Raw genomic sequence first — 57671 nt, forward strand, 5'->3', positions numbered from 1 at the left:
AAGAAACTAAATACAGAAGATCTTTTCATTATAAATTCTCCAAAAATAAAATTCTAAATGTCAATACTAACTCATATTCGCTTAATCTAACCTTACCAATCAAAGGCTTGTATTTTCACATTCTTTAAAGGGAATAAAAAACTCTGATTATAGTCTAGCAAAATAAGCCCCATGGCGTATTCTTGGGGTGTCTTTTTGATATACATGATATTCCTCCCATCCATAGAAAAACGAGGCATCTGGTTAGAGCCATTCACGGTAAGCCTACGGATATATTTGCTGTTTAGAGTGATCAAATTCAAATTAAACACCGTTTTGCCAAATTCATTAAGGTTTTCCCTGCTCACATACACAACGCTATCTTTATAAGCGTCAATGGATTCATTGCTTCTTCCTTCATAAAGGAGTTGCTCCGCGCTCTCTTTTAACCCCAATTTCTTCATGTAGATGTTAGGATAACCGGATCTATCCGAAACAAAAGCCATAGACTTGTCATCTTCTAAAAACACCCCTGAAACATCTATCCCAGGATAGCGCGTTATTTTGGTTTTCGTTTTTTTATGCGTGTCATACAAATACACATCCGGTTGGCCATCAGGGGCTAAAGACATTAAAATTTTAGAGCCATCAGAACTCACGCTAGAAACCACAGCCATTCCTTGAGAGCTAGCGATATTTTCATGAGTGGCTTTTTGGATGTTGTATTTTAAAATCATGGGCGTTCTTTCGCCATATTGCGTGTAATAAAACTCCGTTTGCTCAGCGTTCGCCCATTTAGGGAAAATATTGAGCCTGTTGTTTTTGATGATTTCTTTTTGATAACGCATCGTATAATCGGCTAAAGCGATGTTTGTGATTCCTGGTCCAATGTATTTAGAAAAAACAATGAGGCGCTTCATCCAAGCGATAGAAGGGGCTTTTAAGTAATCATTCACCACAATGGCCATGTTGTGCGCTGCAAAAGGGTATAAATCTGAACTTAAAATGGGGTAGTCAAAAGTCTTTTTGAGCGTTTCTGTATCCACATCATAAAGTTTTAATCGTGAAATTTTATTGCCGTTTTCTACCGCCACACTCACAAGCGCTACAAGATGGACTTTTTTATCCTTGAGTTCTGCGTAATTGATAGCGCCTTGCTCCTTGTTTTGAGAAACATCAAAATGCTGGCTGGTCTTTAAATCATTCGCCAAGACTTCATGCAATTTTAAAGCGTAATTGGCATCGTTATCTATAGAATAGCGCACTTCAATCTTAGGAAGTTTTTGAATGGTTTTAATAATATCTAGTGTTTTATCTGTTGCAAAAAGCCCTATAGTGTGTATTAAAAAAAGCCATAAATACCTCATTGTTCTTCCTTAGTGGTGAAATTAACTTTAATAGAAATCATGTTTCCTCCAGGATATGGGGGGAAATCCACTTTCTTTAAATCATTTAAAAGGGTCATCACACTCTTGTTATAATCCTTAAAATCGGAGTAGCTAAGAATGGTATAATCAAACTCTCCATCTTTAGTGATCATAATCAGCGCGCTCACTGAAGCCTTGTGGTAAAAAACCCCTTTCCAACCTTTATATAAAATCTGATAGATTTGAGCATACCACTCTTGATAGGCTTTTTCATCAACCCCATCTTGTTTAGGGATTTGCAAATCTAAAGTCTTGTTTTTAACGCTTTCTAGTTTTTGCGCGAATTGATCTAGATTCTGTTGCAAACCTTTCAACATCTCTTGATTTTTTTGGTTTTTTCTTAAGCGTTGCTGTTCTTTTAAACGCCTTTGCTCTTCTTGCTCATTTTTTTGCTCATCTTTTTGAGCGTTTGTGTCTGTCTTTTCTTGAAAATCATTGAGTGAAGAAAAAATATTTTCAAGGCTTTCTTCTTGTTCTTTAGGATCAATAAAATCGCCCTCCTTATCAGTTGCATTTTTTTCAACTACTTTTTCATCTTTTTTTTCTTCTACTTTTTCATCTACTTTTTCATCGCTTGGCAAATCTTCTAAATTCAAATCAATGATTTGTTCGTTTTTTTTGCCCAAATCCAAAAGAATTTTCTCCGCTTCTTCATTGTGCCTTTCTAATAACAAACCATACAACAACAAAGCATAGAGCAAGAACGCTAAAAAGCCAGAAACAACAAAGATCGCGCTCTTACTCATGCAAATTAGCCCTACTTTTTAAGGACTTGTGATTAAAGAAACTTTTAAAAAACCCGCTTCTTTAATCGTTTTTAATAAATAAATCACTTTGTCATAAGTCAGTCGTTTGTCCGCGCGGATACTAACCCTAGTATCTTTATCGTATTTCTTAGAAAGCAAGTTAAAAGTATCCGGGAAGGAGTTGTATTCATAGGTTTGACTATCTATATAGATTTTTGCGTCTTTATCCATGCGGATCTCTATCATTTTATCTTGAGTGGCTCTAGCAGTTTTTGAGCCAGAAGGCAAAGCAATCTCTTCTTTATAAGTAAGAGTGGGCGTCGTTACCATAAGAATAGCCAATAAAACAAGCATCACATCCACTAAGGGCGTGATATTGAGTTCTGGTTTGTCCTCATCCCAATAGTTATCATAATTCATAAAAACCTTCTAACTCCCTATTTAAGATATTTATACAATCCCCTTAAAAGCTTTATTTTTTAGAAGACAAAATATCCACTTGCATCTGCACATAAACCGATAAATCATACACCTTGCGCTTTAAAATCAAGTAAAAAGAATAGGCTGGAATGGCCGCTAAAATCCCTGCAGCGGTAGCGATAAGAGCCTTAGAGATAATGGGTGCAATCACCCCAAAAGAAGCTTGACCTAACGCACCCAAATTATTAAACGCTTCTAAAATTTCAACCACCGTTCCAAACAAACCAATAAAGGGGGCTGTAGAAGAGATAATGCTCAATACCACTAAACCTGTCGTGCTTTGCTTAAGAACTTGATGTTTCCAAGCCTGCAACAATTCATTAGAATACCTTTTGGTCTCATCATTCCTTTTTTTATTAAACATGAAATGCTCTGGAGCGTCTTGCACCCCATTAAGAATGTTAGACAAAGATTGCATCTCGCGCTTGAGTTCAATCTTTAGCACAATGCTCTTATACAAAAAGACCCATAAAGTCATCACCAAATAAAGCGAAATCCAAACTAAAACAAGCGTGGTAACAAACCCACTCTTATTGAAAAAATAAACGATTGAATCTAACATGATTATCCCCTTAAAGAGACTCAATCTTAGCAAGCACGCTAGAGACCGCTAACCTGTCAGAGCTTGCATCCTCTAAAAGCTTTTTAGCCCTAGAGATAGCATCATCTCTGTCATCTGATCCTTTTTTAATAAAGACCGCCCCATCGGCTAAAATATCCACCCGTTCTTTGGTAACTTCTGCATAACCCCAATTGATCGCAATGTGCTCTTTTTGGTTTTCAGTTTCAATCTCAATCACTCCCGCTTGAAGCAAGGTGATCATGTTGCTATGCCCATAAAGCACCCCAAATTCCCCTTCAACTCCTGGCAGCACAACGCTTTTAACCTCTCCTGTATAAACTTCCCCCTCAGGAACTACCACACTAATTTTCAACAAAGCCATGGCAAAACCTTTAGGAATTTTTCATGTTTTTAGCTTTTTCTAAAACCTCTTGAATGCTGCCCACCATGTAAAACGCGTTTTCAGGAATGTGATCGTATTTGCCCTCTAAAATCCCTCCAAAGCCCTCTAAAGTCTCTTGAAGGGTTACATATTTACCGGGACTTCCTGTAAAAACTTCAGCCACAAAAAACGGCTGGGATAAAAACTTCTCAATTTTTCTGGCCCTCTCAACAATCTTTTTATCCTCTTCGCTCAATTCGTCTAAGCCCAAAATCGCAATAATATCTTGCAAATCCTTGTATTTTTGCAAAACCTGCTGGATACCGGTAGCGATTTCATAGTGTTTCTCGCCGATCATTTGAGGGCTTAAAATCCTTGAAGTGGAATCCAAGGGATCCACTGCTGGATAAATCCCTTTTTCAGCGATCTTTCTGTTCAATACCGTAGTCGCATCCAAATGCGCAAACACCGAAGCAGGGGCTGGGTCAGTCAAGTCATCTGCTGGCACATACACCGCTTGAACGGAAGTGATAGAACCATTTTTAGTGGAAGCGATACGCTCTTGAAGTTTCCCCATTTCCCCGGCTAGCGTGGGCTGATACCCCACGGCTGAAGGGATACGGCCTAATAGCGCGCTCATTTCCGCACCGCTTTGAGCGTATCTAAAGATGTTGTCAATAAACATCAACACATCTAAGCCCTTTTCATCACGAAAATACTCCGCCATCGTCAAGCCGGTGAATGCGATGCGGTTTCTCGCGCCTGGCGGCTCATTCATTTGCCCATAGCACAGCGCGACTTTGTCTAAAACGCCCCCTTCTTTCATCTCAAAATACAAATCATTCCCTTCTCTGGTGCGCTCCCCCACACCTGCAAACACCGAATACCCATTATGCTTATAAGCCACATTATGGATAAGCTCCATAATAATCACCGTTTTGCCTACGCCAGCCCCACCAAACAAGCCTACTTTACCACCCTTAGAATAAGGTGCGAGCAAGTCAATGACTTTGATACCGGTTTCAAACATTTCTGTTTCAGTGCTTTGCTGCTCAAAACTAGGGGCTTTTCTGTGGATGGGCCAGGTTAAGGACGGCTTAAGAGGCTCTAAATTGTCAATACTCTCGCCCACAACATTAAAAATGCGCCCTAACACTTCTTCGCCCACAGGCACTTCAATCATTTTGCCACGAGCTTTGACGGCTTGGTTACGCACTAAGCCTTCTGTCATATCCATAGCAATCGCTCGCACCCGATTACCGCCCAAATGGGCTGCCACCTCTAAAACTAAAGATTTTTGAGTGCCATTGACTTCAAAATTAATGTCTAACGCTTCAAAAATCGCCGGTAGATAGGACTCAAACTCCACATCTACCACCGGGCCTAAAACCTGAATGATTCTACCTTCCATCGCTTTCATCGCTCCTTAAATGTAATTTTTATTTTAGGGCTTCTACGCCTGCATTGATTTCTACTAGCTCGGTCGTAATCGCCTCTTGTCTGGCTTTATTATAAGAAATAGTTAAAGTTTTAACCAAATCTTTAGCGTTATTTGTCGCTGTATCCATAGCCTGCATTCTAGCGCTGTGCTCTGCGGCTAAAGAATCAATCAAAGCATAGTATAAACTATACTCCACATATTTTTCTGCCAAAGAGTCTAAAATTTCATCTTCACTCCCGCTTGGCTCACTGGTAATGGTCTCTTGCGTCTCATTAGGCTGAGGGTTTTGGTGGATGATTTTATACCCAATAGGCAAAATTGTTTTGACTCTTATTTCTTGGCTGATCATGTTTTTAAAGCCATTATGAATGATAATCACCTTATCGGTTTTCCCACTCAAATAATCCTCTACCACTTTTTTCATGAATTCTTGAGCGCGTTCATAATTAGGCATAGAACTCAAATTGTTGATCTTGTCTAAAACCTCTATCCCATTAAAACTAAAATACTCATTGCCCTTTTTACCAATACCGCGCAAACGCACTTTAATGTCTTTTTCTTTGTATTCATTCGTGCATGCTAAAACTTTTTTAATAGTATTGGTGTTAAAACCCCCACAAAGCCCCTTATCGGCTGTGATAAAAATAATATCCACTTTTTTGATTTCAAGTCTTTCTAGTTCCCTAAAATACTTGCTTTGAATGTCTTCAATCCCTTGATTTTTCATCTTGGATAGCACATCATCAAACACAGCGTCCAGTTTCAAGGCATACGCTCTGGAATTTCTTGCAACCTCTTCGGCTTTTCTTAGCTTGGAAGTGGAAACGAGTTTCATCGCATGCGTGATTTTTTGCGTGTTTTTAACGCTTCCAATTTTCTTTCTAATGTCTCTTAAATTCGCCATATTCTAGCCGTCTCCTACTCGCTATAAGTGAGCTTAAATTCCTCTAAGACTTTTCTTAGCATGGCTTCTAAATCCTTATCTAGCACTTTTTTAGTGTGGATTTCTTCTAAAACTTGGGGGTATTTTGCTTCCAAGAAAGGGTGCAGTTGCTCTTCAAAATCCACGACTTTTTTCACGCTCACGCTATCTAAAAAGCCCTTAGCCCCAGCGTAAATAATGACCACTTGCTTTTCAATAGGCAAGGGCGAATAAGGGGCTTGTTTCAGCACTTCTACCATGCGTTGCCCCCTTTCTAATTGCTTTTTACTCGCTTCATCTAAATCAGAAGCGAATTGCGTGAAGGCTTGCAACTCTCTGTATTGCGCTAAATCCAAGCGCAAAGTCCCTGAAACCTGCTTGGTCGCTTTGATTTGAGCGGCCCCTCCAACCCTTGAAACCGATAAGCCCACATTGATAGCCGGGCGGATCCCTGAATAAAACAAATCCGTTTCTAAGAAAATTTGCCCGTCTGTAATAGAAATGATATTCGTAGGGATATAAGCTGAAACATCGCCCGCTTGAGTTTCCACAATAGGGAGTGCGGTCAAAGAGCCTGCACCTTTTTCATCGCAAAGTTTAGCTGCTCTTTCTAAAAGCCGTGAGTGGATATAAAACACATCTCCAGGAAAAGCCTCCCTACCTGGGGGTCTTCTCAAAATCAAAGAAATTTCTCTGTAAGCGACAGCATGCTTACTCAAATCATCATAAATGATTAGGGCATGGCGGGCATGATCTCTAAAGTATTCCCCCATAGCCACACCTGAATAAGGGGCTAAATATTGCATTGCAGCTGAATCTGAAGCCGAAGCGTTGATCACGACGCTGTATTCCATCGCTCCGTATTCTTCTAATTTGCGGACCACTTGCACGACAGTGGATTCTTTTTGCCCAATAGCCACATAGATACAGATCACATTTTGCCCCTTTTGGTTAATGATCGCATCGATCGCTACGGTGGTTTTACCGGTTTGCTTGTCCCCAATGATCAATTCCCTTTGCCCACGCCCAATAGGCACCAACGCATCAATAGCTTTAATGCCCGTTTGTAAAGGCTCATGCACCGATTTTCTGTCCATAATGCCCGGGGCTTTTTGCTCGATGAGGCTAAACTCATTCGTTTCTATCTCACCCTTGCCATCAATAGGCTCACCCAAAGCGTTCAACACGCGCCCCACAACCGCATCACCCACAGGAACTTTCATCAAACTCTTCGTGCGCTTAACGCTAGTCCCCTCTTTAATATTGTTGCCAAAACCAAACACAATCACGCCAACGCTATCTTCTTCTAAGTTAGCCGCAACGCCTTTATCCCCTGTTTCAAACTCCAGCACTTCATACGACATCACACCATTTAAGCCATAAACCTTAGCCACACCATCAGCGTATGAAACGACTTTTCCTACTTCAGCCATATCGCAATCAAGTTCAAAATTCTTGATTTTTTCTTCAATAACCGAGCTGATTTCTTCCAATTTTAGTTGGGACATTATCTTTATCTCCTTAGATTGATTAAATAGATTGAATAACCTGTTTTTCTATTTTCTTTAAAATATCTTCTTTAGAAAAGCCTATTTCTAAATCCAGGCTTGAAACGCTCAAAGAAACCCCTTTTTTAGACCAAGTGTCTTGAGCGATTTCTATAGGAGCGTTAAAACGCGCTTGCAATTTTTGCTGCACGGCTTCTAGCTCATTATTTTCAAGCTTTTGTGGGACTAAAAGCGTGGCTTCTAAAGTCTTTTTAGAATCAAAAGACAGCTCTTGAGTGATCAATTCCAGCATCTCAAGCCTGTTATTTTTTAACACCACTTCCATCACAGGCTTTAACACTGAACATGCTTTTGTGGAAGTTATTTTTTCTAAGATTTCAAACACAACCTCTTTTTTCACTTTTAAAGAAACATGGGCTAACACCCGGTTGAGTTTGTGCAATTTTATGGCTTCTGCCACATTTTTAAACCCCATAATGATTTCTTCCAATAACGCTAAATCGCCTTTAGTGTGGTTTTTCAACGCTTTAGTATAATGGTTAGCGATCACTTTTAAATCTTGCATTTAAAGCCTTTGTTTCAAAATATTCACGCAATCTTGTGCATTGAAAGAGACTTTTTTGCTCTCTCTTAGATCTTTAAAAACGCTTTCAACCAACTCTCTTTTGATCTTTTTAACTTCTAAATCCATCAACGCCCTAGAATTTTTGATCAAATTTTCCACATCCATTTTGGTTTGCAATTCATATTTTTGCGTGATCGTGTAAGCTTCTTTATTCGCATCAGAAATGATCAATTCCGCTTTTTCTTTGGCTTGCTCTAATTCTTTTAAGAGTTTTTTCTTATTTTCTTTACTCACTTTAAGTTGGGCTTGAATCTCTTCTAAGCGTTTGGAGATTTCAAGGCTTTTGGAGTGCAAAAATGAACGCAGTTTTTTAGCCAGAAAATACCACAAAATCCCCGCAAATAAGAGGAAATTTAAAGAACGCTCTATAATATCTGTTTGTGAAATATCCAATCCAGTAGCGCACAAAGGGCTTAAAAAGATCAAAAACCCTAACACCATTTTAACTAAAAACATCCATCAACTCCCTAAACCCATAGCCACACGCTTGTTTAATTCGTCTTCAAATACCGGCATTTGCGCTTGCAACTGCTCTTTTAGCGCTTGCTTTTCATTTTGCAACTGCTTTGCGAACGCTTCAAACTCTTGATTGAGTTCGTTCTCTTTTTGCTTGATCACAGCGTCATAGGACTCTGTAGCTTTTTGAATCGCTTCTGCTATCATTTCCCTACGCTTTTCAGCCGCTTCTTTAAGAAGAGTCTCAATTTGATGGCGGATCTCCACGCTTTGGGTGTTATCCGTTTTGATTTTAGCCAAGCTATCCTTTATCTCTGCCTGCCTGTTATCCATAAAAGCCAACAAAGGCCTATACACCCAAACATTCATCGCCCACAACAATAACACAAACACCACAAAAACGACCGCCATTAAATAGGGGTTAACCGATATATTCATAACCTATTTCTTTCCTAAAATCCTATAAAATATTTGAAACTCGCATTTGTTATAAAAACATTAACTCTATCTTAACAAAAAATCGCTTAAAATTTGAGAATATCTAAGCGTTAAGACATCATTTTTTTCATAAAAGCCTCTAAAAGAGAATTTTCATAACATCGTAAAACGATTTTATTCCCTTTCAAAGTGGCTTTAAGCTTGTAATGATCCCACAAACTTTGATTAAAGCGTTCTAGTTCATCTTCAGCGATGAGCGTTTGGGTTTCCTTGAAACCATGTTTTTTATTTTCAAAATTTGCGTTTATTTTAAAATCACGCGCTAAATCTTCTGTCTGGCGCACGCTGAGTTTCTGCCCCATAATGGAATTTAAGATCAATTCTTGTTTTTCTTCATCCAAACCCACCAAAACTTTTGCATGCCCTGAAGTGATTTTTTCTTCTAAAAGAGCGTTTTGAACATTAGAAGAAAGCGTCAATAAACGCATGATATTAGCCACATGGGCTCGGGATTTTTTAACGATTTTAGAGAGCTCTTCTTGAGTCATTTGATAGCTTTCAAGCAATTCTTTATAAGATCTAGCCAACTCTAAAGGGTTTAAATCTTCGCGCTGGATATTTTCAATCAAGGCGACTTCACGCATTTTTTCTTGCTCAATATCCACAACAATCGCCTTAATCGTGGGCATTTTAGCCAATTTGCTCGCTCTTAAGCGCCTTTCACCGGCGATCAAATGGTAACGCCCGTTCTCACTCACCACTAAAACCGGTTGCAACAAACCATGTTCTTTAATGGATTGCGCCAATTCTTCTAAAGAATCTTCGCTAAAGACCTTCCTAGGCTGGTAAGGATTAGGCATCACCTCATCAATACCAAGCTCCACAACCCGATTCGCTCTTTCATATAGCCCCTGCTCATACACTTCATTGATTTCAGGGAAAATATCCGCTAAACCCCTACCCAACACTTTATTTTTTGCCATCACTACCCCTGAAGAATGCTTTGAGCTAATTTTTGATAAGCGACACTGCCATTAGATTTAATATCATAGAGTAAGATGGGCTTACCAAAACTAGGCGATTCCGCTAGTTTCACGCTTTTAGGGATCATAATATACTCTCCTGTAGTTGAATCTCTAAAAAACTCTGAGTCAAAATACTTGAACAATTCCGCTAAAACCCCTTTTGTCAAATTGAGTTGAGGGACATGCATCGTGGGTAAAAAACCTCTGATTTTGAGTTTAGGGTTCGTGCTTTTTTGCAGCATTCTAATGGTGTTAAGCAATAATTTAGTGCCTTCAAGGGCAAAAAATTCGCATTGGATAGGAATGATCACCGAATGGGCTGCTGAAAGCGAATTGATCGTGAGAGGCCCTAGAGCTGGCGGGGAATCAATAATGATATAATCATAAAGCCCCACCACGCTCTCTAAGGCGTTTTTGAGCATGAGCTCGCCTCGTTTATTCTCATCTTGAACGCTATCATAAAAGGTTTTTTCAAACCCGGCTAAACCCAAATTAGAAGGCACTAGATCCAAAAAAGGCATTTGGGTTTTTAAGATCACTTGAGAAATTTGCTTACGGCCAATCAACACATGATAAATATCATAATCAATTTTATCTCGCCTAAAACCCAAGCTTGAAGTGGCGTTGGCTTGAGGGTCAAAATCAATCAACAAGATTTTTTTTTCATGCACCGCCAAAGAAGCCGCTAAATTAACCGCCGTTGTCGTTTTGCCCACACCCCCTTTTTGATTGGCCACTGCAATGATTTCACTCATCATACTCACATCCTATCATAAATCTTACCTTTAATACAAATGCGGCCGTCTTCTAACAATTCCGCATCTTTCAAACTCATCGCTTCACCCCAATCATTATGGAAGCTAAAAGAGTTGCTTCTATGAAATTCTAACGCATACTTACTTAAAACTTCCCCCCAAAAAAGATTTTCTTCTATTTTTTTTAAAAAGCCCTCTATAATCAAGTCATCGCTCACGCCAATATCTAAACATGCCCACTTCTGTGAAACCCTATTCACGCCAATGCCGCACACCCGCATGTCTTTATAAACATTAACCAGCACGCCCCCTATTTTTTGATCCCCTAAATACAAATCGTTAGGCCATTTAAGCCAGGTTTGAGAGCCTAAATCTTTTAAAACTTCTTTGAATAAAAACCCTAAATACAAAGCGCTCGCTTGCAAGGGTAAATCTTTAGGCAAATCGCTTGCGTTTAAAGCGAGCGAAAAAGTCAAAGCGCTTTTTGCACCCTCCCAAATATTCCCCCTACTGCCTATCCCAGCGCTTTGGTTTTTAGCCACGATCAAAATAGGGGCTTTGAGTTCGTTATTTTTAAGTTTTTCTAAAAGATAGGTTTGCGTGGAAGGCAGGCTATCAAAAACTCTTTTTTCACATTTTTTCATGTTAAAATACCGCCCGCTTTCAAACGCTTGCCGTTCAAATAATCCTTCGCTTTCAAAGGCTTTTTACCCACCGCTTGCAACCTTGCTATACGCACGCTCCCCTTCAAACAGCCCACAAGAACGCCTTTTTCATCAATTTCTAAAATCTCGCCTTCCTTGTGGCTCTTTTCATTCTCCACCAATTCCACTCCTAAAAGTTTAAGGCTATTTTCTAAAAAGATTTCTGGCCAGCTCTTAAATGCAAGCGATTTTAAAAACAAGCTTTTAGCGTCTTTAAAACCCACTAAACCATCGGCTTTGGTGATTTTTTTACAAAAACTAGCCTGCGCGTGATCTTGAGGCTTTCTTGTGATGGAAGAGAAATTTTTGAGCGTTGAAAGGAGTAAGGCTGCCCCCATATGCGCTAATTTTAAACTCAAAGCGTCTAAATCCAAGTATTCTTCTCTCAAAAACGAAGCGCTTTCTAAAATATCCCCGCTATCTAGCCCCACATCCATAAGCATGGTGCTTATGCCATAAATCTTATCGTCATTGAGTATCATCTCATGAATGGGCGAAGCCCCCCTGTATTTAGGCAATAACGACGCATGCGCATTGATGCAAGGAGCGATTGATAAAACCTCTTTGGGCAAAATCTTACCATAAGCCACCACCACGATAAAATCCGGTTTTAGATCTTTTAAGATTTGAACTTCAGGCTCTTTCAAACTTTGTGGTTGGAAAATGGGGATATTTAAATGATTTTCTAGAATGTATGTTTTAATCTCTGGGGCTTTCAATTCCTTTTGACGCCCAAAAGGTTTATCCATCTGCGTGAATAGCCCCACCACCTCGATCTCTTTATCTTTAACTAACGCCCTTAAGATCACTTCAGCAAACCCCGGCGTTCCCATAAATACGATGCGCATGTTATTCCTTGTTTTTAGTTTTATCTTTTGTAATGCCATACTTTCTTTCACGATCCTTAAAAGCTTTTTCGCCTCCCTCTAATTTCAATAAATCCTCTTTATAATCATCGCTCTCAATCATAAAAGACTGCACAACTGTCTTATTATTCTCATTTTTTAACTGGATAATTAGCTCTGCATCAGCGTTCAAAACAAAATTAGCGTTATGGGTGGCAAAAATAATTTGTCTTTTTTGTTTCTGCTTTTTAATTAAAGTAACTAAATAATTAGCGATTAAAGCGCTGTCCAAGTGGGCTTCTGGTTCATCAATGATGATGGGGTTATTCCCTAAAGATAAAAGGACAACCAATACAGCAGTGCATTTTTGCCCAAAGGAAGTTTCGTTTAAAGCTCTTTTGTCATAACGGACTTCAAAAATTTTATATTTTTCAACATTCCTTAAATGTTTGAGAATGAGAAGCCGATAGATTTGAAAATGAATTTCTCTATCAAATATATCCTTCATGGTTCCATGAAATGCCGCTTTTTTATTTTCAATTGATCCATAAAGCTCTTCTATAAATCCTGCGTGTTGCATATCTATAGTGTTTTTTCAATTTCTTTTAAATATTCCTTGATTTTTGATTGGTGTTTTTTGGTATTAAAACCCTTATCCACCAACTTATCAAAATCCTCAAAAACCTCTTCAAAAATATCTTCATTCAAACGATATTCTATGGTAATTGGTTTCACTTCTTTGTGATTTTTTGAAATTTCTTCAAAAGCCGAATTGATTTTGCTTAATTCCTCATTGATTTGATTTTTAAACTTTTCAATATCTTTATCAATATCTTCATAAGAAAAACCCTTTATTTTGTTAGCAATCTCTTCTATTTCACGCTTTAAATCATTAATATTCATTTTTATGTTTGCCAAACGGTAATTAGCGTTTCCAACATCTCCTATATTTTCATCGCTCACGCCTTTTTCTTTAAGAAATTCCTCAATCTCTTGGAATAATGTCTGGCATTCTGATTCTAGCTTTTTTATATTCTTGTCATCGCTATCAAAACGCCCATTTTTTATATCTGTATCTATTTCTTCAAGTTCCTTGCAAATATTTTGTTTGAGTTGGTTATAGACCTTATCATAGCTGTTCTTTTCTTCCATGTTTTCTTTTGATTCAAAATTCACAACCTGTTTTAATTCTTTAATAAAAGTCAAAAACCCCTCTTTGGATTGTTTTAAGTCAATGAGCACTTTGCGGTTTTCTTGCAGCTTCTCTTTTTTGTCCAAATAGTCTTTATCTGCATAAGTATCTATAATACTTTGGTATTTCTTTCTTATTTTTTCGCTCTCTTTTAGTTGTTCTTCTAGTTTGGTCTTTTTTTGCCAATATGCGATTTGCTCATCAAACTTTTCAATGCCTTTTGTAATTTGCTTTTCTAACTCCTTAAGTTTTCCACTTGACTTGCTATCTATTCTGTTAAAAATAGCCTCTGTGAATTTTGAAACATTAGTTGCAAATTCTTCTACCTCATTTTGAGCTAAATACTCTACACTATCCACTGTGTCTGGCTGTATCTCTATACATTTTTGAATAGTTTCATGTTTTAAGTCTTTCACTAAGTCTTTCACAAAACTATTATTTTTAATTGCTGAGGCGATCAATTGCAACAAAGTGCTTTTACCGCTCCCTCTACCCCCTATCACACAAGTAAAGTTCGGGCTAAAAAATAGTGTTTCATTAAATCCTGCATAACAAAAAGGAGTATCGCCTTTTTCATTGGTATTTTTTACATCTTCATCAAAGTGCAACCCCACACAATCTATCTTATGCAAAGGATCTTGAGGTTTCTCTTTATCAACGCTCACTCTTGTTTCCGGCTCATAAATAATTTGCTTTAATCCCTCAAAAATTTTTTCAGCCTTTATCCAAGTGTATTTTTTCCCTATTGAATCCTCTTTGTGGGCATCGCTACTCTGTAAGAGAGGTTTGTTCTCTTTAAGCCAAAATTCTCTATCCTCTTTAAGATTTCCCTGATCATCTGATGAGTGGATTAAAAAATGCGACTTCTTGGCTATTTTTTCATAATTACTGCTACTGCGAGAATTACCATGCCCCCTTGATAAAAACCCTAGCAAATACTTGCCCATCAAGTTTAAAGACTCTTCTTCTAAACATTCCAACAATTGATCAAAATTGACTACCGCTTTATCAAAATCATCTTTTTCTAAATCTGCAAGTTTTTTCTCAATCCCACAAACATTGGCTTTCACATTTAATAAAAACTTTTTGATGCCATTACTTGAAACCTCATCTGAAAAAATAATGTGAAAGTCCAAACAATCATCTTCCTTATTTTGATAATCCAACCTGACTTCTAAATTATAAAAAACCTTAATACCCCTCTTTTCTATTTTTTCTTTTAATGCAAATTCTTTCTCATTAAACTTAAAATAGTTCGTTAATCCAATACAATCAATCTCGCTAGTGCATAGTTTTTGTATAAAATCCTCTTCAGAACATTGATACGCCTTATTTAAATGCGTGTATGGCGTATGCACATGCAAATCCCATTTATGCCAACTTGAACCTTTATTCTTATCTTTATTGCCCATATTCTCTCCTAAATATTATTATCTCAAAGCACCCACAAAAACTAATCTTCTAAATCTTCCCCATCATACCCAAGCTCCAACGCTTTCACTTGCCCTATCGCATTACCCATAATGCCCTTAATGGAGCCATACATGTTAATCGTGCCCTCAAACACTTTTTCTATTTGCTTTTCCCTGCTTTTCCAAATCCTAGCCATCGCGCGTTTTTCGTTTTCTAAATCCACCCTCAATTGCTCAAACCCCTCTATAATCGCGCTCACTTGCATAAAAAATTCAGAGCTTGTCAAATAATGATAGAGCAGATTCACTTTATCGCCTTTATTTTCCTGACTTTTTTTAGCCAAACTCACTTGAATAACCCCCTCTCTTAACACCGTGCTCAACCCCTTAAATTCTTCAAACGAACACACCCACACCCCTTCAAATAACCCCATCCTTTCCATCTCTTTAGGCAGCGCTTCACTCACAATGACCCCCACATCAGCCCCAATCTCTCGCATGTCGCTTTTAAGCTTTTCCACCCAAGCTTTTTGAAATTCTTTAGTGCGTTTGCTCTCATAATAAATTTTCCCACAATTTTGAAATTCCCTAGTATGCACCACTTGAATGCAATCGCCCCCTCTTTGCCCTTTTTTGATTTCTTCAATGCAATCTAAGGGGAATTTTTGCCTCAAAAACTCTTCAATCGCTAATTCTTGCACCTCGCCTTGGAATTGCTGCGAGCTTAATTCAGCCTTTCTTTGAGCGTTTTTCAACTCGTTTCTTAACATTTCTAATTGCTCTTCTTGCTGCTTGAATTTCAATTCATTTTTTTCATGCAAGGCTTTTTCTATTCTTTCTCTCTCCAAATCCAATTTCTCATTCAATTTTTTTTCATTTTCCGCTTTCAATCGGCTCTCTGCTTCGTTATTTTCTCTTTTTAGCCTTTCAATTTCCGCATCTTTTTGGTGCAATTCCTGGAGCTGTTTGGACTTCTCATCCAATTCTTTTTGCAACAATTCCAAGCCCTTTTGCTGCTCTAAAAAAGCGTTTTTTCTGGCTTCTTCAATGATTTTAGCCCTTTCATCTTGTAAGGCTAAGGCGCTCGCTTGTTTGACTGCGTCATCAAATTTAGTCTTTTGTTCCTTCTCTTTCTCTTTTAAGGCCTCTTCTTTTTGCTCTAAAGCTTTGAAATGGCTCTGGTACTGTGCTCTTTTTTCCTTCACCTCTTTTTCAAACTCTTTTTGTTGGGCTAAAAACCGGCTTTGATTTTCTAACTCAATCTGTTTGTATAGCGCTTCATTCACATCAATGGGTGCTTGACAATTAGGGCATTTAAAAGAATGGGTTTGATTTTCTTGCATGATTTTCCTTTAAGATTTGATTTTTGATATTTTATAATAGAATGAGATCAATTTAATTTAAATCAACGCATAGAGCCCTACTCATCAATCATTTTTTAGAACAAGTTATTTTACAAAGCCCATCTGATAAAAACAAAATATAGAACCAATTGCTTTTGGAAGTATTATCAAACTCAACCCACACAATAGAAATCCCTTATTAAAACCCTACAGCGCATTTATTGCGCTCAATTCCATTATTCAGGCATGCTCCTAGTGGCCCCCTATGAAAACGATTCTATGATTTTTGAGTTATTGCATTGCATTGATTTTCAAGCGTGCAATTTTGAACGCCAACCACTTGTTCAACTAGATCCCAAAGAAATTAAAACCCAAATCTTTGAGCGTTTAAAACTCTAAAAATAAGGCTTTAAACACCAATACCTGAACGGAGTTTTCAAATCCAAACGCATTCAATCATAATCAACCAAAACTTAAACAAAAGAAATAAGAAACAAAACAAGCAAGCAATACAAGCATAAGATAAAAACAAGATTTAAGAAAAATAAAACTTAAAACAAACTAAAACATTAAACATTAAACATTAACAAACAATAAGCAATCAAAACACAAGAATAAAAAAACAAGATTTAAACAACCAACACAACTAGTAAAAAATTTAAAACAGCAAGTAAGAAGTAAAAGCTCAAGCACAAGAATGAAAAAACCAAAAACAAGCGATTGAAACCAAACCAACCCAATTCAATGGAAGTCAAAATTAAGTAAAAACAAAAAGTAAAAGCTCAAGCACAAGAATAAAAAAACAAGATTTAAACAACCAACACAACTAGTAAAAAATTTAAAACAGCAAGTAAGAAGTAAAAGCTCAAGCACAAGAATGAAAAAACCAAAAACAAGCGATTAAATTCAATAAAAGTCAAAATTAAATGAAACCAATAAAACAAAGAAGATAACAAATAAGAAAAAAGAAAGAATAAGCCCAATCCTTCAAAACTAAGCAACAAGAAGTTCTTTTGTCAGGTAATACTCTTGGCTTTCAATAAGCGAATATTAAAAGCTTTTCTCTAGAAAGGAGGTGATCCAACCGCAGGTTCACCTACGGTTACCTTGTTACGACTTCACCCCAGTCGCTGTGTGTGCCGTGGGCAGTAGCTAATTTAGCATCCTGACTTAAGGCAAACACAACTCCCATGGTGTGACGGGCGGTGAGTACAAGACCCGGGAACGTATTCACCGCAACATGGCTGATTTGCGATTACTAGCGATTCCAGCTTCATGCAGGCGAGTTGCAGCCTACAATCCGAACTGAGAGGTGTTTTGAAGATTGGCTCCACTTCGCAGTATTGCTTCTCTTTGTGCACCCCATTGTAGCACGTGTGTAGCCCTAGGCGTAAGGGCCATGATGACTTGACGTCGTCCCCACCTTCCTCCTCCTTACGGAGGCAGTATCCTTAGAGTTCTCAGCATGACCTGTTAGCAACTAATAAAGGGGGTTGCGCTCGTTGCGGGACTTAACCCAACATCTCACGACACGAGCTGACGACAGCCGTGCAGCACCTGTTTTCAAGGTCTGGCAAGCCAGACACTCCACTATTTCTAGCGGATTCTCTCAATGTCAAGCCTAGGTAAGGTTCTTCGTGTATCTTCGAATTAAACCACATGCTCCACCGCTTGTGCGGGTCCCCGTCTATTCCTTTGAGTTTTAATCTTGCGACCGTACTCCCCAGGCGGGATGCTTAATGCGTTAGCTGCATTACTGGAGAGACTAAGCCCTCCAACAACTAGCATCCATCGTTTAGGGCGTGGACTACCAGGGTATCTAATCCTGTTTGCTCCCCACGCTTTCGCGCAATCAGCGTCAGTAATGTTCCAGCAGGTCGCCTTCGCAATGAGTATTCCTCTTGATCTCTACGGATTTTACCCCTACACCAAGAATTCCACCTACCTCTCCCACACTCTAGAATAGTAGTTTCAAATGCAGTTCTATGGTTAAGCCATAGGATTTCACACCTGACTGACTATCCCGCCTACGCGCTCTTTACGCCCAGTGATTCCGAGTAACGCTTGCACCCTCCGTATTACCGCGGCTGCTGGCACGGAGTTAGCCGGTGCTTATTCGTTAGATACCGTCATTATCTTCTCTAACAAAAGGAGTTTACAATCCTAAAACCTTCATCCTCCACGCGGCGTTGCTGCTTCAGGGTTTCCCCCATTGAGCAATATTCCCTACTGCTGCCTCCCGTAGGAGTCTGGACCGTGTCTCAGTTCCAGTGTGTCCGTTCACCCTCTCAGGCCGGATACCCGTCATAGCCTTGGTAAGCCATTACCTTACCAACAAGCTGATAGGACATAGGCTGATCTCTTAGCGATAAATCTTTCCCCCGTAGGGAGTATCTGGTATTAATCATCGTTTCCAATGGCTATCCCAAACTAAGAGGCACATAACCTATGCGTTACTCACCCGTGCGCCACTAATCAGCCTTCTAGCAAGCTAGAAAGCTTCATCGTTCGACTTGCATGTATTAGGCACGCCGCCAGCGTTCACTCTGAGCCAGGATCAAACTCTCCATAAAAGTGTTTGTCCTAAAGCTCTTTTGTTTTTTGATAGGCTGTTATCATTTCTAACAACAGCTTTAGCGTATCACAAGAACTCGTTTTATACTTTATTGAATAAAACGGGTTGTGTTCTTAAGTATTACAACAACAAAACAGAAAGAAACTTTTTAAAAAGGTTTAGCCAAACGCTAACCTATAAAATACTCTCATGCTATTCAACCAACAATTATATACGCAATTATATACGATAATACAATCAATGGTATTGACCAGCATTCGTTGGATAAGAATTTCTTATAAAAGAATGAAAGTTATTCAAACCCTCACTCTTTCAAATAAGTTATCCTTAAATAATGTTAGAATATCCCTTTAAAAAGAACTTCTATCAATTTGCTTAGTTTTCAAAGATCGTTTGCTCTAATCAGCTATCCTTGCAAGTTATCAAGCAGCTTTTTAAAAGCCCTTGCTGAAACAAGGAAATGAAAGTATAGTCATACAAAGCTTAAGGTTTGCTTAAATTATAAAAATTTTTGACAAAGTAAGTTAAAATTTTAAAACGATCGGGTTTTGAGAAATCCAAATACCACCAAAAACATGTGCACATTCCCCATAAATACACCATTAAGCGCTAATTCCGTTTTCAAAAACCACTCCATAATAGAGAGCAAAAAGTGAAACCATGGGTTAGAAAAACCCGCTTGATCTATCTTAACCCTTTTAAATTGGGTGCTTTTTTGTCCCCTTGGTGGGGGGAAGCACATTAGTTCTTCTTATGAAAATCTTTAAATGGATTGTTAAAAGGCTCGTTGGAGTTCTCTTTCTTGGAGGTGTTACTTGTGGTGGCGACTTTGGGCAACTTGGCTAAAATCTCAGCGACACTACGCTCCCGCACACTGCAAGACTTCCTCAAATCTGGAGGGACAAGATTAGGGCCCTCTTGAATGTTGGCGATGAAGACTTCAAAGCCTTTCTCCCAAGCGGCTTCTAACACAGGCACAAAATCGGTATCCTTGCTGAACAGCAAAATACACCCTCCTTGTTTGGTGCAATATAGCTTGGTAATATCGTGCGCCAACAGCGCATCAATTTGTTTTTGACGCAACTTTAAGTGCGGTATGGGAATTTTGGCTTCTAGACCATAGACTTCTGTATCTTCGAACTCATATGCGAACTCAAACATTACCCGACCGACTCGTAATGTCACTTGATTTTGTTGGGCGATCTCGTGGTTGAAAGCTTGGATAATCCCTGATTTATTCACCCTCTTCTCCTTTGGGATTCTTGTCTTTATATTCCTCAAGTTCTTTGTTTTTATTGCCCTTGATTCTAGGCTCAACTTCTGTAAAAGGCTCAGACGCATAAAAATAGATCCGCTTCAATTCCTCTTCAGGCTCCAAAAACGAACGGATTAGCACTAAGAGCTGCTCGGGGTTGTTGAAACTAAAATCAGGCTCCTTAAAACGCTTGTCTGTTTTGGGGTTTTTTTGGATTGCCCTCAAATCGGTGAGTAGATTTTCCCAATCCACAAAAATCGTGGTTTCAGTTTTTTCCATGTTTTCTCCCAACAACAAAGAAATTAATGGCGGACTTCTTTAATCCTTGCTGCCTTACCTCTCCTATCGCGCAAATAGTAGAGCTTCGCACGACGCACCCTACCCACACGCAACACCTCAACGCTCGCCAAACTTTCGCTATAGAAAGGGAAAATTTTCTCCACACCGATATTATTAGCCCCTATTTTACGCACGCAAAAAGTCTTATCCACGCCATTGCCTCTAATCGCAATGCACACGCCTTCAAAATACTGAGTTCGTGTTTTTTCGCCTTCTTTAATGGTGATACCAAGCCTCAAAGTATCGCCGGCTTTAAATGCTGGCATGGTCTTGTCTTTTAATTGAGCGTCTTCAAACTGCTGAATGTAGCGGTTTTTCATGTGTTTTCCTTAATGTCAATTTCATGATTTGTGCTGTTTGAATAAATCAAGGCGGTAAAATTTTGTCCTTAATTTTGACAAATCAAGTTTTAGTTGCTTGATTCTAGCATGATTTCCTTTAGAATATTCTAAAGGTGCAGGGATTTTATTGATTTCTTTGGATTTGAAAACAGCGTTGGCGAAATTAGGGGCTTCCAAATAATGGTTTTCAAAGCTCTCATTTTCTAAAGATTGAGCGTTACCCAAAACCCCTTGAATGTGGCGAGCGATACTATCTATCAAGCACAACGCCCCAAGCTCGCCCCCTGTTAAAATAAAATCGCCTATACAAAAAACCTCATCAGCACCAAGTTCAATAGAGCGTTCATCAAAGCCCTCATAACGCCCGCACACCAAAACGACATGCTTTTTTTGAGCCAAACGCATTGCGTCTGTTTGCTTGAAAGACTTGCCCACCGCGCTTAAAAAAATCGTGTGTTTAGGGTTTTTAACAGAATGGAGCGCGTTTTCTACCATCTCAGGGTCTAAAATTTGCCCTGCACCCCCACCAATGAGCGTGTGATCCGCTTTTTGATGTTTATTAGCGCTAAAATCCCTAAGGTTCAATACTTCTAATTCAAAAAGATTTTTTTCTAACGCTCTTTTTAAAATGGAGTCCTCAAAATAGGGTAAAACGAGTTGCGGGAAAAGGGTTAAAACGCTGAATTTCACTCAACTATTCTCTAAAAGCGTTTTAGCGTTATTGGTGGTTATTTTTTTGTCTTGCAAAAGGATTTCTTTGATATAAAAATCCCTATAAGGGATTAAAAAAATCTTAGCCAAACCTTTTTCAACCAAACTTCTTGCGGTTTCAACCATGAAATAATCTATTTGAGAAATCCTTTGGATTTCTACGACTTTCCCTAAAGTCTCGTTTTCTTCCACCACGCTAAGCCCTACTAAATCGCAATAAAAAAACTCCCCATCTTTTAAAACGCAGAGTTTTTTACTCTCTGCTTCGCTCATAAAAAGCCCTAAATTAGTCAGCTCTTTAGCTTTTTCAGGTGTGTGGATAGTTTCTAAAAACAACAGGTTTTTAGCATGTTCATAAGAATGGATTGTATATCCTTTAAAAGAAGAAGTGCAAAAGAAAGCATTCAAGGGAGCGACACTCACCTTAACGCCTTTTTTTAAACACTCCGGAAAATCGCTCTCTAAATGAAGCTTTAACCCCCCATTAAGCCCCACGCTTTTACCAATTCTGCCCACTAAAAGCATAGAAACCATTCAAGGCGTTTGATCGCCTAAAACATGGGGATTTTTATCGCCATTTTTACTAGCAAAAACAACGATTTTATAAGAAAACCCATCTTTGGCTTTCACGCCAGAAACAAACGCCTTAATCGCGCTCACCATTTTGCCCTCTTTACCGATCACATGCCCCATGTCTGATGGGTGGGTATAAATAGTGATTTGTTTGACTTTATCTTCTAAAAGCGTGTGCTCCACGCTCAAAGCTTGAGGAAAAGAAACAACCTTTTTTAAATATTTTTCCAAAAAAGTTGCCACGCAATACGAATAGTCCTTACACTCAGCTTGAGAAAAAGGCGTGTTCAAAGGATCTAATTCGCGCATTTAGCCTCACAAAACCTTAGGCTTTTTGAGAAAGTTTTTCCACCCTCTCGCTCATTTTAGCCCCCACGCCTTTCCAGTAATTCAAGCGCTCCTTATCAATTTTAATATCTTTAGGCTCGCTTAAAGGGTTGTAATACCCAATGGATTCAATCCAACCTCCATCCCTTCTTTTCCTAGAATCGGTTACTACCACTCTGTAAAAAGGCTTTTTCTTTCTCCCAATGCGCGTGAGTCTGATGACTGTCATTACAAAAATCTCCTAAAATATTCATATTAAATTTAAGATTATACAACAAAAGCGCCTAAAACATGCTTAAAAATCAACGCATTTTAGGGGGCGTTTGATTTTTAGCCTGACTCATTAGATTCATCAAATCGCTAATGCCCTTTTTATTCGTTAAGCGTTTCGCCATTTTGCTCGCTTGATCAAAGCGTTTGATGATGCGATTGATTTCAGACACTTCTAAGCCGCTCCCTAAAGCGATCCTTTTTCTTCGGCTGCCGTTTAAAATCTCGGGGTTTTCTTGCTCTTTTTTGGTCATGGAATTGACCATAGCTTTGATTTTTTTCACTTCTAAAGAGCTTTCTAAATCCGTGTCTTTTAGCGCGTTTGCCATATTCCCTAAACCTGGAATCATAGAGATTAGAGAACTCATAGAGCCTAATTTTTTCACTTTTTCAATCTGGTTTAAAAAGTCATTGAATGTGAATTGCCCTTTTTTGAGTTTTTTGCTTAAATCTTTGGCTTCATTAGGGTTTAAAACGCTGGCGGTTTTTTCAGCGAGCGAGATAATATCTCCAGCCCCCATCAAACGCCCCACAATCCTTTCAGGCACAAACACATCTAAATCAGGGATCTTTTCCCCGCTCCCAATAAAACGCAAGGGTAAGCCTAATTGGTAAGTGATGCCTAAGGCGATACCCCCTTTAGAATCGCTGTCAAATTTGCTTAACACCACCCCACTCACGCCTATTTCTTCATTAAATGCGCTCGCGCTTTTGACCCCATCTTGCCCGCTCAAGGCGTCTGCAACATACAGCACCTCATGGGGGTTTAAGACTTCTTTAACTTCTTTTAATTCTTGCATAAGCTCTTTATCAATGGCTAAACGCCCCGCGCTATCCACGAGCAAAACATCAAATTGCGCTTCTTTAGCCCTTTTTAAAGCGTTGTTAGCGATTTCTTTCACGCTTTTATTTTCTTCATAAAAAACTTCCACGCCCACCTGTTCGCCCAAAACCTTTAATTGCTCTACTGCCGCTAGGCGTTGCAAATCGCATGCGCATAAAAGCACTTTTTTATTTTTGGTTTTTAGATAATGAGCGAGTTTAGCGGTGGTGGTTGTCTTACCGCTCCCTTGCAAACCTGCCATTAAAACCACGGTAGGGGGCGTTTGAGCGAAAGTAAAACCACTGCTCCCTTTAGCGCTTAAAATTTCTAACAAACTCTTTTCTAAAGCGTCTAAAAATTGCTGCTTACCAATGCCATTAAGTTTCGTTTGACTTTCCACTTTTTTGAGCAATTCCCTAGCCACTTTATGATGCACATCATTTTTTAAGAGCGTTTTTTTCAATTCATCTAACGCCCGATCTAGCGCTTTTCCATCATCTTGAAAGCGGATTTTATTGAGCGCGTTTTTAAACCCATCGCTTAATGCTTGAAACATTTTCTATCCTTTCATTATGGTTGTTCTAACAAATCCAATTCTTGCTTAATTTTACTTTCTTTTTCTAAAAGCGTTTTTAAACTCTCTTTGGCTTTTTCTAGCACGCTTTTAGGCGCGTTTTTGACAAAATTTTCATTGTGCAAATTGAGTTTTAATTTTTCTTTTTCCAGTTTTTCTAACTGCTTTTTTAAACGCGCAACAAGCGGGCTTAAATCAAGATTTTCTAAATTCGCATGAGTTTGGCAAAATTCCCCCACATCGCTCACGCTCTTTAAAGGCTTAGAACTAATCACGCTGACTTTTTCTAACCTCGCTAATTTTTGGGCGTAAGTTTGCAAACGCTCTGTGTTTTCTATGGCTTCCCTTAATCCCACGCTCGCTTCTTTTAAAACAATCGGTGGGGTTTCTAGAATGATTTTTAAACGCCTTAAAGACACAATGCAATCTTTGATCACTTCAAATTCATGCTCTAATTTTTCATCTTGCGCTAAATCTTTAGGGTAAGGCATGACCATGATAGATTCAGTGTTTTCTAGTTCTGTATTGCTGAGCTTGTGGTATAAAGACTCGCTGATAAAAGGCATGAAAGGGTGCAAGAGTTTTAAAGCCTCTTTTAACACGCTCCCTAGTTCGTCTATCGCTTCATTTTCCACTTTAGAAAATTCAATGAACCAATCGCAAAATTCCCCCCACAAAAAGCGGTATAACAAAGTCGTCGCATCATTAAAGCGGTAGTTATCTAAAGCGTTACGAGTCTCTTTAGTCACAAAATTTAAGCGCGATTTCGCGTAACGCCCCAAAGGCGTTTGGTATTCACTCAAACGCTCCCTGTCTTTAAAAGCTTCTTGTTTGAGTTTCAAATAACTCACCGCATTGAAAATCTTGTTGGCAAAATTCTTGTTATTTTCTAAATGCGCAATAGAAAGCTTAATGTCTCTACCCGTAGCGCACAAATTGGCTAAAGTGAAACGCAAACTATCCGCGCCGTATTTTTCTATCATCTCTAAAGGATCGATCACATTACCTTTAGATTTGCTCATTTTTTCACCTTTTTCATCCCTGACTAAGGCATGCAAATAAATATCTTTAAAGGGCAATTCGCCTAAAAGCGATTCGCTGCAAAAAAGCATTCTGGCTACCCAAAAAAAGAGGATGTCAAACCCGGTAATGAGCGTTGTGTTAGGGTAGAAATCCTTCAAATCGTTTTCATTAAACAAATCGCTTTTTTCTTGCCCCCACCCCAAAGTAGAAAACGCCCATAGCCCTGAACTGAACCAAGTGTCTAGCACATCTTTATCTTGCTCTAGTTTTTCGCTCTTGCAAGTAGGGCAACTTAAGGGGGTGTCTAGGCTTACAAACTGGTGGTTATTTTCACAAGTAAATACCGGTATTTGATGCCCCCAAAACAATTGCCTGCTGATACACCAAGGGCGTAATTCCCTCATCCAAGCGTTATAATTATTGATCCAATTAGAAGGGTAGAATCGCGCCAAACCCTGTTGGATTTTTTCAATAGAACTTTGAGCGATTTCAGGCTTGACAAACCATTGCTTAGACACATAAGGCTCTACCACATTATGACAACGATAGCAATGCCCCACTTGATGCGTGTGCTCTTCTATCTTTTCTAATAAGGCGTTTTCTTTTAATTTTTCTACGACCTTATCTCGGGCTTTTAATCGTTCTAAATTTTCAAACTCCCCGCAATGCGCGTTTAAAATCCCCTTTTCATCAAAGATTTTAATCGCCTCCAAATGGTGGCGTTTGCCCACTTCATAATCGTTAAAATCATGCCCAGGGGTAACCTTCACACACCCTGTGCCAAACTCCATTTCCACATGCAAATCAGCGATAATAGGGATTGTGCGATGGATTAAAGGCAAGATCACTTTTTGCCCCACTAAATGCTTGTATCTCTCATCATTAGGATTGACCATGAGTGCACTATCGCCAAACAAGGTTTCAGGGCGTGTGGTAGCCACCACTAAATAATCTTTTTGATTTTCTAAATAATATCTAATATAATACAACGCCCCCTTACGCTCTTCATACTCCACTTCAATATCGCTTAACGCCCCATCTTTAGTGCACCAATTCACCATGTAATTATCTTGAATGATGAGGCCTTTTTCATACCATTTCAAAAACGCCAATTTAACCGCTCTTTGCAAACCCTTATCCATCGTGAAACGAGTCCTAGAAAAGGCCGCGCTCACGCCTAAATGCTTCATTTGCTCTAAAATCGCTCCCCCGCTCTTTTCTTTCCATTCCCACACTTTTTGAACGAACGCTTCACGCCCTAAATCTTCTTTTTTAATCCCTTGATTTAAAAGTTGCTTTTCTACGACATTTTGCGTCGCAATGCCGGCGTGATCCAACCCTGGCTGATACAAAGTCTTATACCCGTCCATGCGTTTATAGCGCGCTAAAATGTCTTGCAAACTTAAAGTCAGGGCATGCCCTATGTGTAAAATGCCGGTCACATTAGGAGGGGGCATCATCAAGCAAAATCGTTTGTTTTTTTCTTGGATTGCTTCATTGCCATCAATTTCAAAATACCCCCTATGAGAGCAAATTTCATAAATCTTTTTTTCTATCTCTTGGGGTTGGTAGGTGGTGGGTTCTTGTTTCATTATTATTATTATCCTAAAATAGAGCGTTCCTTAAAAAATGGTTGGATTTGGAACGCCTTTTGCTTTTACGCTTTTAATTGTTGCGTATTTTCTTAAAATTATACAACAAAGCATTTAAATTAAAAAGGATAGTCCAGTGAATTACTTTTTAAAAGCCCCTATTTTAGGATTTGAGCATATCCATGAAGCGCGTTTGGAAAAAATTGATTCCTTATTCAGCCGATTAATTGGCCAAACCAATTCCCCCATGGCGTTGGATATGGTCTTAGTGAATCCTTATTGTTTGAGGGAATACAGCTTTGTGATACCCAAATACATAGAATTACTGCTAGAATTAGATTCTCACTCCAAAGTTGAGGTGTATTGCGTGGTCGTGTTGCAAAAAAATTTAGAAGATTCTATGGTTAATTTCTTAGCCCCTTTGGTGTTTAATTCCAAAAATGGCTTTGGCGCTCAAGTGGCGCTTTCTATGATGGATTATCCGGATTTTGGCTTTAGAGATCCTTTAAAAAGCTTTGTGATTCAAGAAAGAGAACGAGCTTAAGGGTTTTTAGCATGAAATTCGCTCTCACAGGGGGAGGCACAGGCGGGCATCTCTCTATCGCTAAAGCCTTAGCCATAGAATTAGAAAAGCAAGGCATAGAGGCTATTTATTTAGGCTCAACTTATGGGCAAGATAAGGAATGGTTTGAAAATAGCCCCTTATTTAGCGAACGCTATTTTTTCAACACGCAAGGCGTGGTCAATAAAAGCTTTTTTAAAAAAATAGGCTCTTTATTCTTGCAAGCTAAAGCCGCATTTAAGGCTAAAGAAATCTTAAAAAAACACCAGATCACGCACACCATTAGCGTGGGGGGTTTTAGCGCAGGGCCTGCGAGTTTTGCAAGCTTACTCAATAAAATACCCCTTTATATCCATGAGCAAAATGCGATTAAAGGCTCTCTTAATCGCTACCTTTCCCCTAAAGCTAAGGCGGTGTTTTCAAGCTATGCCTTTAAAGATAAAGGAAGTCATGTTTTAACCTCCTATCCCGTGCAAAACGCTTTTTTTGATTTTGCTAGGACTCGCACGGAAATCAAGCATATTTTATTTTTAGGCGGTTCGCAAGGGGCAAAAGCGATCAATGAATTCGCTTTATTAAACGCTCCTAAACTCACCAAACAAGGGATTAAAATCACGCACATTTGCGGCTCAGACGCTCATGAAAGAATGCGTTTTTTTTACCAGGAATTAGGGCTGTTGGATAAGGTAGAATTGTTTGCTTTCCACAATAACATCACAGAAGTCATGCACAGGGCGGATTTGTGTGTGAGCCGAGCCGGAGCGAGCAGCGTGTGGGAATTGTGCGCCAATGGCTTGCCCACGATTTTTATCCCCTACCCTTTTGCGAGCAATAACCACCAGTATTACAATGTCTTAGAATTTGAAAAAGAAAACTTATGCTATGTCGTGCCTCAAAATGAATTATTGCCTAAAAAACTCTTTGAAGTCATTAGAAAGCTCAACCAAAAAGACGATCAAGGCAATAAAAACCTCACCACTATCAGCAACCAATTGCAACAAAAAATCGCTAAAGACGGCGCAAAAACCATCATTGAAACGATTTTGAACACCTAAAATAGCCCATTTTAATCAACAATTAAGCGACTAACCATTAAACTTAAGCGATAAATAAGATAAAATTTAGGATAGCTCAAATCTTTTAAAAAGAAAAGGATAACCCCTTGCAAGACTTTATTTTTAATAAAAAATGGCTCATCTGTTCTAGCCTACTCCCCTTATTTTTTCTTAATCCCTTAGTGGCTGAAGATGACGGGTTTTTTATGGGGGTGAGTTATCAAACTTCTCTAGCCATTCAAAGGGTGGATAACTCAGGGCTTAACGCCAGTCAAGACGCATCCACCTATATCCGCCAAAACGCTATCGCTCTAGAATCTGCGGCAGTGCCTTTAGCCTATTATTTAGAAGCGATGGGGCAACAAACTAGAGTTTTAATGCAAATGCTCTGCCCTGATCCTTCTAAAAGGTGTTTGCTCTATGCGGGGGGCTATCCTAAAGGAAATAGTGGCGATACAGGCAACAACCCCCCAAGAGGCAATGTCAATGCCACCTTTGATATGCAATCTCTAGTCAGTAATTTAGACAAGCTCACCCAACTCATCGGCGAAACTTTAATCCGTAACCCTGAAAATCTTTCTAACGCTAAACTCTTTGAAGTCAAATTCGGCAATCAAAGCACTGTTATTGCCTTGCCTAGTGGTCTAGCCAGTGTCATGAACGCTTTAAACGATGATATTACCAACGCTCTAACCACGCTTTGGTATAACCAAACCTTAACGAATAAATCTTTTAGCACCCCTGATGGCAGTCCTGTGAGTTTTAGCCCTGAAGTCTTGCAACACCTTTTACAAGACGGCTTAGCCACAGCAAATAATAATCAAACCATTTGCAGCACTCAAAACCAATGCACCGCTACTAATGAAGCTAAATCTATCGCTCAAAACGCCCAAAACATCTTCCAAGCTTTAATGCAAGCAGGGATTTTAGGGGGTTTAGCCAATGAAAAGCAATTTGGCTTCACTTATAATAAAGCCCCTAATGGCAGCAATTCCCAACAAGGCTACCAAAGCTTTAGCGGCCCTGGCTATTACACTAAAAACGACACTAGCACCACGCAAGCACCCTTAAAAGAATTGCCCGCTGGAGCGACGGTTGGAACAGGCAATGGCCAATACACCTACCACCCTAGCTCGGCAGTCTATTATTTAGCTGATAGCATCATCGCTAATGGCATCACCGCTTCTATGATTTTTTCAGGCATGCAAAATTTCGCCAATAAAGCCGCTAAACTAACAGGCACTTCAAGCTATAGCCAGATGCAAGAAGCGATCAACTATGGGGAAAGCTTGCTCAATAACACCGTAGCGTATGGGGATTTCATCACCAATTGGGTCGCCCCCTATTTGGATTTAAACAATAAAGGTTTGAATTTCTTGCCTAGCTATGGAGGAAAAGCTAATACCAATAATGTAACCCCACAAAATAATTTAACCCCGCAACAAGCCCAACAAGAGCAAAAAGTCATCATGAACCAACTAGAGCAAGCCACAAACGCCCCCACCCCTGCGCAAATAGACAAGATCTTAGCCAACCCCTATTCCCCCACGGCAAAAACTTTAATGGCTTATGGGCTTTATCGCTCTAAAGAAGTGATTGGCGGGGTGATTGACGAAATGCAAACTAAAGTGAATCAAGTCTATCAAATGGGCTTTGCTAGGAATTTTTTGGAGCATAACTCTAATTCTAATAACATGAACGGCTTTGGCGTGAAAATGGGCTATAAGCAATTCTTTGGCAAAAAGCGCATGTTTGGGCTTAGGTATTATGGCTTTTATGATTTTGGTTACGCTCAATTTGGCGCAGGATCTTCTTTAGTGAAAGCCACTCTCTCTAGCTATGGGGCAGGCACAGACTTTCTTTATAATGTTTTTACCCGAAAAAGAGGGACTGAAGCGATAGATATAGGTTTTTTTGCCGGCATCCAACTTGCAGGGCAAACCTGGAAAACGAATTTTTTAGATCAGGTGGATGGCAACCATCTTAAGCCCAAAGACACTTCTTTCCAATTCCTTTTTGATTTAGGCATAAGGACTAATTTTTCCAAAATCGCCAAGCAAAGAAGATCTCGTTTTTCTCAAGGGATAGAATTTGGCGTTAAAATACCGGTGCTTTATCACACCTATTACCAATCAGAAGGCGTTACAGCGAAATATAGAAGAGCCTTTAGTTTTTATGTGGGCTACAACATAGGCTTTTGATTAAATAAAATAAGGGAAAAATATGATAAAAAAAGCTAAAAAATTTATACCATTCTTTTTAATTGGCTCTCTCTTAGCTGAAGACAATGGCTGGTATATGTCTGTAGGCTATCAAATCGGCGGCACGCAACAATTTATCAATAACAAACAACTCTTAGAAAATGAAAGCAGTATCAATAGCATCACTCAAAGCGCGATCAATATTGCAGGGCCTACTACCGGCCTTATCACTTTAAGCTCTCAAAGCGTCATTGACGCTTTAGGCTATGGCGTGAGTAACACCGTGGGCAACCAATTAGAGGGCATTTCTAATATCTTAAATCAAATTGGCAAAAGGAAAGACTTTTTTTCTAGCCGTCAAATCTCTAGCATTTCCCAGCAAATCATAGGGCTTAAAGGAAGCTCTGATCCTTTGAAAGCCCATTCTTCACAAATCACAGCCAAACTCCTCTTTAACACCCAAAGCGCATTTAATCAAGGCATCGCGCTAAGCTCTAACATTATTAGCTCTATCAATGGTCTTAATGCTAGCAACAACACCAAAGAAGTCAAAGCCCAGCTCCAAAACACCACGCAATCCATGGCAGAATTATTGCAACAAATTGAACACAGCATCACTAAAACCACTAGCACCACTTACGCGCAATCCTTGCTCTCCAATCTGACCGATGCGGTGAATGCCTCTAGCGATAATACCGCTTATGTGAGCGCTTTAAAAAATGCTTTAACCACTCTTGGGGTGGGGTATTTCCCTACGACAACCACAACGCATGTGGTGTTAAACCCACCGGGACAAATCGTATTTTATCCAACTAATTCCATTTTAGGCTCTACTTCTTCAAACAGCAATAACCAACAACAATATAACAACACCCTTTTAATGAACACCTTACAAGGGGAATTAAGCGCTAATACTCAAAATAACCCCAATGGTTGCGCCAATCAAATCCAATGCTTAGAGCAATTCATCCAAAATTTAGCCCCTCTAGCCGCAACCCCCACTTCAAATAACCAAGCCAACCAGCAAGTCCAAGCCATCGCTCAAAAGCTTCAAAGCGTTGCTATCAACACTTTAGACAACAATGCGATCAACAACACCACCTATAATTTAAACAACTTGCACAACGCTTTGAATTTCCAAGCCTATGAAAGCACGATAGAACAATACAATAACGCTTTAAAACAAATTTCGTGGATTAGTTTTACTGAGCCTAAAAACTTGCTCAAAAACACTTCTAATAACTACCAAATCGGCACCGTTACCAACGCTCAAGGGCAAAATATCAGCGCCTATGATTGCGCAAGTGCTACCGGGAGCCTTTCTAACGATACTTCTAGTGGGATTTCATGCTCAGCCACAAGTTCCACAAACAACACAAGCAGTTTTGACAATTCTTTAGTCGCTACCTCCAAAGTCCAAACCATAGGGGGCAAAGAGCAGATCGGCGTGAATTCTTTTAACCTTGTTTCTCAAGTGTGGAGCGTTTATAACTCCTTAAAAACTTCAGAAGAAAATTTGCAAAAAAACGCTCAGATACTATGCCCAAATGGCAGTAACCAAGATGCATGCAATAACAATAATTCAGGGGGTTTGAGCATCAGCGGGAACTCCCAATTGCAAAATATTTTAAGCTCTACTAGTGGAACTAGCGCTAATACTCAAGCTAAAAGCAACGCTCCCAAACTAAAAGCGATGGTAATGGTGAATAATGAAGAAGAAGCTAAAACGACTAACTTCAATCAAAGCAGTGGGGCAACCACTCAATCCCCTAACAGCACGGTAATGGGCGCTTTAAACACCGTATTGCAAAATGTCAGCAATTTCCAACAAAGCATTCAAAGCGCTTTTCAAAGCCAAAGCAATAACATTGACGCATGGGCGAATGCGATTTATAACACTAATGGGAGTCAGTCGCAAGAGATGACACCTAACAATAACCAAAATTTACGCATCCAATTAAGAGCGAATTTCTACCAGCTCATCAATACCATTAACCAGCAAGTGCCTACAGACATGAGCGCTCTAATCGCTCAAAGCCAACAAACCCAGCAAACAAGCGGATCAGCAAGCAATAATAACCCATGCACGAGCGGAATGAGTGGGAGTGGTAATAACTGGTGCAATCAGCAATGGTCAGATTCTAAGGCTTATTACAGCGGGTTACAAAGCGCTTTAGGGTATCAAACACAAGCAACAACTCAAAGTGGGAGCAGTGGTGGGAACAGCATCACCTACAATGTCCAACAAATCACGCTCACTAGTAATGGGTTGCTCAATAACATCATTTCATCTCTTAAGGGTTTTAGCAGTAGCGGAAATAATGGGGGTAATGGAGGAAGCAGTGGAAATGGAACTAGTCAAATCAACACAGCCTACCAAATGCTCACAGACGCCAGCGATGGGAAGTTAGGGACTTATAGTAGTAGCAATAGTGGCAGTAATAACGGCTATACGCCATGCAATAGCACCAACGGAAGCAATGGAACGAGTGGGAGCAATTGTTATGAACCCAACAAACAACAAAGCGCCACCACCGCAACCACTAGCGAAACCAACTTGCAAAAAGTCTATAATGACGCCCAAAAAATAGCCAACATTATCGCCAGCTCTGGGAATAATAAAGGCGTTGAAAACGGCTTAAAACAATTCTTTGAAGCGTTAAAAAATAATAGTAGCAGTCTCAGTAATTTGTGTAATGGTAGTAGCGGTAGTAGTAGCGCTACTTGCACCGGTGGGCTTATCAACCTTTTAGGGGCAATCCCCACAAATGGGGTGAGCGATACGAATAATTTAATTAATTTGCTCACCGAATTTATTAAAACCGCCGGGTTTATCCAAAATAATAACAATAATAGCAGTGATACTAGCTTAAAAAACGCTTTTCAAGCCATTACGAGCGCTATTTCTCAAGGGTTTCAAGCCTTGCAAAACGACATTAGCCCTAATGCGATTTTAACCTTGCTCCAAGAAATCACTTCTAACACCACCACCATTCAGTCATTCTCGCAAACCTTACGGCAGCTTTTAGGGGATAAAACATTCTTTATGGTGCAACAAAAACTCATTGATGCGATGATTAACGCTAGAAATCAGGTTCAAAACGCACAAAATCAAGCCAATAACTACGGCTCTCAACCCATTTTAAGCCAGTATGTGGCCGCTAAAAGCACCCAACACGGCATGAGCAATGGCTTAGGGGTTGGTTTGGGCTATAAATACTTCTTTGGTAAAGCGAGAAAATTGGGCCTTAGGCATTATTTTTTCTTTGATTACGGCTTTAGTGAAATAGGCTTAGCCAATCAAAGCGTGAAAGCGAATATCTTTGCTTATGGGGTAGGCACGGATTTTTTATGGAATCTATTCAGGAGGACTTACAACACTAAAGCGTTGAATTTTGGGCTATTTGCTGGGGTCCAACTAGGCGGCGCAACCTGGCTTAGCTCTCTAAGGCAACAAATCATTGATAACTGGGGGAACGCTAATGACATTCATTCAACGAATTTTCAAGTGGCGCTGAATTTTGGGGTGCGCACCAACTTTGCGGAGTTTAAGCGTTTTGCCAAGAAATTCCACAATCAAGGGGTTATAAGCCAAAAGAGCGTGGAATTTGGGATCAAAGTGCCTCTCATCAATCAAGCGTATTTAAAAAGTGCCGGGGCTGATGTGAGCTATAGGAGGCTTTATACTTTCTATATCAATTACATCATGGGGTTTTAAAAAAGGGTGTGTCATGGAAATCTTACAATTCATCGGCTATGGGAATATGGCTCAAGCGATTTTAGAAGGCTCTCATGAAATTTTATCCAAGCACTTTATTTTAGAGATTACCGGGCGAAACCCTGAAAAAATCGCCCCTTTTTTACAAGAAAAAAACATTCAAGCTCAAATCGTGCCTTACAAAAACGCTATTGATATACACCAAAAATTCGTGTTTTTACTTTTTAAGCCTTATAACCTTAAGGATTTTAATTATCAAGGGCAAGCCAAAAGCGTTTTGAGCGCACTAGCTGGCGTGGGTTTTGAAGCTTTAAATAATGCGATAAATTCTTTGCATTACCTCAAATGCATGCCCAATATTGCGAGCAAGTTCGCTCTTTCTTCTACGGCGGTATGCGAAAAATCGCCCATGCCCTTAATAAGCCAAAAGGCTTTGAGCGTTATTGAGAGTTTTGGGAATTGCGTGCGAGTGGGCCATGAAGAGTTGGTGGATGCCAGCGTGGCGACAAACGGGAGCGCGCTCGCGTTTTTAAGCTTGGTAGCGAGCAGTTTGAAAGATGCCGGTATCAGGGAGGGCTTGAACGCTAGAGATTCTTTAGAATTGGTGAAAATGAGTTTTAAAGGCTTTGCCAAGCTGTTAGAAAAAGAACGCCCCGAGATGATTATAGAGCAAATTTGCACCCCTAAAGGCGCAACGATTGAGGGCTTGAGCGTTTTAGAAAAAAAGGGAGTTAGGGGAGCGTTTATCAAAGCATGCCAAAAGAGCGTGAAAAAAATGCACCCTAAAAATTACACTCTTAAAAAATAAGCGCAATGCATTTAGACAGGCAGAGTTTAGAAAAAGCCAAGCATTTGATCCAAAGCGGTCTGATTGACACCATAGAAGTAGGCACGATCAAGGGCTTGCAAGAAATCCATCGGTTTTTGTTTGAAGGGTTGTATGAATTTGCTGGGAAAATCAGGGATAAAAATATTTCTAAAGGGAATTTCAGGTTCGCTAACTGCTTGTATTTGGATTTGATTTTACCCAGAATTGAGAGCATGCCACAAAGCCATTTCAATCAAATCATAGAAAAATATGTGGAAATGAATATCGCTCACCCTTTTTTGGAGGGTAATGGCAGAGCGACTAGGATATGGCTTGATTTATTGCTTAAAAAGGAATTGAAAAAAATCGTGCTTTGGGATAGGATTGATAAAGCCGCTTATTTGAGCGCAATGGAAAGGAGTCCTGTGAATGATTTGGAAATCAAAACGCTTTTAAAAAAACATTTGAGTTCTAATACCAACGATCCTTTAACTTTCATTAAAGGCATCACGCAGTCGTATTATTATGAAGGGCTTTAAAAATTCCATTCTTAAATGCTTTATTTGTCAGCATTAGAGAAGATCTAAAACTAATCCTGTGCGCGTTCAATCAAACTCAAAGGCAAGTTAAAAGCCTTAATGAGTTCGCTCTCTTTTTGGCGTTGTTCGCCCTTATCTTTTTCATGGTCATAGCCTAACAAGTGCAACACCCCATGAATGAATAAAAGAGCGATCTCCTCTTCTAAGCTATGCTCTAATTTCAGGGCGTTTTCTTGAGCTAATGGCATGTTAATCACCACGCTCCCTAAAGGGGTGTGAGGAATGGCTTCTAAAGGGAAGCTCAAAACATCGGTAGCGTAATCGCAACCCCTTAAATCCCTATTAATTTCTCGCATGGTTTCATCGCTCACTAAAACAAGCTCAATGGTTTGAGTGGGGGCTAAAACATTTGCGATTTTTTCCAATAATAAAAAGTCTGATTCTAGCGGGGTTTGGTTGTCTATTTCTAGCATTAAAGATATAAAAAGGAATTTAAAAAAGCCCTAAAATTTAGGGCTTATAAGATTAAGCGAAAGAACCTTTAATTTGTTCTACCCATTTTGAAATCCTCTCATCAGTGAGATCGTCTTGATTGTCTTCGTCAATCACAAGACCCACGAATTTACCGCCTTCTACCGCTTTAGAAGCTTCAAAATGATAACCATCAGTGGGAGTTTGCCCTACCACTTTACCGGCTTTAGCTTTTTCATAAATGTGGAAAATGCCTTCTGCAAAAGTTTCGCTGTAAGTGTCTTGATCGCCCAAGCCTACAAGAGCAATGGTTTTATTCGCAAAATCGCTCGCTTCTAGCGTGCCTAAAAAGTCTTCCCAATCTGTTTGCAAATCGCCCGCACCGGCTGTGGGAGCGACTAAAATAACCTTTGTAAAGCTATCAAATTGCTCTTTAGAAGCTTTAGCCACATCAATCACTTCAGCGTTACCAATAGCCTTGCTGATTTTTTCAGCGATAGCTTCAGCGTTCCCGCTGTCTGTCCCAAAAAAGATACCAATTTTTCCCATATTCCAATCCTTGTGTTTAAAGATATTAACGCATCCGCTTATATACGAATGCTTGTGGGCGTAGTTTAGCGCATTTAATTAAACATCTTGCTTAAAAACCCATTTTGCGCGAATATCGTTTCAATAAAAACCATATTAAAAGCAACACAAGAACCAAACCAATAAGAAAAAACGAAGTGTAATGAGAAAGCCTTTCATACAGCGTTTTCACCCAATCGCTCGCTTGAAAAGAAACGCTCCCCACGAGAGCCGCCCACAAAAAACTGGATAAAACATTAAGCCATAAAAATTTTTTTAAAGGGTATTTGCTAAAACCAACCGCCAAAGGCACAACGCTTTTAATCCCATACAAATATTTATTGACAAAAATCATGAGCAAGGCGTAGCGTTTCACCCACAAACTCGCTAAAGCAAGCTTTCTTCTGTGCTTATGAAAATACTTTAAAAACTCTCTTTTTTGATAGCGGGCAAAGACCACAAGAGCCCCACTCCCTACCATATTCCCTAAAAAAGCGACAAGAATGGTTATTTTTATATCCAAAGCGTGCGTGGTCGCGCTCAAAACAGAAGCGATGACAATCCCCACAAACCCGCCCCCCAAAGAATACACAAATAAAATAAGATAACCCCACTCCTTAAAACCCTCTTGAAAACGCAACAACGCTTCTTGCATAAAAACCCTCTTTTGATTCGTTTTTATTTTCATGTTATCCAAACTTATTCAACCTATTGGTGATTTAAACGCTATCTTTTAGTATAATGACAGCGTTATCCTAATAACTTAAAAGAATAGAGATGAATACAGAAATTTTAACCATCATGTTAGTTGTCTCAGTGCTTATGGGATTGATAGGCTTAATAGCGTTTTTATGGGGGGTTAAAAGCGGTCAGTTTGACGATGAAAAACGCATGCTTGAAAGCGTGTTGTATGACAGCGCGAGCGATTTGAACGAAGCAATTTTACAAGAAAAACGCCAAGAGAATTAAAAAAGAATTGAAATAAAAGGATAGGAATGAGCCAAGAAATTTTAGATGTGTTGATAGTGGGCGCAGGGCCTGGGGGCATTGCCACAGCCGTAGAATGCGAAATAGCCGGCGTTAAAAAGGTGCTTTTATGCGAAAAAACCGAAAGCCATTCAGGCATGATAGAGAAGTTTTATAAAGCCGGTAAAAGGATTGATAAAGATTATAAAAAGCAGGTCGTAGAGCTTAAAGGGCATATCCCTTTTAAAGACAGCTTTAAAGAAGAAACTTTAGAGGATTTCACTAACCTTTTAAAAGAGCATCGCATCACGCCAAGCTATAAAACCGATATTGAGAGCGTGAAAAAAGAAGGCGAATACTTTAAAATCACCACCACTTCTAATACAACCTATCATGCTAAATTTGTGGTGGTTGCGATCGGGAAAATGGGCCAACCAAACCGCCCTACTTATAAAATCCCTGTTGCGCTCTCCAAACAGGTGGTTTTTAGCATCAACGATTGTAAGGAAAATGAAAAAACCCTTGTGATCGGCGGAGGCAACTCAGCGGTAGAATACGCCATTGCTTTGTGCAAAACCACCCCTACCACCCTCAATTACCGCAAAAAAGAATTCAGCCGCATCAATGAAGACAACGCTAAAAACTTGCAAGAAGTCCTAGGCAATAACACGCTTAAAAGCAAGCTTGGAGTGGATATTGAAAGCCTAGAAGAAAATAACACTCAGATTAAGGTTAATTTCACCGATAACACGAGCGAGAGTTTTGATCGCTTGCTGTATGCGATCGGTGGCTCTACCCCTTTGGAATTTTTTAAACGCTGTTCTTTAGAGTTAGATCCTAGCACCAATATCCCTGTAGTGAAAGAAAATTTAGAGAGCAACAATATCCCTAATTTATTCATCGTGGGCGATATTTTATTCAAATCAGGAGCGAGCATCGCTACCGCTTTAAACCATGGCTATGATGCCGCTACAGAAATCGCTAAAAGGTTGCAATCTTAAAGCAAACTCACTCAGCAAACGGCTTAGCCTTATACAAAAAGAAAAAGAGCGCTATAAGCGTAAGGGCAAAATACATGGTTATGATAGTTAGGGGCGAAAAGTAACGCAGTTCCAGGCTACTGAGCGATAAGATTAGCACAGAGACCACGCGCACACAGCTTGATAAAAGCGATGAGAGCGATGAAATGTTGTTTTTAGAAACGAATTTGGAGAATTGATACCCCAAGCAATAACTCATGTAAGCAAAAAACGCCACCATGAGCGCATACACCCCTATGAAACAATAAGAGATATTCGTAAGCAATAAGGGGCTAACGCCCAGCAATACCAAAAGCGAACTTATGGCGATTTTTTGGCTGTAATTTGAAGCTTTTAAAAAATGAATGAGGATGGAAATCACTTGAAAAGCGATATAAAATATAAAAAGGTATTGCTCTTTAATGCCTTGTTTTAAAAAATACGCTTGCCACATTTGAAAATGGCTCATAAAAAAGATGGGCGTAATCAAATGCCCCACTAACAAAATTTTAAGCTTGGGGTTATCTTTAAGCTCTTTAAGACTGCCTTTAACCTGTTCTTTAAGGAGTTTCAAACTTTTTTGGCTTTTAAAATCCCTTTCTTTTTCTTTAAAATAAATGATGATCGTTAGCGCACAGAGCATGATTAAAAAAATCCCCACGATATACAGCATCGCATGGACTTTGAGATACAAAAACGACCCCAAAGAACTCCCTATAATCATGCCCAAATAAGCGATTTGATTGTTTTTGGCTAAAAACCGGGACAAATCCTTTTTGTTTTCTTTAATATCTGTGATGAGTGAAGCTTCAATCGTGCCGCTAGAGCATGCGCTATACAAACCATACAGCCCCCATGCTAAAAGCATGAAAATAAAGCTATCAAAAAATAGCACAAACGAAAAACTAGCGATTAAAAAGGCATTAGAAACAAGGAATAAATTTTTCCGGCTCATCAAATCCGCTAAAACGCCGCTTGGGTATTCAGCCACTAGCACGCAAAAGCTAAAAAAGGTTTGCACGAGCAAGATTTCACTCAAACTAAGCCCTTTAGAAAGCAACAAAGGGGTTAAAATCGCATGGGGCAAGCTTTGAGCGATGATTAAGAGAAAATTCGCCCCATAGTAAGCTAAAATGTTTTTTCTTAACATTTGAAAATTGTAATTAAAACTAGCTTATAATACAGCGTTATATCTTTTAAAAGGGGTATTGATGCTAACCCAATTAAAAACTTATCCAAAATTACTCAAACATTATGAAGAAATCAAAGAAGCGCATATGCGCGATTGGTTTTCTAAAGACAAAGAGCGAGCGAGCCGCTATTTTTTGCAATTTGAAAGCTTGAGCTTGGATTATTCCAAAAACCGCTTGAACGATACCACTTTAAAGCTTCTTTTTGAATTAGCGAATGACTGCTCTTTAAAAGAAAAAATTGAAGCGATGTTTAAGGGCGAAAAGATCAACACCACCGAAAAAAGGGCCGTTTTACACACCGCTTTAAGAAGCTTGAACGACACTGAAATTTTACTAGACAACATGGAAGTGTTAAAAAGTATTAGGAGCGTTTTAAAACGCATGCGAGCCTTTAGCGATAGCGTGAGGAGCGGTAAAAGATTAGGCTATACCAATCAAGTGATCACCGATATTGTCAATATCGGCATTGGGGGGTCAGATTTGGGCGCTTTAATGGTTTGCACCGCCTTAAAACGCTACGCCCACCCGAGATTAAAAATGCATTTTGTGTCTAATGTGGATGGCACGCAGATTTTAGACGTTTTAGAAAAACTCAATCCAGCCAGCACGCTTTTTATCGTGGCTTCTAAGACTTTTTCCACTCAAGAAACCTTAACCAACGCCCTAACCGCTAGAAAATGGTTTGTAGAAAGAAGCGGCGATGAAAAGCATATCGCTAAGCACTTTGTAGCGGTATCCACTAATAAAGAAGCCGTGCAACAATTTGGCATTGACGAGCATAACATGTTTGAATTTTGGGATTTTGTAGGGGGGCGCTATAGTTTGTGGTCAGCTATTGGCTTATCCATCATGATCTATTTAGGGAAGAAAAATTTTAACGCTCTTTTGAAAGGAGCGTATTTGATGGATGAACATTTTAGAAACGCCCCTTTTGAAAGCAATTTACCCGTTTTAATGGGGCTAATTGGCGTGTGGTATATCAATTTTTTCCAATCCAAAAGCCATTTAATCGCTCCTTACGATCAGTATTTAAGGCATTTCCCTAAATTCATTCAGCAATTAGATATGGAAAGCAATGGCAAACGCATCAGCAAAAAAGGCGAAATCATCCCCTATGACACATGCCCTGTTGTTTGGGGCGATATGGGCATTAACGCTCAGCACGCCTTTTTCCAGCTCTTGCATCAAGGCACGCATTTAATACCCATTGATTTTATCGCTTCCTTAGATAAAAAGCCTAACGCTAAAGGCCACCATGAGATTCTATTCAGCAATGTTTTAGCGCAAGCGCAAGCCTTCATGAAAGGCAAGAGTTATGAAGAAGCGCTTGGGGAATTGCTCTTTAAAGGTTTAGACAAAGATGAGGCTAAAGATTTAGCCCACCACAGGGTGTTTTTTGGCAACCGCCCCTCTAATATCCTTTTATTAGAAAAGATTTCACCAAGTAATATTGGGGCGCTAGTGGCTCTTTATGAGCATAAAGTCTTTGTGCAAGGGGTTATTTGGGATATTAACAGCTTTGATCAATGGGGCGTGGAGCTTGGGAAAGAATTGGCCGTGCCGATTTTACAAGAATTAGAAGGGCATAAAAGCAACGCTTATTTTGACAGCTCCACTAAGCGCTTGATAGAATTGTATAAAAATTACAACCAGTAGGCTTTGTTTGACAACAAGATAAAACCTAAAAAAACAATAAAGCAAAGCTTAATCCCCGTTCTCAAGCGATCCATTCAAAATAATCCGTTAATCATAACGGATTTTAGCACCATATGTTAGCCATTTGAATTTAAAGAGAGTAAATTTTCCACAAATTAATCGTTTTTAGCTTTTAAAAGTTGGATTTTCTCATCATATGCATTATTTTACATATTATAATTATTTCAAAGCTAAGAATAATAAAAATCAAAGAATAGATTTATCTTTAAAAGTATTTGCATTTATCAATCTCATTTTAGGAGGCATGCATGAAAAAGGCAAGTCAGGTTTTATTCTTTGGGGCATTTTTAAGCTCTTCGTTACAAGGTTTTGAAGCCAAGCTCAACGGCTTTGTGGATCAATCCAGCACTATCGGCTTTAACCAGCATAAAATCAATAAAGAAAGAGGCATCTACCCTATGCAGCAATTCGCAACGATTGCGGGCTATTTAGGGCTTGGTTTTAGCTTGTTACCCAAAAAGGTTTCAGACCATGTTCTAAAAGGCAAAATAGGGGGCATGGTGGGATCTATTTTCTATGACGGCACGAAGAAGTTTGAAGACGGATCTGTATCTTACAACCTCTTTGGTTATTATGATGGGTTCATGGGGGGTTATACAAACATCTTACAAACCGATAGCCTTGAAGCACAGAACATGAAGTACAATAAAAATGTCCGCAATTATGTCTTTAGCGATGCGTATTTGGAATACCGCTATAAAGATTATTTTGAATTCAAGGGCGGGCGCTACCTTTCTGGCATGCCTTTTAGAAGCGGGCAAACTCAAGGCTTTCAAGTTTCTGGGCAATACAAGCATGCACGCTTGACTTGGTTTAGCTCTTTTGGGAGGGCGTTCGCTTATGGTTCGTTTTTGATGGATTGGTTTGCCGCTAGGACCACTTATAGCGGGGGCTTTACCAAAAACGATAAGGGAGGTTATGATAGCCATGGGCAAAAGGTGCTTTATGGCACGCATGCGGTGCAACTCACCTATAAACCTCATCGTTTCCTCGTGGAGGCCTTCTATTACCTCTCGCCTCAAATCTTTAACGCTCCGGGCATTAAGATTGGTTGGGACTCTAACCCTAATTTTAGCGGCACAGGCTTTCGCTCAGATACGAGCATCACAGGGTTTTTCCCCATTTACTACCCTTGGATGATCGTTAAATCTAATGGGAGTCCGGTCTATAGATACGACACGCCAGCCACTCAAAACGGGCAGAATCTCATGATCCGCCAACGCTTTGATATAAACAATTACAATGTTTCCATCGCTTTTTATAAAGTCTTTCAAAACGCTAATGGTTGGATAGGCAATATGGGTAATCCAAGCGGTGTGATAATGTCAGGTAACAGCGTGTATGCTGGTTTTTCAGGCACAGCCCTTAAAAGAGACGCCGCTACCATTCTCCTTTCTTGTGGCGGCACTCATTTTGCCAAAAAATTCACATGGAAATTCGCCACGCAATACTCCAATTCAGTGGTCTCTTGGGAAGCAAGAGCGATGATCTCTTTAGCCTATAAATTCTCTGAATATTTGAGCGGCAGCGTCGATCTTTCATATTATGGCGTGCACACTAACAAAGGCTTCAAACCGGGTGAAAACGGGCCTGTGCCTAAAAACTTCCCTGCCCTTTATTCTGACAGGAGCGCGTTATACACGGCCCTAATAGCGTCATTTTGACGCTATGATCACAAAAGATAGCAGGCGTTTTTTAACGCTGTTTCTCTAATCTCTATATATTTATTATAATTTCTTTTCAAACCAAAGCCCTTTTTAAATCATACCCATTAAGCAAAATACCCATCGTCTTTAAAATTGAGCTTTTAAAAAAGCAAGCGATAGCTTTTTAAGAGCCAAAAACAGAAATCCCAAACACCTTTAGTGTCTGCACACTTCACGAACAAAATCAAACTTTTTTCCATGGATTTAAAAGGGGTTAAAACCCCTTTTTTATTCAAGCGGCTTTGATATAGGGCGTTTCAGCCAGCGGCGGGTAAATTTGATTTTTAAAATAAGCGTTTGAGCAAATCCTAACGCTCACGATTAAAACCAGTAGCGCTACAAGCATGAAAAACGCGCACAAAATCGCATCAATAGCGTGGTTAAAAAAGGATTTTTGGAGCGTTTTTAGCGCTTTTTCATCGGTAGTGGTAGCCATTTTTTCTTTGATGATTTGCATTTGCGCCACATGCGAAACGTTATTCAGCACGCTATCATTACTTTTTGGCACCACTTTTAAAATACCGCTATAAAAAGTGATGGATAAAATCAAAACTGCCGGCAAAGCACTTACCATCGCCCCCTTAAAACGCCCCATTTTAAACAACACCACCGTAACCAACAACAACGCCATGCCCGCTAACATCTGATTGCTCACGCCAAATAAAGGCCATAGCGTATAAATCCCCCCTTTAGGATCAATCGTGCCTTGATACAAGAAATACCCCCACCCCGCCACGCACAAAAGAGTGGCAAAAATCCCAGCCTTATAAGAGCTAAGATTGCCCAAAGGCTTATAAACATTACCGAGCAAATCTTGGATCATGAAACGAGCGGTTCGTGTGCCAGCATCCACAGCGGTTAAAATGAACAAAGCTTCAAACAAAATCGCAAAATGATACCAAAACGCCATCACGCTTGGATCCCCTAAAATGTGATACACAATCATCGCCAAACCAATCGCAAAAGTGGGCGCCCCACCGGTGCGGCTCAAAATGGAGCTTTCGCCGATGTTTTTGGTCATCTCATTGATTTCTTCAGCGCTGATACTAAACCCCCATGAGCTAATCACCGAAGCCGCATCAGCTATATCTTTACCGATGCTCACTTCTGGTGAATTGATAGCGAAATAAAGCCCTGGGTGTAAAATCCCTGCGCACACCAACGCCATAAGAGCCACAACGCTCTCCATCACCATAGAGCCATAGCCCACTAGCCTTGCGTCGCTTTCTTTAGCGAGCATTTTAGGGGTCGTGCCTGAAGAAATTAAAGCATGAAAGCCGCTAATCGTCCCGCAAGCCACCGTGATAAACAAGAAAGGGAACACGCTTCCTGCAAACACAGGCCCACTGCCATCTACAAAGGGCGTGATTTTAGGGATTTGTAAAGGCGGAGCGACAAAAATAATAGCCACAACCAACACCCCTATAACGCCAATTTTTAAAAAAGTGCTTAAATAATCTCGTGGAGCGAGTAAAAACCATACCGGTAAAATAGAAGCCACAAAACCATAGCCCATGATCATCCACGCTAAAGAGTTGGCATCAAAGGTGAATATTGACGCTAATTTAGGATCTAAAGAAACATATTTACCCGCATAAATCGCTATAATCAATAGGATAAAGCCAATAACAGAAACTTCTAAAATCTTATGCGGCCTGAAAAACCGCATGTAAAGCCCCATAAGAATCGCAATGGGAATGGTCATAGCGATCGTAAAAAAGCCCCAAGGCGAATGCGCTAAAGCCTTCACCACCACCATCGCTAAAATCGCAATGATAATGAGCATGATCCCTAAAATACCCAAACTTGCGATCATGCCTACAAATTGGCCCATTTCAAGCTTGATCATTTCGCCTAAAGACTTGCCATCGCGCCTAATGGAAGCAAAAAGCACCACAAAATCATGCACGCAACCCCCTAAAACCGAGCCTATCAAAATCCATAAGATAGAGGGCAAGTAACCCATTTGAGCGGCCAGTATCGGGCCTACTAAAGGGCCAGCCCCAGCAATAGCGGCGAAATGATGCCCAAAGGTGATCGCTTTATCGGTTGGCACAAAATCTTTGCCATCATTCCTTACGCATGCGGGCGTGGCTCTGTTATCATCCAACTTTAACACCCTATAAGCGATAAAATGGCTATAAAAACGATAGCCTATGCTATAAATGCAAGCGCTCGCTACTACAAGCCATAGCGTGTTAATGCTCTCGCCCTTGTGTAAGGCTAACACCCCTAAACAGATCGCCCCTAAAATAGCGGCAAAAACCCAAGCCAAAGAAACTAAACTTTTTTGCATGTCCTCTCCATTTAATGGTTGTTTAACCATTGTTGTTAATTTCAGCCAGTTTTTTATTATAATTCAAATTTTCTTTGAATAGGGACTGAATGGCTCATAAACTTTCCATAATAAAGGCTTGGGTTTTCCAAACTTCTAACAATTAGGGTAAATGAGGGCCGTTTTTAAACATGATGCTTTAAAGCGTCATTAATTTTAAGGTATAGCGTTATGGCATTAGATTGGGATTTTATGTTTCACTCCATCCCTGCGTTTCTTAAGGGGTTAGAACTCACGCTTTATATTTCTTTTTTTGGGATTTTGCTCTCTCTTTTGGTGGGGTTTTTGTGCGCAATCGTTTTGTATTTTAAAACGCGCTTTATCTCTCCTATTGTCCATATCTATGGCGAAATTTCTAGGAACACGCCCCTACTCATCCAGCTTTTCTTTTTGTATTACGGGTTGAATGAAATCGGTTTGAGCGCTTTAGAGTGCGCGATTTTAGCGTTAGGGTTTTTGGGTGGGGGGTATATGAGTCAAAGTTTTTTGCTTGGGTTTAAAAGCTTAGCTTCCATTCAAAAAGAAAGCGCTTTGAGTTTAGGGTTTGGCCCTTTGAAAATGATGTATTACATCATTTTGCCTCAAAGTTTAAGCGTTTCTATGCCTTCTATAGGGGCGAATGTGATTTTTTTACTCAAAGAAACTTCTGTGGTGGGTGCGATAGCCCTAACCGATATTATGTTTGTGGCGAAAGATTTTATTGGCATTTATTATAAAACGACTGAAAGCCTTTTGATGTTAAGCGTTGCTTATTTGATCGCTTTGCTCCCTTTAAGCGTTTTGTTTGTGATCTTAGAGCGTTTCTTTAAAAAGAAAGTGGCTTAAAAATGGGAGTTTTACTAGAATTAGACAACCTTAAGCGCTTGTTAGAAGGGTTTGAAACCACCCTTTTAATCGCTCTTAGCTCTGCGGTTATTTCAATCGTTGTTGGGATACTTTTGGGGAGCTTGATGGCGTTTGGTTCTAAAATAGTGGTTTTGGCGTGTCGTGTGTATTTAGAAAGCATTCGCATCATCCCGCTTTTAGCATGGCTTTTTATCGTGTATTTCGGGTTAGCGAGCTGGTTTGATTTGCATATTAGCGCTGTTTTGGCGAGCGTGATTGTTTTTAGCTTGTGGGGTGGCGCTGAAATGATGGATTTAACCAGAGGGGTTTTAACTTCCGTGAGCAAACACCAAATAGAAAGCGCTCTGGCTTTAGGCATGGATTCAAAAAGGGTGATTTTTAACATTATTTTCCCCCAAAGCTTTTTGTCTTTATTGCCCTCAAGCCTTAATTTATTCACGCGCATGATTAAAACCACGGCTTTAGTCTCTCTCATTGGAGCGATTGATTTGTTAAAAGTGGGCCAGCAAATCATAGAACTTAACCTCTTACGCATGCCCAATGCGAGCTTTGTGGTTTATGGCGTTATCTTAATGTTTTATTTTAGTTTATGCTATAGTTTGAGCCTGTATAGTTCCTATTTAGAAAAAAAATTCCAACACATTAGAGGGTAAAATGAGCGTGATTTTAGAAACCAAAGGGTTAAAAAAAACCTATCAAAACCATTTGGTTTTAGACGGCATCAATTTCACTTTAAATAAGGGTGAAGTGGCAGTGATTTTAGGGCCTAGCGGGTGCGGGAAAAGCACTTTTTTAAAATGCCTAAACGGGCTTGAAAAGATTGATGAAGGTGAAATTCTTTTTGAAAACACTAACCTTAACACCAAGGCCACTAACTGGAATAAAATGCGCCAAAAAATAGGCATGGTGTTTCAAAATTATGAATTGTTCCCGCATTTAAACGTGCTAGATAATATCTTACTCGCTCCCATGAAAGTGCAAAAACGATCCAAAGATGAGGCCATTTCTCAAGCCATAGAGCTTTTAAAGCGAGTGGGTTTGGAGCATAAACAACAAGCTTACCCTAAAGAATTGAGCGGCGGGCAAAAGCAGCGAGTAGCGATCGTGCGCTCTTTGTGCATGCGGCCAAGAATCATGCTTTTTGATGAAGTAACCGCCTCTTTAGACCCTGAAATGGTTAAAGAAGTTTTAGAAGTGATTTTAGAATTAGCCACAACGGGCATGAGCATGGTGATTGTAACGCATGAAATGAAATTCGCGCAAAAAATCGCTCATAAAATCGTGTTTTTTGATAGCGGTAAAATCGCTGAAGAAAACAACGCTAAAGAATTTTTTAACCACCCGAAATCTCAAAGAGCGCAAAAATTTTTAGAAACTTTTCATTTTTTAGGGAGCTGTTAAATAAAGTTTGCTAAAAAGATGATTTCAATTTCAAAAAAAGGTGTTTTTATGAAAACAAACGGGCTTTTTAAGGTATGGGGACTATTTTTAGTTTTAATCGCTTTAGTCTTTAGTGCATGTTCTGATAGCCATAAAGAAAAAAAGGACGCTTTAGAAGTCATTAAACAAAGAGGGGTTTTAAAAGTGGGGGTTTTTAGCGATAAGCCTCCTTTTGGCTCTGTGGATTCTAAAGGGAAATATCAAGGCTATGATGTGATCATTGCTAAACGCATGGCCCTTGATTTATTGGGCGATGAAAATAAGATTGAGTTTATTCCTGTAGAAGCTTCAGCTAGGGTGGAATTTTTAAAAGCCAATAAAGTGGATATTATCATGGCTAATTTCACGCGCACCAAAGAAAGAGAAAAAGTCGTGGATTTCGCTAAGCCGTATATGAAAGTCGCTTTAGGGGTGATTTCTAAAGATGGGGCCATTAAAAACATAGAAGAGTTGGAAAATAAAGAGTTGATTGTGAATAAAGGCACGACAGCGGATTTTTATTTCACTAAAAATTACCCCAATATCAAACTTTTGAAATTTGAACAAAACACAGAGACTTTTTTAGCCCTTTTAAACAATAAGGCTATCGCTCTAGCCCATGACAACACTTTATTGCTCGCTTGGACGAAACAGCACCCTGAGTTTAAATTAGGCATTACAAGCCTTGGCGATAAGGATGTGATCGCTCCAGCGATTAAAAAAGGCAACCCTAAGCTTTTAGAATGGTTGGATAACGAAATGGATTCCCTCATTTCTAGCGATTTTTTAAAAGAAGCTTATAAGGAAACTTTAGAGCCTGTTTATGGCGATGGAATCAAACCGGAAGAAATCATTTTTGAATGATTTTTTAGGCTTTGTTTTCTTGACAAAGCGTGTTTTTATCGCTAAATTAGCGGTTTTGTGATCTTTTTGTTTTTAATTTTGAGATATATTTGTTTGACTTTACATTGAAAGGATTTGTTGATGAGTGATTTTTATAAGCGTTGTTTGAAATTTTCATTGGTTGGGTTGCTAGGGCTTTTGAGCGTTCAGCTTGATGCTAGGAGTTTTATTGATGGGGATTTAGACATTCAAAAATTCAGCTATGAAGATTCTCTGCTTAAAAAGGGAGACCCTAATGGCACACATAAAGTGCAGGTGCGAAACTATAAGGGCAAAATGGAAGAAGCTGAAATCCACTCAGAAATACGCATCGCGCTCAAACCGGGGGTTAAAAAAGAAGTTAAAAAAGGCAAGATTTATAGCGCTCAAATCAATGATGGCATGTGCTATGCTTTTAGAATGCTCCAAACCGGCGATAATACCACAGGCCTTGATCCTAAAGAGTTCCCCAAGCAAAGCCGTGAAAAAAAGGGCCGAGTGGTTACTTTAATCGGTAAAGATGAAGTGCCTTATCTTATTTTAGAAACAGATTGCCAAGTGGGCGATATTGCAAAGATCTCTTTGGTGGGTAATTTTGATGGCACCGGTTTTCTTACAGAATATAAATTCAAAGACGCCAAACCCATTTACTAGTCTTCTTTTTAGCTTCATTCTTAAAATCTCTTAATCTTTTGTGGTTAGGAGGTTTTTCTTATTCGTTGGGGGTATTTGTGATCGCATCTTAAAATTTTAAAATGCATGCCTTTTGATTTCAAACGCTAATCAATTAAACCTTATTTAATTTGGCATTTTTACATTTTTAAAAACAAGCCAAGAGAAAGAAAACAAAAGAGAACCCCCCCCTTTTTTTTAGGAGTTTTCTTCTTGCTTATACCCTTTAAGGGCAAAGAAGAGGATATAAAAATAGCACAACAACGGCACACCATAAGCGTAGAGCAAATTTGACTCGGTTGCTGTTAGCATGTCTGTAACCACGCCTTGAATGGGGGGGATTAACGCCCCTCCCACAATCGCCATGCTAATCACCCCAGAAGCCTTAGAAGTGAGATGCCCTAAATTGAGCGTAGCCAAAGAAAAGATTGTAGGGAACATGATAGAGTTGAAAAAGCCCACAAAAGTCAGAGCGAATAAAGCGATCTTGCCTCCAACGATAATGGCTAAAGCAATGAGAACAATAGAGCTTAAGGCGTTGAAAGCTAGGTATTTATTAGGGGCAACTTTATTCATCAAAGCGCTACCCAAGAAACGGCCCACCATCGCGCCTCCCCAATAATACACCAAGTAATGCGCGCTTGATTGAGGGTCTAAATTCAAAAGCTTTTCAAAGCTTAGCACCAAGAAAGAGCCAATCGCAACTTCTCCGCCCACATAAAAAAAGATCCCTAAAGCCCCAAAAACAAAGTGTTTGTGCGAAAACAAGCTTTTTTGCGTCGTTTCTTTAGGCATTTCTTTTTCCACATCAGGCAATTTCAAAAGATACATGATGAGCGCTAAAAGAAGCGAAAACACCGCCAAGCCCAAATAAGGCATTTGAACGCTTTTAGCGTCCGCTAATTTATCTATCAAACTTGCATTATCGCCCATTTTAGTTGCGCTAAAAATCAACAAGCTCCCAAAAATAGGCCCTAAAGTCGTGCCAAGCGAATTGAACGCCTGGACTAAAACCAGGTTTCTGGCTTCTTTACCTTTTGAAAGCAAGGTTACAAAGGGATTACCGGCGGTTTGCAAGCACACAATCCCGCTCGCTAAAATAAATAACGCCCCCAAGAAAAACCCGTAAGAGCCAAAATGCGCCGCCGGGTAAAACAACGCGCACCCGCTCGCTGTGATCACAAAGCCAAGCACCACGCCAAAAGGGTAGCCGATTTTACTGATCACATTCCCAAAAACGCCTCCCATGATGAAATACGCCCCAAAAAAGCAAAATTGAATGAGTGAAGCTTCAAAATAGGTCAAGTCAAAAATGGGTTTTAAATGCGGGATTAAAATATCGTTTAAAACCGTGATAAACCCCATTAAGAAGAATAACGCTGTTAAACTCCCCAGCGCCAAGGTGTTAGAAGTTTTTTGCATACCATTTCCTTTGATTGAACTGATACAATAATAATAATGCTATTGTAATTGTTTTGAGATAATAAATTACCCAAATTAAGGAAAAAAGCCACAAAATGGGTAAAAAATGCAAAGCTCTTTAAAAAGAGCTTAACGAAAAATAAACACAGAAACAGAAATGATGCAGAGAATGATAATGCCCGAATTGAGCGCTTTGAAGTCTTTTTGAACTAATTTGATGATACCATAAGACAAAAAGCCAAAGGCTAAGCCATCGGTAATGGAGAAGGTTAAAGGCATCATCACCACGGTTAAAAAAGTGGAAACGCTAGTGGCCATGTCTTTAAAATTCACCCCCTCTAACACGCTAAACATCAAAACCCCTACTATCACTAGCACCGGGTAAATCGCATTGCTAGGAATGGCTTTTAAAAGAGGCAAGCAAAAGAGCGTTAAAACAAAAAATAGCCCGGTAAAAACCGCTGTAAGCCCTGTGCGGCCCCCCTCTTCAACCCCACTCGCACTCTCTATAAAAGCCGTCGTGGTAGAAACGCCCACCACCGCGCTCCCTAAGGAAGCCACCGCATCCGCTTCTAAAGTCCTTTCTAATTCCTTGTTTTTTTCTTCATCATTGAAAAAATCAGTCTTGTGGCCAATCCCTGCAAGCGTGCCTAAAGAATCAAACAAATCGGTTACAAAAAAAGTGATGATGACTGGCACTAACGCTAAAGTGAAAGCCCCACTCGCATCAAAAAAAATGCCCTTAAAGTCTAATTGAAAGGCGATAGGGCTAATACTAGCGGGCATGGAAAAAAATTCGCTAGGGTAAGGAGCCAGCTTTAAAACCCATGCAAGAAGGGAAGTGATTAAGACCGCTATAATAAAAGAACCTTTGATTTTAAGCGTGTAGAGCGCAAAAGTTAAAATGATCCCTACAACCCCCAATAACACATGCGGATCGCTAAAATCGCCTAAAGTTACAAGCGTAGCCTTATGGGTAACTACAATATGCATTTCTTTAAGGCCAATAAATGCGATAAAAGCCCCTATCCCCGCACTCACCGCACGCCTTAAATCGCTAGGAATGCTTCGCATGACCCAACTTCTAAATTTGGTGAAAGACAGGATCACAAAAATCGCTCCAGAGAGCGCTACGATGCCTAAAGCGCTCTGCCAAGGGAGTTTTAGCCCTTGAACCAACCCGAAGCTAAAATAAGCTGATAGCCCTAATCCCACGCTCATAGCGATGGGGGTGTTTGCCCACAACCCGTTAAACACGCTCGATAAGATAGTGATAATGGCCGTTGCACTCAAAAGGGCTTCATAAGGCATGTTGGCTTGAGAAAGGATAAGAGCGTTTAAGGGCACGATGTAAATCATGGTGATAAAAGTCGTTAAACCCGCTCTAAACTCGGTGGCAATGTTAGTGTTGTGCTCTTTAAGCTTGAAAAACCCCATGTTAGATAACTCCTTACTATTTGGTATAGATTAATTTAATAAGGGGCTTTGGGGTTATACTACCACTATTTTATTTTAAATTGCCTTAAGACGCTTGATTGTGTTGTGTGAATCAAGAGAAGTGAGTAAAAAACCCTTTTTTTAATGGAAACCACAAAAAAGCTCATCTTATAGGGCAATTTTACTCTTTAATGGCTTTTAAAGAGAGCGTTTTTTTAAATTTGAAAAGATTGTTGCAAAACAAACGCCCCCATAAGTGCAATTATGGGGATAAATTCTAAAAAGGAGTTTGCCATGGAAAATTAAAAGTGGCGAAAGTATTATACCTTGAAATTTCTTTTTTAGGGTTTAATCATTGTTTTTTGAAAATTTTTAGCTTTAGAGATTTTTTAGAAACCCCTCCTTTTTTTAAAAAGAGGGTTTTTAATAGGCAAACACGTAATTGAGATACACGCTATAAAGCCTTCGGTATTCTAGTTTAGTGTCTAAAAAAGAATAGTAATTCGTGTTAATGGTAGGGATTTTCACGCCCAATTCCATGCCATGTTGAGCCGCATGATGGCTATCTTTTTTCTTAGGTCTAGCGAGATTGGTTCTCAAGCCTAAATTGAATAAAAATTGGAAGTTGGCCGTATTCACTTTAGCGCTATAGACATTGCTGATGGTTTTTAAATTCACAAATTGAGAATTAAGCCATGAAGTCCCTGCTAGCGCGATGCCTCCAAAAAGCCCCATAGAAAAATGGTTGTTCTTGCCTAAAAAGTTGGTTTTTTTATCGTTGATGAAGTTAAACAATAAATCGCTGCCCACCCCATAAGTCCATACATCAGAAGCCGAGTTAAAGAAATTGGATTTGATATAGGCATGGTTGTAATCAAAGAAACCATAATACCTTAACCCCCATCTTTTCTTTTCTCCAAAAAATTGCTTATAACCCACTTGCACCCCAAGGCCATTCATCGCCCCGTTATTCGTGGCTGAAGAAGCGATCATGCCTGCACTTCTAAAAGGGTTATTGCCAAGCTCTTGGATAAGGGTGTTAGCGAGATTTTGCTCTTGATTGATTTGTGGCGTTTGGCTATCAAAAGAAGCGTTGCTTTCTTTTAGCGAAGCTAGGGTTTCTTCCACGCCTGCACACCCATTCCCCCAGTTGCTCTTTTGATTTTGCATTGCCATGTTTGCACTACTTATAGCACTCGCGTCGCATTTCCCTATGTAGTCTTTAAGATGGCCTGAAGAAAGTTTGCTAAAATCGCTCTCCACTTGATTGGCCAGCTTTAAAATTTCTGCTTGAGATTGCGCGTTTTTGAGCATTTTTTGCGCTAAAGCCGTAAGACTGCTAGGGGTGTTAAGGTTGAAATTATGAGGTTGTGTGATATTTTTTGGTTGGTTGGCGCTGAGTTGTTGGGTTTCTTTTACGATGTTTTGAGCGTTATTGATCATGTCTGAAATAGCGCCAAATTCCGTGCCAAAAGTCTCGCATGCATTTTTGCCGCCACCGGCTGTTTGCCATGAAGGGGCGTTTGTGCTACTGCTCATACCATTACTGGATTTCGCTATCAACATGGGGCAATAATCTTTTAGGGTATTGACGATCGTTTGCGCATAAGTTAAAAGATTTTGCGCGCCGTTTGTTGTATCGATCACAGAAGTTGTCGTTTTAGTTTCATGATTATTACCTTGTTGATCCACTGAAGTGGTCACATGCGCTTCTAATTTGCCGCCTTTGCTGTTTAAAGGGGCGAGTCCGGATTCTTTTAGAGCTTTTGAAAGGATTTGATAGGCTTCATGGATTGCTTCGTATTGCTTAATGGATAGAGAAGAGTTTTTGGCTGCTGGCAAAAGATTCGTGCCACTATTATTTTGAACTTGGCCATTAGAGTTTATGAATCCACCGCAATTGATTTTGGTGCCGTTGCCATTCTCATCGGTGTAGTGGAAATTTTTGTGCCCTTCACCTGGTCTGTTCACATAGCCTCCACAAACGACTGCATAGCCGATGCTATTCCATAGCCCTAGCACCGACTTAAGCGCTAAAAGCGTGGCTTGATAAGCGGGGGATTGGGTCGTCCCACTGGTTAATTTCTTGGCGCGTTCGTTCAAATTATTAACCGCTTGATTGATCGCTTGCGCGCTTGTCTTTGAGCCTGAGCCATCATTGTTGGTTAAAAGCTTGTTTAAGCTTTCATAAGCGTCTGAAAGTTTTTGCACCTTGTCGGCGTTTTTCACTTTTTGAACCGCTTCACCGATTTGATAACCCACGCTTAAAAAAACGCCGTTATCTTCAGCATGGAGCAATGACGCCGCAAGAGTCAGAGAAAGTAGAATCGTTTTTTTCATTTTTTTCATAAAATGTTCCTTAAAGTAATGTTTTATTGCAAAATGTAATCAAAATGAGAATTTATTTACAATGCGTTTAATTATGGCATAAATTTATTGAATTTTTCATAAAATGTTACTTTTTAAATTTTGAAATAAGGACTTTGCATTGTCTTTGTGTGGGATTTTATTTTTGTTTGTGTTGTTTTAGGCGTGGTTTTAACGCTTCAAAACCCCCTACTCCAGCCCAACAAAAATCAAAGGTTTTTATCAAAAAAGATTTACAATGATTTTTCAATCGTCATTGCGCCATCATCTCTAAAGCCAGAATTATCATGTTATCAAAGCTTTCTACCCTTTCTTTAGGGCTTAAGGCTTCTTTAGTGATCAAGTGATCTGAAACCGAGCATAAGCATAAAGCCTTAGCACTCAATTCCATCGCCGTGGCGTATAACCCTGCCGCTTCCATTTCAATAGCCAAGTGGTTGTATTGGGCCATTAAATCAAAGGCATGCGTTTCAAAAGAATAGAAAAAATCGCTTGAAAAAACATTGCCCACTTTCAAATCAATACCCAAACGCTTTGCCGTTTGATACGCTCTTAAACTCAATTCAAAATCAGGCGTCGCGCTCAAATCGTGGTTTAAAAAACGCACCCGATTGGTTTTAGAATCCGTTGAAGCCCCCATCGCCATGATGATGTCTTTCAGGCCAACTTTTGGGCTAATCGCCCCGCAAGTGCCAATCCTTAAAAGCTCTTTAACCTGATAGGTTTTAATGAGCTCTGTAACATAAATCGTGCATGACGCAATGCCCATGCCATGCCCCATTAAAGAAATCCCCTTACCCTTATACTTCCCGCTAAATCCTAGCATGTTACGCACATTCGTGATCTCTTTGGCGTCTTGTAAGAATTTTTTCGCAATGTAGCTCACCCTTAAAGGATCGCCGCATAAAAGGCATTGAGGGTAAAAATCGCCGATTTTGGCGTTGATGTGAGGGGTCATGATTGTCCTTTAAAGTTTAATAAGTTTTTGCCATAATCTAAGGGGCTTAATCCCAAAAAATAAGCGATGCTTTGCCCAATATCCGCAAACGACTCGCTCTTGCCTAAAAAGGCTGGTTGCAAATCTTTATGATAGAACAAAACAGGAATGTATTCTCGGGTGTGATCCGTGCCTTTAAAGCTGGGATCGCACCCATGATCGGCGCAAAGAATGAGCAAATCGTTTTCCCTTAAATTTTCTAAAATCTCTTTTAAGCGCGCATCAAAATACTCTAAAGCGTTAGCATACCCGCTAATATCGCGCCTATGCCCATAATCGCTATCAAAATGCACAAAATTCGTAAAAATCAAGCTGTTGTTTTTAGCGTTTTTGACCTGCTCTAAAGTAACATCGCATAATTCCATTAAACTACCGGCTTTGAACTTTTGAGTGATCCCCACATGAGCGTAAATATCAGCGATTTTTCCAATGCTAATGACTTCGCCTTGTTTTTCTTCAATGAATTTTTCAAAAAGCAATTTTTTATGGGGCTTTATCGCATAGTCTTTGCGATGAGCGGTGCGTTTGAAATCCTCTCTATTTGCGCCAATAAAAGGCCTTGCGATCACTCTGGCGATCTTTAAAGGCTCTAGAATTTGAAACGCTTCTTCACAAAGAGTATAAAGATTATCCAATCCAAATTTTTCTTCATGTGCAGCGATTTGAAACACCGAATCCGCTGAAGTGTAAAAAATGGGGTATAGAGTTTCTAAATGCTTTTCGCCTAAATCTTTAATGATTTCTGTCCCTGATGCGTGGCAATTCCCTAAATAGCCCTTAATCTTAGTTTTACGCGCAATTTCATCTAAAATTTCTTTAGGGAAGGAATTGTTTTTGTCTTTAAAATACCCCCACTCAAAAAGAACGGGCGCGCCCATCATCTCCCAATGCCCAGAAATCGTATCCTTAGCGCTAGAAAGTTCTTTAGCGTAAGCGTAAGCCCCTATTAGATTAGGTTTAGATTCAAAGCCTAAGGGCAATTCATTGGCGGCTTTTAAAGCGCTCAACCCTAAACCCAAACTCTCTAAATAAGGCAGTTTCAAAGCCCCATTGCGATCGTTAGAATCAGCCAGGTTGTTGAAACAAGCCTTAGCAATATTGCCTAAAGTGTTCGCTCCCAAATCGCCAAAATCTCTAGCGTCTTCACTAGCCCCTATACCAAAAGAATCCAATAATAAGATTACCACTCTTTTTTGCATGTTTTGTCCTTTTAATGAGCGTTTAGCCCTATGAATAACCCAGCGATAGTCGCGCTCATGAAATTAGAAAGCGTGCCTACAAGCACCGCTTTTAAAGCAAGCCTTACAATGAGATCTTTCTTTTTAGGCACTAAACTGCCAAGCCCCCCAATAAGCATAGCGACTGAGCTTAAGTTAGCAAACCCGCACAACGCAAAAGTGATGATCGCTTTAGTTTTCTCGCTCAAGATTAGAGGAGGGTTATCGCCCAAATAAGGTAAAAATTGCATATAGCCCACAAATTCATTGAGCGCGATTTTAATGCCTATGATTTCTCCAGCAATCCCGGCCTGGCTCCAAGGAATGCCTAGCATAAAAGCTAAGGGTTTTAAGAGCGTGCCTAAAATCAACCCCAAAGACAAATGCTCCATGCCTAAAAACCCCCCTACAACCCCTAAAAGCCCGTTAATGAGCGCAAGCATCCCCACAAAGGCTAAAAGCATCGCTCCCACATGCAAAGCTAAATTTAGCCCTGTGCTTGCCCCATTAGCGATAGCTTCTATGGCATTGACATGCTTTTCTACAGAAACATCTGCATGGCTGGAAATGGTTTCGTTTTGCGGGTAAATGATTTTAGCGAACAATAAACCCCCAGGAGCGGACATAAACGAAGCGGCTATTAAATAAGGTAAAGGAATGCCCATGCTCGCATACCCGGCCAACACCGGCCCCGCAACGCTAGCCATGCCCACGCACATGACTGCAAAAATCTCTGAATCGCTCATGCTTTTCAAATAAGGTTTAATGACTAAGGGCGCTTCTGTGTGCGCTACAAAAATATTAGCCGCTGCACTCATGCTTTCTGCTTTAGAAGTGCCTAAGCATTTTTGCAACGCCCCACCGATGAGGTTGATCACTAAAGGCATGATTTTTAAATAGTATAGGAGTGA

50 protein-coding genes, 1 rRNA gene and 3 pseudogenes (2 of these 54 cut by a window edge) are annotated in these 57671 nt (G+C 39.7%); 16 read left to right on the forward strand and 38 right to left on the reverse strand.

Annotation, left to right across the window (positions count from 1 at the left end):
• From HPSH112_RS05510 to HPSH112_RS05595, 18 genes and pseudogenes are all read right to left on the reverse strand, one after another.
• Positions 1 to 29, reverse strand: partial view of an outer membrane protein Omp18 gene (locus tag HPSH112_RS05510; RefSeq protein WP_000831118.1) — the beginning only. 511 nt of this gene lie to the left of the window's left edge; only the first 29 of its 540 coding nucleotides appear in the window; it begins with the start codon at positions 27 to 29; the stop codon falls past the left edge of the window.
• A 63-nt stretch (positions 30 to 92) separates the two neighbouring features.
• Positions 93 to 1346: a Tol-Pal system protein TolB gene (tolB, locus tag HPSH112_RS05515; RefSeq protein WP_001269999.1), complete on the reverse strand. Its 1254-nt coding sequence runs from the start codon at positions 1344 to 1346 to the stop codon at positions 93 to 95.
• Complete coding sequence (locus HPSH112_RS05520; protein ID WP_000045051.1) at positions 1343 to 2152, reverse strand: energy transducer TonB; 810 nt, start codon at positions 2150 to 2152, stop codon at positions 1343 to 1345. The genes tolB and HPSH112_RS05520 overlap by 4 nt, the downstream gene beginning before the upstream one ends.
• Positions 2153 to 2170: 18 nt before the next feature.
• Entirely contained in the window at positions 2171 to 2572 is a 402-nt protein-coding gene (locus HPSH112_RS05525) for an ExbD/TolR family protein (protein ID WP_001105106.1), read from the reverse strand.
• A 52-nt stretch (positions 2573 to 2624) separates the two neighbouring features.
• Complete coding sequence (locus HPSH112_RS05530) at positions 2625 to 3194, reverse strand: MotA/TolQ/ExbB proton channel family protein (protein ID WP_000887321.1); 570 nt, start codon at positions 3192 to 3194, stop codon at positions 2625 to 2627.
• Positions 3195 to 3204: 10 nt separating this feature from the next.
• Entirely contained in the window at positions 3205 to 3576 is a 372-nt protein-coding gene (gene atpC, locus HPSH112_RS05535; RefSeq protein WP_001196322.1) for an ATP synthase F1 subunit epsilon, read from the reverse strand.
• 10 nt (positions 3577 to 3586) lie between these two features.
• The gene (gene atpD / locus HPSH112_RS05540; protein ID WP_014662272.1) at positions 3587 to 4987 is read right to left on the reverse strand and encodes a F0F1 ATP synthase subunit beta; all 1401 of its coding nucleotides are present in this window, start codon (positions 4985 to 4987) and stop codon (positions 3587 to 3589) included.
• Between the two features lie 28 nt (positions 4988 to 5015).
• Complete coding sequence (atpG, locus tag HPSH112_RS05545; RefSeq protein ID WP_000002171.1) at positions 5016 to 5921, reverse strand: ATP synthase F1 subunit gamma; 906 nt, start codon at positions 5919 to 5921, stop codon at positions 5016 to 5018.
• A 14-nt stretch (positions 5922 to 5935) separates the two neighbouring features.
• On the reverse strand, positions 5936 to 7447 hold the full coding sequence (gene atpA / locus HPSH112_RS05550) for a F0F1 ATP synthase subunit alpha (RefSeq protein WP_000080520.1): 1512 nt from the start codon (positions 7445 to 7447) through the stop codon (positions 5936 to 5938).
• 22 nt (positions 7448 to 7469) lie between these two features.
• Complete coding sequence (locus HPSH112_RS05555; RefSeq protein ID WP_001153193.1) at positions 7470 to 8012, reverse strand: F0F1 ATP synthase subunit delta; 543 nt, start codon at positions 8010 to 8012, stop codon at positions 7470 to 7472.
• A complete protein-coding gene (locus HPSH112_RS05560) occupies positions 8013 to 8528 on the reverse strand; it encodes a F0F1 ATP synthase subunit B (RefSeq protein ID WP_000480428.1) in 516 nt (171 codons plus the stop codon).
• Between the two features lie 3 nt (positions 8529 to 8531).
• On the reverse strand, positions 8532 to 8966 hold the full coding sequence (locus HPSH112_RS05565; protein WP_001027653.1) for a FoF1 ATP synthase subunit B': 435 nt from the start codon (positions 8964 to 8966) through the stop codon (positions 8532 to 8534).
• 110 nt (positions 8967 to 9076) lie between these two features.
• On the reverse strand, positions 9077 to 9949 hold the full coding sequence (locus HPSH112_RS05570) for a ParB/RepB/Spo0J family partition protein (RefSeq protein ID WP_001107426.1): 873 nt from the start codon (positions 9947 to 9949) through the stop codon (positions 9077 to 9079).
• 2 nt (positions 9950 to 9951) lie between these two features.
• A complete protein-coding gene (gene soj, locus HPSH112_RS05575) occupies positions 9952 to 10746 on the reverse strand; it encodes a chromosome partitioning ATPase Soj (protein ID WP_001874325.1) in 795 nt (264 codons plus the stop codon).
• 5 nt (positions 10747 to 10751) lie between these two features.
• Positions 10752 to 11390 (reverse strand): biotin--[acetyl-CoA-carboxylase] ligase, encoded by a 639-nt coding sequence (locus HPSH112_RS05580; protein ID WP_000710485.1) that lies wholly within the window; start codon positions 11388 to 11390, stop codon positions 10752 to 10754.
• A complete protein-coding gene (fmt, locus tag HPSH112_RS05585; protein WP_001223512.1) occupies positions 11387 to 12298 on the reverse strand; it encodes a methionyl-tRNA formyltransferase in 912 nt (303 codons plus the stop codon). The genes HPSH112_RS05580 and fmt overlap by 4 nt, the downstream gene beginning before the upstream one ends.
• A 1-nt stretch (position 12299) precedes the next feature.
• Positions 12300 to 14899 (reverse strand): annotated as a pseudogene (locus HPSH112_RS05590) (TrlF family AAA-like ATPase).
• 41 nt (positions 14900 to 14940) lie between these two features.
• The gene (locus HPSH112_RS05595) at positions 14941 to 16242 is read right to left on the reverse strand and encodes a DUF2130 domain-containing protein (protein WP_001157425.1); all 1302 of its coding nucleotides are present in this window, start codon (positions 16240 to 16242) and stop codon (positions 14941 to 14943) included.
• 62 nt (positions 16243 to 16304) lie between these two features.
• On the opposite strand from HPSH112_RS05595, the pseudogene HPSH112_RS08810 reads away from it, so the two are divergent.
• Positions 16305 to 16498, forward strand: a pseudogene (locus tag HPSH112_RS08810) (hypothetical protein); the annotation flags it as partial.
• Positions 16499 to 17310: 812 nt separating this feature from the next.
• On the opposite strand, the gene HPSH112_RS05605 reads toward HPSH112_RS08810, so the two are convergent.
• The 9 genes and pseudogenes from HPSH112_RS05605 to valS form a co-directional block, all read right to left on the reverse strand.
• A 16S ribosomal RNA gene (locus HPSH112_RS05605) occupies positions 17311 to 18815 on the reverse strand.
• A gap of 743 nt (positions 18816 to 19558) precedes the next feature.
• Positions 19559 to 20351: pseudogene (locus tag HPSH112_RS08375) on the reverse strand (NYN domain-containing protein).
• Positions 20352 to 20374: 23 nt separating this feature from the next.
• Positions 20375 to 20731 carry a 50S ribosomal protein L19 gene (gene rplS, locus HPSH112_RS05625; protein ID WP_000797699.1) on the reverse strand — a complete coding sequence of 119 codons (357 nt, stop codon included), beginning with the start codon at positions 20729 to 20731 and terminating at the stop codon, positions 20375 to 20377.
• 21 nt (positions 20732 to 20752) lie between these two features.
• Positions 20753 to 21442, reverse strand: a complete 690-nt coding sequence (gene trmD / locus HPSH112_RS05630) for a tRNA (guanosine(37)-N1)-methyltransferase TrmD (RefSeq protein WP_000672920.1) — start codon at positions 21440 to 21442, stop codon at positions 20753 to 20755.
• Positions 21443 to 21997 carry a ribosome maturation factor RimM gene (rimM, locus tag HPSH112_RS05635; RefSeq protein ID WP_000254297.1) on the reverse strand — a complete coding sequence of 185 codons (555 nt, stop codon included), beginning with the start codon at positions 21995 to 21997 and terminating at the stop codon, positions 21443 to 21445. It abuts the gene before it with no gap.
• Positions 21998 to 22345, reverse strand: a complete 348-nt coding sequence (locus HPSH112_RS05640) for a KH domain-containing protein (RefSeq protein WP_001208532.1) — start codon at positions 22343 to 22345, stop codon at positions 21998 to 22000.
• A 16-nt stretch (positions 22346 to 22361) separates the two neighbouring features.
• Positions 22362 to 22592, reverse strand: coding sequence for a 30S ribosomal protein S16 (rpsP, locus tag HPSH112_RS05645; RefSeq protein WP_000216125.1), 231 nt, complete (start codon positions 22590 to 22592; stop codon positions 22362 to 22364).
• A 73-nt stretch (positions 22593 to 22665) separates the two neighbouring features.
• A complete protein-coding gene (gene ffh / locus HPSH112_RS05650; protein ID WP_000484815.1) occupies positions 22666 to 24012 on the reverse strand; it encodes a signal recognition particle protein in 1347 nt (448 codons plus the stop codon).
• Between the two features lie 14 nt (positions 24013 to 24026).
• Positions 24027 to 26645 (reverse strand): valine--tRNA ligase, encoded by a 2619-nt coding sequence (gene valS / locus HPSH112_RS05655; protein WP_000808161.1) that lies wholly within the window; start codon positions 26643 to 26645, stop codon positions 24027 to 24029.
• A gap of 136 nt (positions 26646 to 26781) precedes the next feature.
• Here valS and fliW point away from each other — a divergent pair, with 136 nt between their 5' ends.
• From fliW to fic, 6 genes are all read left to right on the forward strand, one after another.
• Positions 26782 to 27189 carry a flagellar assembly protein FliW gene (gene fliW, locus HPSH112_RS05660; protein WP_001105835.1) on the forward strand — a complete coding sequence of 136 codons (408 nt, stop codon included), beginning with the start codon at positions 26782 to 26784 and terminating at the stop codon, positions 27187 to 27189.
• Between the two features lie 11 nt (positions 27190 to 27200).
• Positions 27201 to 28262, forward strand: a complete 1062-nt coding sequence (gene murG / locus HPSH112_RS05665; RefSeq protein ID WP_000666595.1) for an undecaprenyldiphospho-muramoylpentapeptide beta-N-acetylglucosaminyltransferase — start codon at positions 27201 to 27203, stop codon at positions 28260 to 28262.
• Positions 28263 to 28369: 107 nt separating this feature from the next.
• Complete coding sequence (hopI, locus tag HPSH112_RS05670) at positions 28370 to 30463, forward strand: Hop family outer membrane protein HopI (protein ID WP_001150589.1); 2094 nt, start codon at positions 28370 to 28372, stop codon at positions 30461 to 30463.
• Positions 30464 to 30485: 22 nt separating this feature from the next.
• Positions 30486 to 34181 (forward strand): Hop family outer membrane protein HopL, encoded by a 3696-nt coding sequence (gene hopL / locus HPSH112_RS05675; protein ID WP_000591196.1) that lies wholly within the window; start codon positions 30486 to 30488, stop codon positions 34179 to 34181.
• Positions 34182 to 34194: 13 nt separating this feature from the next.
• A complete protein-coding gene (proC, locus tag HPSH112_RS05680) occupies positions 34195 to 34989 on the forward strand; it encodes a pyrroline-5-carboxylate reductase (protein WP_000404477.1) in 795 nt (264 codons plus the stop codon).
• 5 nt (positions 34990 to 34994) lie between these two features.
• Complete coding sequence (gene fic / locus HPSH112_RS05685) at positions 34995 to 35528, forward strand: protein adenylyltransferase Fic (protein ID WP_000549904.1); 534 nt, start codon at positions 34995 to 34997, stop codon at positions 35526 to 35528.
• A gap of 50 nt (positions 35529 to 35578) precedes the next feature.
• Here fic and ybeY read toward each other — a convergent pair whose 3' ends face one another.
• From ybeY to HPSH112_RS05700, 3 genes are all read right to left on the reverse strand, one after another.
• Complete coding sequence (gene ybeY, locus HPSH112_RS05690; protein WP_000889591.1) at positions 35579 to 36001, reverse strand: rRNA maturation RNase YbeY; 423 nt, start codon at positions 35999 to 36001, stop codon at positions 35579 to 35581.
• A gap of 52 nt (positions 36002 to 36053) precedes the next feature.
• Positions 36054 to 36548: a flavodoxin gene (locus HPSH112_RS05695; RefSeq protein ID WP_000516046.1), complete on the reverse strand. Its 495-nt coding sequence runs from the start codon at positions 36546 to 36548 to the stop codon at positions 36054 to 36056.
• Between the two features lie 91 nt (positions 36549 to 36639).
• A complete protein-coding gene (locus tag HPSH112_RS05700; protein ID WP_014662138.1) occupies positions 36640 to 37221 on the reverse strand; it encodes a DedA family protein in 582 nt (193 codons plus the stop codon).
• 122 nt (positions 37222 to 37343) lie between these two features.
• Between HPSH112_RS05700 and ccoS the strand changes: the two genes are divergently transcribed.
• Both ccoS and HPSH112_RS05710 read left to right on the forward strand, forming a co-directional pair.
• Positions 37344 to 37535, forward strand: a complete 192-nt coding sequence (gene ccoS, locus HPSH112_RS05705) for a cbb3-type cytochrome oxidase assembly protein CcoS (RefSeq protein WP_001090940.1) — start codon at positions 37344 to 37346, stop codon at positions 37533 to 37535.
• Between the two features lie 26 nt (positions 37536 to 37561).
• Positions 37562 to 38533: an NAD(P)-binding domain-containing protein gene (locus HPSH112_RS05710; protein ID WP_000076643.1), complete on the forward strand. Its 972-nt coding sequence runs from the start codon at positions 37562 to 37564 to the stop codon at positions 38531 to 38533.
• A 7-nt stretch (positions 38534 to 38540) separates the two neighbouring features.
• Here the strand turns inward: HPSH112_RS05710 and HPSH112_RS05715 are convergent, their stop codons facing one another.
• Positions 38541 to 39701 (reverse strand): HP1165 family MFS efflux transporter, encoded by a 1161-nt coding sequence (locus HPSH112_RS05715; RefSeq protein WP_000944762.1) that lies wholly within the window; start codon positions 39699 to 39701, stop codon positions 38541 to 38543.
• Positions 39702 to 39762: 61 nt separating this feature from the next.
• On the opposite strand from HPSH112_RS05715, the gene pgi reads away from it, so the two are divergent.
• Both pgi and HPSH112_RS05725 read left to right on the forward strand, forming a co-directional pair.
• Complete coding sequence (gene pgi, locus HPSH112_RS05720) at positions 39763 to 41400, forward strand: glucose-6-phosphate isomerase (protein ID WP_000957578.1); 1638 nt, start codon at positions 39763 to 39765, stop codon at positions 41398 to 41400.
• A gap of 308 nt (positions 41401 to 41708) precedes the next feature.
• Positions 41709 to 43124, forward strand: coding sequence for an outer membrane family protein (locus HPSH112_RS05725; protein WP_000710293.1), 1416 nt, complete (start codon positions 41709 to 41711; stop codon positions 43122 to 43124).
• A 274-nt stretch (positions 43125 to 43398) separates the two neighbouring features.
• Here HPSH112_RS05725 and HPSH112_RS05730 read toward each other — a convergent pair whose 3' ends face one another.
• Complete coding sequence (locus HPSH112_RS05730) at positions 43399 to 45492, reverse strand: carbon starvation CstA family protein (RefSeq protein ID WP_195727941.1); 2094 nt, start codon at positions 45490 to 45492, stop codon at positions 43399 to 43401.
• Positions 45493 to 45672: 180 nt separating this feature from the next.
• Between HPSH112_RS05730 and HPSH112_RS05735 the strand changes: the two genes are divergently transcribed.
• From HPSH112_RS05735 to HPSH112_RS05755, 5 genes are all read left to right on the forward strand, one after another.
• Complete coding sequence (locus tag HPSH112_RS05735) at positions 45673 to 46326, forward strand: amino acid ABC transporter permease (RefSeq protein ID WP_001162506.1); 654 nt, start codon at positions 45673 to 45675, stop codon at positions 46324 to 46326.
• A 2-nt stretch (positions 46327 to 46328) separates the two neighbouring features.
• Positions 46329 to 47000: an amino acid ABC transporter permease gene (locus HPSH112_RS05740; RefSeq protein ID WP_000538573.1), complete on the forward strand. Its 672-nt coding sequence runs from the start codon at positions 46329 to 46331 to the stop codon at positions 46998 to 47000.
• 1 nt (position 47001) lies between these two features.
• Positions 47002 to 47748, forward strand: coding sequence for an amino acid ABC transporter ATP-binding protein (locus HPSH112_RS05745; protein WP_000111310.1), 747 nt, complete (start codon positions 47002 to 47004; stop codon positions 47746 to 47748).
• A 48-nt stretch (positions 47749 to 47796) separates the two neighbouring features.
• Positions 47797 to 48630 carry a transporter substrate-binding domain-containing protein gene (locus HPSH112_RS05750; protein ID WP_000856005.1) on the forward strand — a complete coding sequence of 278 codons (834 nt, stop codon included), beginning with the start codon at positions 47797 to 47799 and terminating at the stop codon, positions 48628 to 48630.
• A 120-nt stretch (positions 48631 to 48750) separates the two neighbouring features.
• The gene (locus HPSH112_RS05755; RefSeq protein ID WP_001279439.1) at positions 48751 to 49302 is read left to right on the forward strand and encodes a hypothetical protein; all 552 of its coding nucleotides are present in this window, start codon (positions 48751 to 48753) and stop codon (positions 49300 to 49302) included.
• 216 nt (positions 49303 to 49518) lie between these two features.
• Here HPSH112_RS05755 and HPSH112_RS05760 read toward each other — a convergent pair whose 3' ends face one another.
• The 6 genes from HPSH112_RS05760 to HPSH112_RS05785 form a co-directional block, all read right to left on the reverse strand.
• A complete protein-coding gene (locus HPSH112_RS05760; RefSeq protein WP_001173108.1) occupies positions 49519 to 50742 on the reverse strand; it encodes a sugar MFS transporter in 1224 nt (407 codons plus the stop codon).
• Between the two features lie 129 nt (positions 50743 to 50871).
• Positions 50872 to 52179 (reverse strand): NCS2 family permease, encoded by a 1308-nt coding sequence (locus tag HPSH112_RS05765; protein WP_000505483.1) that lies wholly within the window; start codon positions 52177 to 52179, stop codon positions 50872 to 50874.
• Positions 52180 to 52602: 423 nt separating this feature from the next.
• Positions 52603 to 54528: a Hop family adhesin HopQ gene (gene hopQ / locus HPSH112_RS05770; RefSeq protein ID WP_000738336.1), complete on the reverse strand. Its 1926-nt coding sequence runs from the start codon at positions 54526 to 54528 to the stop codon at positions 52603 to 52605.
• 271 nt (positions 54529 to 54799) lie between these two features.
• On the reverse strand, positions 54800 to 55504 hold the full coding sequence (deoD, locus tag HPSH112_RS05775) for a purine-nucleoside phosphorylase (protein WP_000187682.1): 705 nt from the start codon (positions 55502 to 55504) through the stop codon (positions 54800 to 54802).
• A complete protein-coding gene (locus HPSH112_RS05780) occupies positions 55501 to 56742 on the reverse strand; it encodes a phosphopentomutase (protein ID WP_001172234.1) in 1242 nt (413 codons plus the stop codon). The genes deoD and HPSH112_RS05780 overlap by 4 nt, the downstream gene beginning before the upstream one ends.
• Positions 56743 to 56753: 11 nt before the next feature.
• Positions 56754 to 57671, reverse strand: partial view of a NupC/NupG family nucleoside CNT transporter gene (locus HPSH112_RS05785; protein WP_000577863.1) — the 3' portion only. Its footprint extends 339 nt past the window's final position; 918 of the gene's 1257 nt are visible here — the last part of the coding sequence; its start codon lies off the right edge, out of view; its stop codon occupies positions 56754 to 56756.

This window comes from Helicobacter pylori Shi112 (assembly GCF_000277405.1).
Lineage (GTDB): Bacteria > Campylobacterota > Campylobacteria > Campylobacterales > Helicobacteraceae > Helicobacter > Helicobacter pylori_C.

Bases quoted from the DNA above. Each gene is read 5' to 3' on its own strand.
- tolB (WP_001269999.1), bottom strand. From the start codon at position 1,346: ATGAGGTATTTATGGCTTTTTTTAATACACACTATAGGGCTTTTTGCA.
- HPSH112_RS05520 (WP_000045051.1), bottom strand. From the start codon at position 2,152: ATGAGTAAGAGCGCGATCTTTGTTGTTTCTGGCTTTTTAGCGTTCTTG.
- HPSH112_RS05525 (WP_001105106.1), bottom strand. From the start codon at position 2,572: ATGAATTATGATAACTATTGGGATGAGGACAAACCAGAACTCAATATC.
- HPSH112_RS05530 (WP_000887321.1), bottom strand. From the start codon at position 3,194: ATGTTAGATTCAATCGTTTATTTTTTCAATAAGAGTGGGTTTGTTACC.
- atpC (WP_001196322.1), bottom strand. From the start codon at position 3,576: ATGGCTTTGTTGAAAATTAGTGTGGTAGTTCCTGAGGGGGAAGTTTAT.
- atpD (WP_014662272.1), bottom strand. From the start codon at position 4,987: ATGGAAGGTAGAATCATTCAGGTTTTAGGCCCGGTGGTAGATGTGGAG.
- atpG (WP_000002171.1), bottom strand. From the start codon at position 5,921: ATGGCGAATTTAAGAGACATTAGAAAGAAAATTGGAAGCGTTAAAAAC.
- atpA (WP_000080520.1), bottom strand. From the start codon at position 7,447: ATGTCCCAACTAAAATTGGAAGAAATCAGCTCGGTTATTGAAGAAAAA.
- HPSH112_RS05555 (WP_001153193.1), bottom strand. From the start codon at position 8,012: ATGCAAGATTTAAAAGTGATCGCTAACCATTATACTAAAGCGTTGAAA.
- HPSH112_RS05560 (WP_000480428.1), bottom strand. From the start codon at position 8,528: ATGTTTTTAGTTAAAATGGTGTTAGGGTTTTTGATCTTTTTAAGCCCT.
- HPSH112_RS05565 (WP_001027653.1), bottom strand. From the start codon at position 8,966: ATGAATATATCGGTTAACCCCTATTTAATGGCGGTCGTTTTTGTGGTG.
- HPSH112_RS05570 (WP_001107426.1), bottom strand. From the start codon at position 9,949: ATGGCAAAAAATAAAGTGTTGGGTAGGGGTTTAGCGGATATTTTCCCT.
- soj (WP_001874325.1), bottom strand. From the start codon at position 10,746: ATGAGTGAAATCATTGCAGTGGCCAATCAAAAAGGGGGTGTGGGCAAA.
- HPSH112_RS05580 (WP_000710485.1), bottom strand. From the start codon at position 11,390: ATGAAAAAATGTGAAAAAAGAGTTTTTGATAGCCTGCCTTCCACGCAA.
- fmt (WP_001223512.1), bottom strand. From the start codon at position 12,298: ATGCGCATCGTATTTATGGGAACGCCGGGGTTTGCTGAAGTGATCTTA.
- HPSH112_RS05595 (WP_001157425.1), bottom strand. From the start codon at position 16,242: ATGCAAGAAAATCAAACCCATTCTTTTAAATGCCCTAATTGTCAAGCA.
- rplS (WP_000797699.1), bottom strand. From the start codon at position 20,731: ATGAAAAACCGCTACATTCAGCAGTTTGAAGACGCTCAATTAAAAGAC.
- rimM (WP_000254297.1), bottom strand. From the start codon at position 21,997: ATGGTTTCTATGCTTTTAGTGGGCAGAATTGGTAAAAGCGTGGGGCTT.
- HPSH112_RS05640 (WP_001208532.1), bottom strand. From the start codon at position 22,345: ATGCGCGAATTAGATCCTTTGAACACGCCTTTTTCTCAAGCTGAGTGT.
- rpsP (WP_000216125.1), bottom strand. From the start codon at position 22,592: ATGACAGTCATCAGACTCACGCGCATTGGGAGAAAGAAAAAGCCTTTT.
- ffh (WP_000484815.1), bottom strand. From the start codon at position 24,012: ATGTTTCAAGCATTAAGCGATGGGTTTAAAAACGCGCTCAATAAAATC.
- valS (WP_000808161.1), bottom strand. From the start codon at position 26,645: ATGAAACAAGAACCCACCACCTACCAACCCCAAGAGATAGAAAAAAAG.
- murG (WP_000666595.1), top strand. From the start codon at position 27,201: ATGAAATTCGCTCTCACAGGGGGAGGCACAGGCGGGCATCTCTCTATC.
- hopL (WP_000591196.1), top strand. From the start codon at position 30,486: ATGATAAAAAAAGCTAAAAAATTTATACCATTCTTTTTAATTGGCTCT.
- proC (WP_000404477.1), top strand. From the start codon at position 34,195: ATGGAAATCTTACAATTCATCGGCTATGGGAATATGGCTCAAGCGATT.
- fic (WP_000549904.1), top strand. From the start codon at position 34,995: ATGCATTTAGACAGGCAGAGTTTAGAAAAAGCCAAGCATTTGATCCAA.
- ybeY (WP_000889591.1), bottom strand. From the start codon at position 36,001: ATGCTAGAAATAGACAACCAAACCCCGCTAGAATCAGACTTTTTATTA.
- HPSH112_RS05695 (WP_000516046.1), bottom strand. From the start codon at position 36,548: ATGGGAAAAATTGGTATCTTTTTTGGGACAGACAGCGGGAACGCTGAA.
- HPSH112_RS05700 (WP_014662138.1), bottom strand. From the start codon at position 37,221: ATGCAAGAAGCGTTGTTGCGTTTTCAAGAGGGTTTTAAGGAGTGGGGT.
- ccoS (WP_001090940.1), top strand. From the start codon at position 37,344: ATGAATACAGAAATTTTAACCATCATGTTAGTTGTCTCAGTGCTTATG.
- HPSH112_RS05710 (WP_000076643.1), top strand. From the start codon at position 37,562: ATGAGCCAAGAAATTTTAGATGTGTTGATAGTGGGCGCAGGGCCTGGG.
- HPSH112_RS05715 (WP_000944762.1), bottom strand. From the start codon at position 39,701: ATGTTAAGAAAAAACATTTTAGCTTACTATGGGGCGAATTTTCTCTTA.
- pgi (WP_000957578.1), top strand. From the start codon at position 39,763: ATGCTAACCCAATTAAAAACTTATCCAAAATTACTCAAACATTATGAA.
- HPSH112_RS05725 (WP_000710293.1), top strand. From the start codon at position 41,709: ATGAAAAAGGCAAGTCAGGTTTTATTCTTTGGGGCATTTTTAAGCTCT.
- HPSH112_RS05730 (WP_195727941.1), bottom strand. From the start codon at position 45,492: ATGGTTAAACAACCATTAAATGGAGAGGACATGCAAAAAAGTTTAGTT.
- HPSH112_RS05735 (WP_001162506.1), top strand. From the start codon at position 45,673: ATGGCATTAGATTGGGATTTTATGTTTCACTCCATCCCTGCGTTTCTT.
- HPSH112_RS05740 (WP_000538573.1), top strand. From the start codon at position 46,329: ATGGGAGTTTTACTAGAATTAGACAACCTTAAGCGCTTGTTAGAAGGG.
- HPSH112_RS05745 (WP_000111310.1), top strand. From the start codon at position 47,002: ATGAGCGTGATTTTAGAAACCAAAGGGTTAAAAAAAACCTATCAAAAC.
- HPSH112_RS05750 (WP_000856005.1), top strand. From the start codon at position 47,797: ATGAAAACAAACGGGCTTTTTAAGGTATGGGGACTATTTTTAGTTTTA.
- HPSH112_RS05755 (WP_001279439.1), top strand. From the start codon at position 48,751: ATGAGTGATTTTTATAAGCGTTGTTTGAAATTTTCATTGGTTGGGTTG.
- HPSH112_RS05760 (WP_001173108.1), bottom strand. From the start codon at position 50,742: ATGCAAAAAACTTCTAACACCTTGGCGCTGGGGAGTTTAACAGCGTTA.
- HPSH112_RS05765 (WP_000505483.1), bottom strand. From the start codon at position 52,179: ATGGGGTTTTTCAAGCTTAAAGAGCACAACACTAACATTGCCACCGAG.
- hopQ (WP_000738336.1), bottom strand. From the start codon at position 54,528: ATGAAAAAAATGAAAAAAACGATTCTACTTTCTCTGACTCTTGCGGCG.
- deoD (WP_000187682.1), bottom strand. From the start codon at position 55,504: ATGACCCCTCACATCAACGCCAAAATCGGCGATTTTTACCCTCAATGC.
- HPSH112_RS05780 (WP_001172234.1), bottom strand. From the start codon at position 56,742: ATGCAAAAAAGAGTGGTAATCTTATTATTGGATTCTTTTGGTATAGGG.